Source organism: Leclercia sp. (assembly GCF_036780805.1).
Lineage (GTDB): Bacteria > Pseudomonadota > Gammaproteobacteria > Enterobacterales > Enterobacteriaceae > Enterobacter.
Genome location: NZ_DAIQCE010000002.1, coordinates 229288 through 285587 on the forward strand (window position 1 = coordinate 229288; position 56300 = coordinate 285587).

At 57.7% G+C, this 56300-nt stretch carries 52 protein-coding genes, 1 other RNA gene and 1 other annotated feature (2 of these 54 only partly in view); of the genes, 25 read left to right on the forward strand and 28 right to left on the reverse strand.

What is annotated here, in order from left to right; all coding sequences use genetic code 11:
- The 3 genes in view from V7Q49_RS10395 to V7Q49_RS10405 are tightly spaced (at most 16 nt apart) and all read left to right on the forward strand, a layout consistent with a single transcriptional unit that may run on beyond the window.
- A protein-coding gene (locus V7Q49_RS10395; RefSeq protein ID WP_333850924.1) for an NfeD family protein crosses the window boundary here: on the forward strand, positions 1 to 142 show its end. The gene continues 317 nt to the left of window position 1, outside the view; the window shows 142 of its 459 coding nt (coding positions 318–459); its start codon lies beyond the left edge, outside the window; the stop codon is at positions 140 to 142.
- A gap of 16 nt (positions 143 to 158) precedes the next feature.
- Positions 159 to 2303 (forward strand): hypothetical protein, encoded by a 2145-nt coding sequence (locus tag V7Q49_RS10400; protein ID WP_333851312.1) that lies wholly within the window; start codon positions 159 to 161, stop codon positions 2301 to 2303.
- Positions 2273 to 2989, forward strand: a complete 717-nt coding sequence (locus V7Q49_RS10405; protein ID WP_333850926.1) for a DUF3142 domain-containing protein — start codon at positions 2273 to 2275, stop codon at positions 2987 to 2989. Before V7Q49_RS10400 ends, V7Q49_RS10405 begins: the two co-directional genes overlap by 31 nt.
- Here the strand turns inward: V7Q49_RS10405 and cueR are convergent.
- Positions 2986 to 3396, reverse strand: a complete 411-nt coding sequence (cueR, locus tag V7Q49_RS10410; protein WP_333850929.1) for a Cu(I)-responsive transcriptional regulator — start codon at positions 3394 to 3396, stop codon at positions 2986 to 2988. The two genes, V7Q49_RS10405 and cueR, sit on opposite strands and share 4 nt — an antisense overlap.
- A 107-nt stretch (positions 3397 to 3503) precedes the next feature.
- Between cueR and copA the strand changes: the two genes are divergently transcribed.
- The 3 genes from copA to ybaK all read left to right on the forward strand — a co-directional run bounded on the left by copA (position 3504) and on the right by ybaK (position 7555).
- Positions 3504 to 6002, forward strand: a complete 2499-nt coding sequence (gene copA, locus V7Q49_RS10415; protein WP_333850931.1) for a copper-exporting P-type ATPase CopA — start codon at positions 3504 to 3506, stop codon at positions 6000 to 6002.
- Between the two features lie 78 nt (positions 6003 to 6080).
- On the forward strand, positions 6081 to 6875 hold the full coding sequence (locus V7Q49_RS10420) for a TraB/GumN family protein (RefSeq protein WP_333850932.1): 795 nt from the start codon (positions 6081 to 6083) through the stop codon (positions 6873 to 6875).
- A gap of 200 nt (positions 6876 to 7075) precedes the next feature.
- The gene (gene ybaK / locus V7Q49_RS10425) at positions 7076 to 7555 is read left to right on the forward strand and encodes a Cys-tRNA(Pro)/Cys-tRNA(Cys) deacylase YbaK (protein WP_333850934.1); all 480 of its coding nucleotides are present in this window, start codon (positions 7076 to 7078) and stop codon (positions 7553 to 7555) included.
- Between the two features lie 138 nt (positions 7556 to 7693).
- On the opposite strand, the gene ushA is transcribed toward ybaK, so the two are convergent.
- Positions 7694 to 9346: a bifunctional UDP-sugar hydrolase/5'-nucleotidase UshA gene (ushA, locus tag V7Q49_RS10430; RefSeq protein ID WP_333850936.1), complete on the reverse strand. Its 1653-nt coding sequence runs from the start codon at positions 9344 to 9346 to the stop codon at positions 7694 to 7696.
- 163 nt (positions 9347 to 9509) lie between these two features.
- Between ushA and V7Q49_RS10435 the strand changes: the two genes are divergently transcribed.
- Both V7Q49_RS10435 and ybaL read left to right on the forward strand, forming a co-directional pair.
- Positions 9510 to 10715: an MFS transporter gene (locus V7Q49_RS10435; RefSeq protein WP_333850938.1), complete on the forward strand. Its 1206-nt coding sequence runs from the start codon at positions 9510 to 9512 to the stop codon at positions 10713 to 10715.
- A 234-nt stretch (positions 10716 to 10949) separates the two neighbouring features.
- Complete coding sequence (ybaL, locus tag V7Q49_RS10440) at positions 10950 to 12626, forward strand: YbaL family putative K(+) efflux transporter (protein ID WP_333850940.1); 1677 nt, start codon at positions 10950 to 10952, stop codon at positions 12624 to 12626.
- 103 nt (positions 12627 to 12729) lie between these two features.
- Here ybaL and V7Q49_RS10445 read toward each other — a convergent pair whose 3' ends face one another.
- The 9 genes from V7Q49_RS10445 to V7Q49_RS10485 all read right to left on the reverse strand — a co-directional run bounded on the left by V7Q49_RS10445 (position 12730) and on the right by V7Q49_RS10485 (position 22127).
- Complete coding sequence (locus V7Q49_RS10445; protein WP_333850942.1) at positions 12730 to 14034, reverse strand: inosine/guanosine kinase; 1305 nt, start codon at positions 14032 to 14034, stop codon at positions 12730 to 12732.
- Positions 14035 to 14096: 62 nt separating this feature from the next.
- Positions 14097 to 15059, reverse strand: coding sequence for a ferrochelatase (gene hemH / locus V7Q49_RS10450; RefSeq protein ID WP_333850944.1), 963 nt, complete (start codon positions 15057 to 15059; stop codon positions 14097 to 14099).
- Positions 15060 to 15184: 125 nt separating this feature from the next.
- Entirely contained in the window at positions 15185 to 15829 is a 645-nt protein-coding gene (adk, locus tag V7Q49_RS10455) for an adenylate kinase (protein WP_333850947.1), read from the reverse strand.
- Positions 15830 to 16044: 215 nt separating this feature from the next.
- Positions 16045 to 17919 (reverse strand): molecular chaperone HtpG, encoded by a 1875-nt coding sequence (gene htpG / locus V7Q49_RS10460; RefSeq protein ID WP_333850949.1) that lies wholly within the window; start codon positions 17917 to 17919, stop codon positions 16045 to 16047.
- A 111-nt stretch (positions 17920 to 18030) separates the two neighbouring features.
- Positions 18031 to 18636 (reverse strand): recombination mediator RecR, encoded by a 606-nt coding sequence (recR, locus tag V7Q49_RS10465; RefSeq protein ID WP_333850951.1) that lies wholly within the window; start codon positions 18634 to 18636, stop codon positions 18031 to 18033.
- Entirely contained in the window at positions 18636 to 18968 is a 333-nt protein-coding gene (locus V7Q49_RS10470) for a YbaB/EbfC family nucleoid-associated protein (protein ID WP_032616874.1), read from the reverse strand. Before V7Q49_RS10470 ends, recR begins: the two co-directional genes overlap by 1 nt.
- 53 nt (positions 18969 to 19021) lie before the next feature.
- Positions 19022 to 20956 (reverse strand): DNA polymerase III subunit gamma/tau, encoded by a 1935-nt coding sequence (dnaX, locus tag V7Q49_RS10475; protein WP_333850953.1) that lies wholly within the window; start codon positions 20954 to 20956, stop codon positions 19022 to 19024.
- Positions 19628 to 19692 (reverse strand) — a sequence feature (DnaX frameshifting element). (Overlaps the previous gene by 65 nt.)
- A gap of 89 nt (positions 20957 to 21045) precedes the next feature.
- Positions 21046 to 21597, reverse strand: coding sequence for an adenine phosphoribosyltransferase (gene apt, locus V7Q49_RS10480; protein ID WP_000127359.1), 552 nt, complete (start codon positions 21595 to 21597; stop codon positions 21046 to 21048).
- Positions 21598 to 21749: 152 nt separating this feature from the next.
- On the reverse strand, positions 21750 to 22127 hold the full coding sequence (locus V7Q49_RS10485; RefSeq protein WP_333850954.1) for a DUF454 family protein: 378 nt from the start codon (positions 22125 to 22127) through the stop codon (positions 21750 to 21752).
- Between the two features lie 50 nt (positions 22128 to 22177).
- Between V7Q49_RS10485 and priC the strand changes: the two genes are divergently transcribed.
- Together priC and rsmS are read left to right on the forward strand one after the other, a co-directional pair.
- Positions 22178 to 22705, forward strand: a complete 528-nt coding sequence (gene priC / locus V7Q49_RS10490) for a primosomal replication protein N'' (protein WP_333850956.1) — start codon at positions 22178 to 22180, stop codon at positions 22703 to 22705.
- Positions 22706 to 22717: 12 nt separating this feature from the next.
- Positions 22718 to 22876, forward strand: a complete 159-nt coding sequence (gene rsmS / locus V7Q49_RS10495) for a pleiotropic regulatory protein RsmS (RefSeq protein WP_333850958.1) — start codon at positions 22718 to 22720, stop codon at positions 22874 to 22876.
- A 65-nt stretch (positions 22877 to 22941) separates the two neighbouring features.
- On the opposite strand, the gene mscK is transcribed toward rsmS, so the two are convergent.
- Positions 22942 to 26289, reverse strand: coding sequence for a mechanosensitive channel MscK (mscK, locus tag V7Q49_RS10500; RefSeq protein WP_333850960.1), 3348 nt, complete (start codon positions 26287 to 26289; stop codon positions 22942 to 22944).
- Positions 26290 to 26415: 126 nt separating this feature from the next.
- Complete coding sequence (gene acrR, locus V7Q49_RS10505; RefSeq protein ID WP_333850962.1) at positions 26416 to 27054, reverse strand: multidrug efflux transporter transcriptional repressor AcrR; 639 nt, start codon at positions 27052 to 27054, stop codon at positions 26416 to 26418.
- 142 nt (positions 27055 to 27196) lie between these two features.
- On the opposite strand from acrR, the gene acrA reads away from it, so the two are divergent.
- From acrA to V7Q49_RS10530, 5 genes are all read left to right on the forward strand, one after another.
- Complete coding sequence (gene acrA / locus V7Q49_RS10510) at positions 27197 to 28390, forward strand: multidrug efflux RND transporter periplasmic adaptor subunit AcrA (RefSeq protein ID WP_333850964.1); 1194 nt, start codon at positions 27197 to 27199, stop codon at positions 28388 to 28390.
- A gap of 22 nt (positions 28391 to 28412) precedes the next feature.
- Complete coding sequence (gene acrB / locus V7Q49_RS10515; RefSeq protein ID WP_333850966.1) at positions 28413 to 31553, forward strand: multidrug efflux RND transporter permease subunit AcrB; 3141 nt, start codon at positions 28413 to 28415, stop codon at positions 31551 to 31553.
- A 491-nt stretch (positions 31554 to 32044) separates the two neighbouring features.
- Positions 32045 to 32437 (forward strand): Hha toxicity modulator TomB, encoded by a 393-nt coding sequence (gene tomB, locus V7Q49_RS10520; protein ID WP_333850968.1) that lies wholly within the window; start codon positions 32045 to 32047, stop codon positions 32435 to 32437.
- 8 nt (positions 32438 to 32445) lie between these two features.
- A complete protein-coding gene (locus V7Q49_RS10525) occupies positions 32446 to 32664 on the forward strand; it encodes an HHA domain-containing protein (RefSeq protein ID WP_032616864.1) in 219 nt (72 codons plus the stop codon).
- A gap of 161 nt (positions 32665 to 32825) precedes the next feature.
- Complete coding sequence (locus V7Q49_RS10530; protein ID WP_333850971.1) at positions 32826 to 33290, forward strand: YlaC family protein; 465 nt, start codon at positions 32826 to 32828, stop codon at positions 33288 to 33290.
- 59 nt (positions 33291 to 33349) lie between these two features.
- Here the strand turns inward: V7Q49_RS10530 and ykgO are convergent, their stop codons facing one another.
- Positions 33350 to 33490: a type B 50S ribosomal protein L36 gene (ykgO, locus tag V7Q49_RS10535; protein ID WP_142488461.1), complete on the reverse strand. Its 141-nt coding sequence runs from the start codon at positions 33488 to 33490 to the stop codon at positions 33350 to 33352.
- 198 nt (positions 33491 to 33688) lie between these two features.
- On the opposite strand from ykgO, the gene V7Q49_RS10540 reads away from it, so the two are divergent.
- Entirely contained in the window at positions 33689 to 35257 is a 1569-nt protein-coding gene (locus V7Q49_RS10540; RefSeq protein WP_333850973.1) for an EAL domain-containing protein, read from the forward strand.
- 32 nt (positions 35258 to 35289) lie between these two features.
- Here V7Q49_RS10540 and V7Q49_RS10545 read toward each other — a convergent pair whose 3' ends face one another.
- The 4 genes from V7Q49_RS10545 to yczE all read right to left on the reverse strand — a co-directional run bounded on the left by V7Q49_RS10545 (position 35290) and on the right by yczE (position 40652).
- The gene (locus V7Q49_RS10545) at positions 35290 to 35643 is read right to left on the reverse strand and encodes a DUF1428 domain-containing protein (RefSeq protein WP_333850975.1); all 354 of its coding nucleotides are present in this window, start codon (positions 35641 to 35643) and stop codon (positions 35290 to 35292) included.
- Between the two features lie 59 nt (positions 35644 to 35702).
- Positions 35703 to 38789, reverse strand: coding sequence for a beta-galactosidase (locus V7Q49_RS10550; RefSeq protein WP_333850977.1), 3087 nt, complete (start codon positions 38787 to 38789; stop codon positions 35703 to 35705).
- Positions 38790 to 38893: 104 nt separating this feature from the next.
- Positions 38894 to 39967, reverse strand: coding sequence for a LacI family DNA-binding transcriptional regulator (locus V7Q49_RS10555; protein ID WP_333850978.1), 1074 nt, complete (start codon positions 39965 to 39967; stop codon positions 38894 to 38896).
- A 76-nt stretch (positions 39968 to 40043) separates the two neighbouring features.
- Positions 40044 to 40652 (reverse strand): membrane protein YczE, encoded by a 609-nt coding sequence (gene yczE, locus V7Q49_RS10560; RefSeq protein ID WP_333850980.1) that lies wholly within the window; start codon positions 40650 to 40652, stop codon positions 40044 to 40046.
- 84 nt (positions 40653 to 40736) lie between these two features.
- Here yczE and yczR point away from each other — a divergent pair, with 84 nt between their 5' ends.
- Positions 40737 to 42158, forward strand: a complete 1422-nt coding sequence (yczR, locus tag V7Q49_RS10565; RefSeq protein WP_333850982.1) for a MocR-like transcription factor YczR — start codon at positions 40737 to 40739, stop codon at positions 42156 to 42158.
- A gap of 125 nt (positions 42159 to 42283) precedes the next feature.
- Here yczR and V7Q49_RS10570 read toward each other — a convergent pair whose 3' ends face one another.
- Positions 42284 to 42502: a hypothetical protein gene (locus tag V7Q49_RS10570; protein WP_142488454.1), complete on the reverse strand. Its 219-nt coding sequence runs from the start codon at positions 42500 to 42502 to the stop codon at positions 42284 to 42286.
- Complete coding sequence (locus V7Q49_RS10575) at positions 42499 to 42750, reverse strand: hypothetical protein (RefSeq protein WP_333850985.1); 252 nt, start codon at positions 42748 to 42750, stop codon at positions 42499 to 42501. Before V7Q49_RS10575 ends, V7Q49_RS10570 begins: the two co-directional genes overlap by 4 nt.
- A 348-nt stretch (positions 42751 to 43098) precedes the next feature.
- On the opposite strand from V7Q49_RS10575, the gene V7Q49_RS10580 reads away from it, so the two are divergent.
- The 4 genes from V7Q49_RS10580 to V7Q49_RS10595 are packed head-to-tail and all read left to right on the forward strand — an operon-like array spanning position 43099 to position 45359.
- Positions 43099 to 44121 (forward strand): DarT ssDNA thymidine ADP-ribosyltransferase family protein, encoded by a 1023-nt coding sequence (locus tag V7Q49_RS10580; protein ID WP_333850987.1) that lies wholly within the window; start codon positions 43099 to 43101, stop codon positions 44119 to 44121.
- Between the two features lie 4 nt (positions 44122 to 44125).
- Entirely contained in the window at positions 44126 to 44851 is a 726-nt protein-coding gene (locus V7Q49_RS10585) for a DarT1-associated NADAR antitoxin family protein (protein ID WP_333850989.1), read from the forward strand.
- A gap of 12 nt (positions 44852 to 44863) precedes the next feature.
- Complete coding sequence (locus tag V7Q49_RS10590; RefSeq protein WP_333850991.1) at positions 44864 to 45112, forward strand: hypothetical protein; 249 nt, start codon at positions 44864 to 44866, stop codon at positions 45110 to 45112.
- On the forward strand, positions 45099 to 45359 hold the full coding sequence (locus tag V7Q49_RS10595) for a hypothetical protein (RefSeq protein ID WP_333850993.1): 261 nt from the start codon (positions 45099 to 45101) through the stop codon (positions 45357 to 45359). The genes V7Q49_RS10590 and V7Q49_RS10595 overlap by 14 nt, the downstream gene beginning before the upstream one ends.
- A gap of 28 nt (positions 45360 to 45387) precedes the next feature.
- Here V7Q49_RS10595 and ffs read toward each other — a convergent pair.
- Positions 45388 to 45484, reverse strand: an RNA gene (gene ffs / locus V7Q49_RS10600) — signal recognition particle sRNA small type.
- A gap of 179 nt (positions 45485 to 45663) precedes the next feature.
- Here ffs and V7Q49_RS10605 point away from each other — a divergent pair.
- Positions 45664 to 45975: an MGMT family protein gene (locus V7Q49_RS10605; protein WP_442913062.1), complete on the forward strand. Its 312-nt coding sequence runs from the start codon at positions 45664 to 45666 to the stop codon at positions 45973 to 45975.
- Positions 45976 to 46008: 33 nt separating this feature from the next.
- Here the strand turns inward: V7Q49_RS10605 and V7Q49_RS10610 are convergent, their stop codons facing one another.
- Entirely contained in the window at positions 46009 to 46578 is a 570-nt protein-coding gene (locus V7Q49_RS10610; RefSeq protein WP_333850994.1) for a YbaY family lipoprotein, read from the reverse strand.
- Positions 46579 to 46786: 208 nt separating this feature from the next.
- Here V7Q49_RS10610 and tesB point away from each other — a divergent pair, with 208 nt between their 5' ends.
- Positions 46787 to 47647 carry an acyl-CoA thioesterase II gene (tesB, locus tag V7Q49_RS10615; protein WP_333850996.1) on the forward strand — a complete coding sequence of 287 codons (861 nt, stop codon included), beginning with the start codon at positions 46787 to 46789 and terminating at the stop codon, positions 47645 to 47647.
- Positions 47648 to 47743: 96 nt separating this feature from the next.
- Here tesB and amtB read toward each other — a convergent pair whose 3' ends face one another.
- The 5 genes from amtB to V7Q49_RS10640 all read right to left on the reverse strand — a co-directional run bounded on the left by amtB (position 47744) and on the right by V7Q49_RS10640 (position 53643).
- Positions 47744 to 49030, reverse strand: coding sequence for an ammonium transporter AmtB (gene amtB, locus V7Q49_RS10620; RefSeq protein WP_333850998.1), 1287 nt, complete (start codon positions 49028 to 49030; stop codon positions 47744 to 47746).
- Positions 49031 to 49063: 33 nt separating this feature from the next.
- The gene (glnK, locus tag V7Q49_RS10625) at positions 49064 to 49402 is read right to left on the reverse strand and encodes a P-II family nitrogen regulator (RefSeq protein ID WP_032616849.1); all 339 of its coding nucleotides are present in this window, start codon (positions 49400 to 49402) and stop codon (positions 49064 to 49066) included.
- Positions 49403 to 49598: 196 nt separating this feature from the next.
- The gene (locus V7Q49_RS10630) at positions 49599 to 51377 is read right to left on the reverse strand and encodes a SmdB family multidrug efflux ABC transporter permease/ATP-binding protein (RefSeq protein WP_333851000.1); all 1779 of its coding nucleotides are present in this window, start codon (positions 51375 to 51377) and stop codon (positions 49599 to 49601) included.
- Complete coding sequence (locus V7Q49_RS10635) at positions 51370 to 53142, reverse strand: SmdA family multidrug ABC transporter permease/ATP-binding protein (protein WP_333851002.1); 1773 nt, start codon at positions 53140 to 53142, stop codon at positions 51370 to 51372. The genes V7Q49_RS10630 and V7Q49_RS10635 overlap by 8 nt, the downstream gene beginning before the upstream one ends.
- A gap of 42 nt (positions 53143 to 53184) precedes the next feature.
- On the reverse strand, positions 53185 to 53643 hold the full coding sequence (locus V7Q49_RS10640; RefSeq protein WP_032616846.1) for an Lrp/AsnC family transcriptional regulator: 459 nt from the start codon (positions 53641 to 53643) through the stop codon (positions 53185 to 53187).
- 115 nt (positions 53644 to 53758) lie between these two features.
- Between V7Q49_RS10640 and V7Q49_RS10645 the strand changes: the two genes are divergently transcribed.
- Positions 53759 to 54805, forward strand: a complete 1047-nt coding sequence (locus V7Q49_RS10645; RefSeq protein WP_333851005.1) for a PLP-dependent cysteine synthase family protein — start codon at positions 53759 to 53761, stop codon at positions 54803 to 54805.
- A 40-nt stretch (positions 54806 to 54845) separates the two neighbouring features.
- On the opposite strand, the gene cof is transcribed toward V7Q49_RS10645, so the two are convergent.
- A complete protein-coding gene (cof, locus tag V7Q49_RS10650; RefSeq protein ID WP_333851007.1) occupies positions 54846 to 55664 on the reverse strand; it encodes an HMP-PP phosphatase in 819 nt (272 codons plus the stop codon).
- 102 nt (positions 55665 to 55766) lie between these two features.
- On the opposite strand from cof, the gene V7Q49_RS10655 reads away from it, so the two are divergent.
- Positions 55767 to 56300: the beginning of an SgrR family transcriptional regulator gene (locus V7Q49_RS10655; RefSeq protein ID WP_333851009.1), read on the forward strand. The gene runs 1167 nt beyond the window's last position; the window shows 534 of its 1701 coding nt (coding positions 1–534); the start codon lies at positions 55767 to 55769; the stop codon falls past the right edge of the window.

Here is a 56300-nt window from a genome sequence, read left to right on the forward strand (position 1 = left end):
CCTGGTAAACGGGCGCGGTCATATGCGCGTCGGCGACAGTTCGTGGCCGGTCATTGCCGACGACGACTTAAACGCCGGCACCAAAGTTGAAGTTGTGGCTGTTGAGGGGATCACCCTTCGCGTCCGGGCCCTTTCCCGATAATAACAGGATGAGCATGATGGTCAGGAAGACAACGCTGGCACTCAGCGTTAGCGCATTACTGGCGAGCGCCGCTCCGGCATTCGCCTCCTTTGATATGGAAGACTGCAACTGGAGCGATGCGCACTGTCTGCTGAAGGGCGACCCGGTGCTGACGCCCGGCAACGACTCCCGCGACAACCTGCTGCGTCTGCTGAGCGAAGCCAAATCCTTCCCCCTGCCGGTTCAGTCGATGCCGGCGGACATCACCCGCTCCCGCGACGTCTATTTTGCTTACCACCCGGAGTGGGACGACCTGGAGGCACCGACCCGCGCAGCGGCGGATAAACCGGCTGAAGAGAGCCTTCTCAATCAGCAGCTGACCGCATTGCAGCTTGAGCCCGTCGATATGCATCAGGACGGCGAGCAGGAAAACCGCTTCGTCTCGAACAGTGCCGACAGCCTCAGCCAGTTTTTTGCCGCGCTGCTGGCCGACGACTCGCTGACGGCGGAGCAGCGCCATGCGCTGGGCCAGGCGCGTCTGGGGCTCTACGCTGGCGCCACCGAAGAGCAACTTTCCGCCTCCCTGGCGACCCTCCCGGCGGCGTCACCTGCCTTGCTGTATAAAACCTATCTGACCGGGGCAGCCCTTTTTTATGCCGGGGATTACGAAAGCGCGGCTCAGGCATTTACCTCGCTTGTCGACAGCGATCGCCCGTGGCTGGCAGAGACCGCCAGCTATATGCTGATGCGCACGGCGCTGAACAAAAGCAGCCAGAACAGCACGGGAGAGTACGGCGATTTTGATATCGATCGCATCGACCGTCCGGCCGCTGAACAGGCGCAGCAAGCCGCTCAGGCCTACCTCCAGCGCTGGCCGGAGGGACGATATGCCGATTCTGCGCGCGGTATGCTGCGTCGCATCAACTGGTATCTACAGGCGTGGCCGCAGCTGGCGGGGCTGTACGAGCAGCGGTTCCAGCAGGCTGAGAATGCGCAGGCGCTGCACGGCCTGGTGACCGAATACGATAATGTCTACGGCATGCAGTTCTATGGTCGCGCCGTGCGGGAGGCTTTCCCCGACGCGCCGCAGGTCAGCTATATCGAACTGCTGCGCGCCCTTCGCCTGAACAGCGACGAGAAACCGACCCTGACACAGGAGGATCTCAACGCCAGCAAACCGGCGTTTGAACAGAGCGGCAAGCTGGCGCTGTGGCGCAATTTACAGCTGAACCTGTGGCAGGCGACGGATAACACTGCCGCTATTCTTAAGGACGTCAAAGCCGCCGAAAAACTTCCGGCGCACGATATTCTCGCCTTCAGCGAGCAGGTGCTTTACGGCGAAGCGCTGATGGCGCAAAAGCAGTGGCCCGCGGCGCGCGATTTCTGGCTGAAGCTGCTGAAACTCAGCCAGGATCCCGAACAGCAGCAGTACGTGCAGGCCAAACTGGCGGCGACCCTGGTCTTTAGCGGCAATAGTGAGGCGATTTTTGCCGCGGACAGCGCTGTCACCAACCTGCGTTTTCGCTCTCAGGTACTGAAAACGGTGGCCTCGCCTGAGCGGTTACGCCAGCAGGCCAGCCAGGGCCCCAACAACGAAGAGCGCACCATTGCGCTGCATACCCTGCTGGTGCGCGATTTGACGGAGCACCGCTTTAGCGACTGGTTGAGCGACAAAAAACTCGCCAGCGCCATTACGCCACCCGTTGTCGGCAAAGCGTTTGACGATGTGAATCTCAGCACCTTCGACTGGAACGGCGATGCCGCCGAAGTCGGTTACGTCTGCCGTAGTCTGGATCACACCGTGCAGGTGCTCAGCCAGAACGCCAAAGATGCCCATGCCCTGAACTGCCTGGGCGAGTTCTTCCGCACCTCGAATACCCATGTCGATATCTGGAAAGACAGCGCGGGCAACGACGTGCTGGAGACGGCGATCCCTCGTAAAGAACCTTACGGGCAGTTCGACAGACAGGCTTACTACCAGCAGGTCATCGCCTCACCGAAGGCGGAGCATGAAGATAAGAGCTACGCGCTCTATCGGGCCATCATGTGTTACGCCCCGTCCGGCTATAACGAATGCGGCGGACCCGACGTGGACAAAGCCCAGCGCAAAGGCTGGTTCTCGCAGTTAAAAACGCAGTATCCGGGCAGCCCGTGGGCGCAAAAACTCAAATACTACTGGTAGCCGCGCTGCTGGCCGGGCAGGTGCAGGCGGCGGATATTGTCGCTGCCCGCGAGCATCCGGCCTTCTGGCTCTGGTCGGGGGTGAAGGCCAGCGACGAATTGAAAGGGGCGCAAACGGTCTATCTCCATCAGGGCGAAGTGCTGGCCCGGCCGAAGGCGGTGGTGTTTCAGCGCCTCGGTCTGCCGGTCAGCCGCCTGACGTTTCCCTCCCTCTGGCTGACCGTGCGCTTCACCACCCTCGACGTGCCGCCGACCATCGTGCCGAGAATTGTTCGTCTGATGCAGCGCTGGCAGGCCGCCGGTAATCAGGTGGTGGGTTTACAGGTCGATTTCGATGCGGCGACCCACCAGCTGGCGGACTACGCGCGCTTTTTACAGGAGTTGCGCCAACAGCTGCCGAACGAATTTGCGCTGGGGGTAACCGGGCTGCTGGACTGGGCGAAAACCGGAGATGTTGCCACGCTGAACGCGCTGGCGGTGGATGAGCTGGTGATCCAGAGCTATCAGGGCCGCCATACGGTAGACAACTATCAGGCTTATCTGCCCGCGCTGGCCCGGCTGCGCATTCCGTTTAAGCTCGGGCTGGTGCAGAACGGCAAACGGGATGTTCAGGCCGAAGCGCAGCTCCAGCGCTCCCCCTGGTATCGCGGGACGGTGGTGTTTATGCTCAACCCGGCTCGCGGTTAGGCCTTCGCCTTGCGGTGGCAGCAGCCGGAAAGGTTGTCGATGATCGGGCAGTCGGCGCTCTCATCTCCCGGACAGCTCTCGGCCAGTGCCAGCAGCTGGTCGCGCATCGCCTGTAATTCCAGGATATGGCGTTCAATTTCAGCCACCTTCTCCAGGGTCCGGCTTTTGACATCGGCGCTGTGGCGGGCGGGATTGTTAAACAGGTTCACCAGGTCGCCGCACTCGTCCAGATTGAACCCCACCTGACGGGCCTGGCGCAGCAGCGTGAGTTCATCGAGGTGCTTTTGCGTGTAGCTCCGGTAGCCGTTCTCGCTGCGCAGCGGCGGCGTTACCAGCCCTTTCTCTTCATAAAAGCGGATCGCTTTGCTGGTTAACCCGGTTTTTTTGGCAACATCACTGATATTCACGTTTCCCCCTTGACCTTCCCCTTGATGGAAGGTTTAACCTTCATAACAGTTAGATGAAAGTGTCCCTCCGGTCAATATCTGGCTGGAGAATTATAAGGAGTATTCGTATGTCTCACACCATCGATCTGACACTGGACGGCCTCTCCTGCGGCCACTGTGTCAAACGCGTTAAAGAGAGTCTGGAGCAACGCCCGGACGTTGATACCGCCGACGTGACCATCGACCACGCCGCCGTTACCGGCAGCGCCAGCGCCGATGCCCTGATCGACACCATCAAACAGGCCGGTTACGGTGCGGCGTTAAGCCACCCAAAGGCTGATCCGCTGACAGCGTCAACAACTCCGTCGGAAGCACTGACAGCGGCCCCCTCTGAGCTTCCGGCAGCTCACGACAGTGATGACAGCCAACAGCTGTTGATCAACGGCATGAGCTGCGCCAGCTGCGTGACCCGGGTGCAGAACGCCTTGCAGGCGGTTCCGGGTGTGGCACAGGCACGGGTCAACCTGGCGGAACGCACTGCGCTGATTATGGGCAGTGCCTCCGCCGCTGATTTAGTGCAGGCCGTTGAAAAAGCGGGCTACGGTGCCGAGGCAATTGAAGACGATCTCAAACGCCGTGAACGGCAGCAGGAGACCGCCATCGCCACCATGAAGCGTTTTCGCTGGCAGGCGATTGTCGCCCTGCTGGTGGGGATCCCGGTGATGGGCTGGGGAATGCTCGGTGACAACATGATGGTCACCGACGCCAACCGCACGCTGTGGCTGGCGATCGGCGTTCTCACCCTCGGGGTGATGATCGTCGCCGGCGGCCATTTTTATACCAGCGCCTATTCGAGCCTGAAAAACCGCACCGCCACCATGGACACGCTGGTGGCGCTGGGTACCGGCGCGGCGTGGCTCTACTCGATGAGCGTCAACGTCTGGCCACAGTGGTTCCCGATGGAAGCCCGCCACCTCTATTATGAAGCCAGCGCGATGATTATCGGCCTGATTAACCTCGGCCATATGCTGGAGGCGCGGGCCCGACAGCGCTCCTCGAAAGCGCTGGAGAGATTACTCGATTTAACCCCGCCGACCGCCCGTGTGGTGACGGAAAACGGTGAACAGAACCTGCCCCTGGCAGAGGTTCAGGCCGGGATGATCCTGCGCCTGACCACCGGGGATCGCGTCCCGGTGGACGGAGAGATTACTCAGGGCGAGGCCTGGTTTGACGAAGCGATGCTCACCGGCGAACCGGTGCCGCAGCAGAAAAGCGGCGGGGAGAGCGTCCACGCCGGTACGGTGGTGCAGGACGGCAGCGTGCTGTTCCGCGCCAGCGCGGTCGGCAGCCACACCACCCTGTCGCGTATCATCCGCATGGTGCGCCAGGCCCAGAGCAGCAAGCCGGAGATCGGCAAGCTGGCGGATAAAATTTCGGCCATCTTCGTGCCGGTGGTCGTGGGTATTGCTCTGTTCAGCGCCGCTATCTGGTACTTCTTTGGCCCCGCGCCGCAGATTGTCTACACCCTGGTGATCGCCACTACGGTGCTGATCATCGCCTGTCCGTGCGCCCTGGGGCTGGCGACGCCGATGTCGATTATCTCCGGCGTTGGCCGGGCCGCGGAGTCCGGCGTGCTGGTGCGTGATGCCGATGCCCTGCAGCGCGCCAGCACCCTGGATACGCTGGTGTTTGATAAAACCGGGACCCTCACCGAGGGCAAACCGCAGGTCGTCGCCGTCGAGACCACGGGCGGGCTCGGTGAAGCCGAGGCCCTGCGCCTGGCCGCCGCGCTCGAACAGGGTTCCAGTCACCCGCTGGCACGGGCGATTCTGGCAAAAGTAGACACCGCCCTGCCGCAGGTGACTAACTTCCGCACCCTGCGCGGGCTGGGAGTCAGCGGAGAGGTCGATGGCCATACCCTGCTGTTGGGCAATCAGGCCCTGCTGGCCGAAAACGGCATTGATACCGGAGCGCTGGATGCGCAGCTACAGGCCCATGCCGCGCAGGGTGCGACCCCGGTGCTGCTGGCGGTGGATGGCCAGGTTGCGGCGCTGTTTGCCGTTCGCGATCCGCTGCGCGCTGACAGCGTGAGCGCGCTGCAACGCCTGCACCGCGCGGGCTATCGTCTGGTGATGCTCACCGGTGATAACGCCGTCACCGCCCAGGCTATCGCCCGGGAGGCCGGTATTGATGAGGTGATCGCCGGAGTGCTGCCGGATGGCAAAGCGGACACGATTATCACACTCCAGGGCCAGGGCCGCCGGGTGGCGATGATTGGCGACGGCATTAACGACGCCCCGGCGCTGGCGCAGGCCGACGTTGGGATCGCCATGGGCGGCGGCAGCGATGTCGCCATCGAAACGGCGGCCATCACCCTGATGCGCCACAGCCTGATGGGGGTGGCCGACGCGCTCGCCATCTCGAAAGCGACCCTGCGCAACATGAAGCAGAACCTGCTGGGGGCCTTTATCTATAACGCCTTCGGCATTCCGATCGCCGCCGGGATCCTCTGGCCACTGACCGGTACGCTGCTCAACCCGGTAGTGGCGGGTGCCGCCATGGCCCTCTCCTCAATTACCGTAGTGAGCAATGCCAACCGCCTGCTGCGCTTCAAACCCAAAGAGTAACGACGGGCTTAAGACAAGGACGTCTTGCACCGCCCCGCCCCACGCGCTAGCATGAATTTTTCCCTTCCTGGAGCGCGTATGAGTCTGTTTCAACGTATAAAAGCATCGTTTCGCGCCCTGTTTCCCCGCCGCTATCGCTGGCCGGGCCTCGATATCTCCCTGCCCGGCGGGCAGCATCTGCATCTGGTCGGCAGCATCCATATGGGTACCCGGGATATGTCTCCCCTGCCCGAGGGGCTGATTGCCAGGCTGCAGCACGCCGATGCGCTGATCGTGGAAGCGGACATCTCAGGTAATGAGTCGCCGTTCGAGGGGCTAGCGATCCCGCCGCCGCTGAATGAGCGTCTTAGCGCCAGCCAGCTGGCCGAGCTGGAGCGGCTTGCCGACGAGCTGGGGCTATCACTCTCCATGTTTGAGAGCCAGCCGCTGTGGCAGATTGCAATGGTCCTGCAGGCCACCCAGGCACAGCGTCTGGGGCTGCGGGGGGATTACGGTATTGATTACCAGCTGCTGAACGTCGCACGCGCGCAGCAGTTGCCCATTATCGAGCTGGAAGGTGCCGCCAGCCAGATTGCCCTCCTGCGCCAGATGCCCAACGACGGGCTGCTGCTGCTGGAAGATACCCTGACCCACTGGCATACCAACGCGCGGTTGCTACAGACGATGGTGAGCTGGTGGCTGGATTCGCCCCCTGTCGTCGACAGGCTGGCGCTGCCGGCCACCTTCAGCGAATCGCTGTATGACGTGCTGATGCACGAGCGTAACCAGGCGTGGTGTCAGAAGCTGCACGGGCTGCCTGCGGGGCGGTATGTGGTGGCGGTTGGGGCATTACATTTGTACGGCGAGGGGAATTTGCCGTCGTTGCTGAGATAAAAAAGTGGCCAATATTTCTATTGGCCCGTCAAAGAGGAATTTCATCATTGTTATTATGCCGGAGGAGACCCCCGGTTGAGCCGATTGTCGCTCAAAGTGACCATCACTGCCAACACTATATGCGCAAGATGGTGCTATTTTTTAGCCTCTTCTGAGGCGTATGCTGAGGACGTTTATTGTCCGGGCTAAGAAGGATTGTTATGACTCCCGCCGTTAAATTACTCGAAAAAAACAAAATTACCTTCCGGATCCATACCTATGACCACGATCCGAATGAAACCAATTTTGGCGATGAAGTGGTGCGTAAGCTGGGGCTGAACGCCGACCAGGTCTATAAAACCCTGCTGGTGGCGATCAACGGTGATATGAAGCATCTCGCCGTGGCGGTGACGCCGGTTGCCGGACAGCTGGATCTGAAAAAAGTGGCAAAGGCGCTGGGCGCCAAAAAAGTGGATATGGCCGACCCGATGGTCGCGCAGCGCACCACGGGGTATCTGGTGGGCGGTATCAGCCCGCTGGGGCAGAAAAAGCGCCTGCCGACGCTGATTGATGCGCCCTCCCAGGCCTTTGAGACGATCTATATTTCGGGCGGTAAGCGCGGGCTGGATATTGAGCTGGCGGCCAGCGATCTGGCCAAAATGCTGGACGCGCAGTTTGCGGATATTGCGCGCCGGGAGTAAGGCTGTGCGGCCTGTTGCCCTCACCCCGTCCCTCTCCCACCGGGAGAGGGCGCAACCCCTAAAACGGTAACGCTGTTACCGTTTTGCGTTTACCTCGTAGGCCGGGTAAGCGAAGCGCCACCCGGCACAGCAGCACGGCTACTGCCAGCTCACTTCACCTTTCGGTTCATACGCATTCACATCCAGCGGAGAGTTCTGCTGGATGTACTGCTTCAGCACCTCGGCGTCGATAAAGCCGGTATTCACATAGCCCGGTTTATCATCGATATGCGGATAACCATCGCCGCCGGTGGCGTTAAAGCTTAACGTCGCCATCCGGTAGGTTTTCGCCGGATCAACAGGTTCACCTTTGATCTTCAGGTCGTTGAGCACCCCGCCCTTCGCCACAAAGCTGACGTTGGCGAACTGCGGATAGGCCCCGGAGTCAGGCTTCATCTGCGCTACCGCGGTCAGATAGTCCGTCACCTCTTTGCCGCTCATATCGACATACACCACCACGTTGCCGAACGGCTGCACCTTGAGCACATCTTTATAGGTGATATCGCCGCCTTCAATGGAGTCGCGGATCCCGCCGCCGCTCATCACCGCAAAATCGGCATTGGTGCGCGCCATTTGCGCCGCCAGCACCATATGGCCCATGTTGGTCTGCACGAAACGGACTTTGCTGCGATCGCCTTCCAGCCTGCCGGAGAGCGTACCGATCTTCACCTCCAGCTGGGCCTTGCCTTTGTTCTGGAACGGCGACAGCAGGGAGAGCATCTGTGGGTTTTCCGCAATTTCCGGGGTATAGAGGACGCGCTCGCTCTGGCCGTTATCGTAAGTCACCTTCTTCTTCAGGTTGACCGGGATCAGCTGGTAGTGCACCAGCTTCATCTCGCCGTTGCGGAATTCAAAATCCGCGCGGCCGACGTATTTGCCCCACTCATGGGCCTGCACAATCCAAATGCCGTTCTGCTTGTCCGGCGCGCACGGGGTGCCAGGCACGTAATCGACCTGCTTTTTATTTTCCGAGGCCATGCAGACCGGATCCTGGGAGTGGCCGCCTACAATCATCGCCAGCGAACCCGCCGGCAGGCTGCGCGCCATCTCGACATCGCCCGGGGCGTTCGACCCGTGATCGCCATTATCGTAATGACCCATGTGGGTGGTAGCGATAATCACGTCCGGCTTTTCGTTCTGCTGTAACTCCTGGATCACCAGCTTCGCTTCGTCGGCTGGTTTACGGAATTCAATGTCGGTGAAATATTCCGGGTTACCAATTTTGGCCGTGTCGTCGGTGGTCAGCCCCACCACGGCAATTTTAATATCCTGGCGTTTGAAGATGGCCCAGGGCTTAAATAAGCGCTCCCCGGTGCTTTTCTGGTAAATATTGGCGGAGAGGAACGGGAATTTGGCCCACTTCTCCTGCTGGCGTAATACGTTGATGGGATTATCAAACTCGTGGTTACCGACGGCCATCGCATCGTAACCAATCAAATTCATGCCGCGGAAATCGGGCTCCGCATCCTGTAAATCCGATTCCGGTACGCCGGTATTAATGTCGCCGCCGGAGAGTAACAGCACGCTGCCGCCTTTCGCCGCGACCTCTTTACGGATCCCGTCCACCAGGGTTTTCTGCGCCGAGAGGCCATACTCGCCGTATTCGCTGCGCCAGAAGTGGCCGTGATGATCGTTGGTGTGCAGGATGGTGATGTTATAGGTTTTATCTTTTTCCCAGGCCTGGGCTGGCAGGCTTAACAGACCGCATGCCGCTATTATTGCCAGCGCAACGCCTCGCTTCATTAACTTCATCTCTTCACTCCCTGACTCATAGACAAACGCAAAAATTACAGCGAGTAAGCAGAATAAACAAATAAGTTTTCAGAATTGCGACTTTCCTCAAATGTCGGGGACAGGTATGTTAGCGGGATAATAATGACTCCCTGCACTTCCAATAACAATCGACGTGGTATTTATGGCAATCAGTGAATCTACTCCTCCGGTGTCGACCGCTAAGGCGCGCACCTCATTTGGTATTCTCGGTGCAATCAGCCTTTCACATCTGCTGAACGATATGATCCAGTCGCTTATTCTGGCGATCTATCCGCTGCTGCAGTCCGAGTTCTCTCTTACCTTCGTGCAGATCGGCATGATCACCCTCACCTTCCAGCTGGCTTCGTCGCTGCTGCAACCGGTGGTGGGCTACTGGACGGATAAATATCCGATGCCGTGGTCGCTGCCGATTGGCATGTGCTTTACTCTGAGCGGCCTGATCCTGCTGGCGATGGCGGGCAGCTTTGAGGGCGTATTAGTGGCAGCCGCGCTGGTGGGTACCGGCTCGTCGGTCTTCCACCCGGAGTCGTCCCGCGTGGCGCGCATGGCCTCCGGTGGCCGTCACGGGCTGGCGCAGTCGCTGTTCCAGGTCGGCGGTAACTTCGGCAGCTCCCTCGGCCCGCTGCTGGCGGCGGTGATTATCGCGCCCTATGGCAAAGGCAACGTGGCCTGGTTCGTGCTGGCTGCCCTGCTGGCCATCGTGGTACTGGCGCAAATCAGCCGCTGGTACGCTGCCCAGCACCGGGTAAATAAGGGTAAACCCAAAGCGCCAGTGATTAATCCTCTGCCGCGCAACAAGGTAATTCTGGCCGTCAGCATCCTGCTGATGCTGATTTTTTCCAAATACTTCTATATGGCGAGCATCAGCAGCTATTACACCTTTTATCTGATGGAAAAATTCGGATTATCGGTACAAAACGCCCAGTTTCACCTCTTCGCCTTCCTGTTTGCCGTGGCCGCGGGGACGTTCATTGGCGGGCCACTGGGGGACAAAATCGGGCGTAAATATGTGATTTGGGGCTCTATCCTCGGCGTAGCGCCCTTCACGCTTATTTTGCCCTATGCAACACTCTGGTGGACAGGTGTTTTAACCGTAATCATTGGTTTTATCCTCGCCTCGGCGTTTTCGGCCATTCTGGTGTATGCCCAGGAGCTGCTTCCGGGGCGTATCGGCATGGTTTCCGGACTTTTTTTTGGATTTGCCTTTGGGATGGGTGGCCTTGGCGCAGCGGTGTTAGGGCTGATTGCAGACCATACCAGCATCTTTTTGGTCTACAAAATCTGTGCTTTCCTGCCTCTTCTCGGGATGTTGACCATATTCCTGCCTGATAACCGGCATAAAGCCTGATTTATCCGCGGCCAAACTCCCAATTTGGCCGCAACCCTCCCTACTGCCATAAGCCTTTCTTAGCACAGCCTCTCAAAAATCGTCCTGTTCTGCTTTCGTTTAACCCTTATTGCTGTTTTACTCAAATTTCAATAATTATTCATAAACATAATCATTAAATTTGTCATAAACTATTACTCGGCTTTTTGGTTTCTGGACCAAAAATGGATTAACTCAGCAACGAAAGGAGACGGAATGCATCACGCCACACCGCTTATCACCACCATTGTCGGTGGACTTGTACTCGCATTTATACTCGGCATGATTGCCAACAAACTTCGCATTTCGCCTCTGGTGGGCTATTTATTAGCAGGCGTGTTAGCCGGTCCTTTTACCCCAGGTTTTGTTGCTGATACTAAACTTGCCCCGGAGCTGGCGGAGCTTGGCGTGATCCTGCTGATGTTCGGTGTGGGTTTGCATTTCTCCCTGAAGGATTTGATGGCGGTAAAGTCGATCGCCATTCCCGGTGCGATCGCCCAGATAGCCGTGGCGACGTTGCTGGGTATGGCGCTTTCAGCGATGCTGGGCTGGCCGCTGATGACCGGCATTGTATTTGGTCTCTGTCTTTCTACCGCCAGTACCGTGGTGCTGCTGCGCGCGCTTGAGGAGAGACAGCTGATTGACAGCCAGCGAGGGCAGATCGCCATTGGCTGGCTGATTGTTGAAGATCTGGTGATGGTCTTAACCCTGGTACTGCTGCCTGCGGTGGCCGGGATGCTGGAAAAAGACAACGTCGGCTTTGCCTCGCTGGCGCTGGATATGAGTATCACCATCGGTAAAGTGGTGGCCTTTATCGCCATCATGATGCTGGTAGGCCGTCGCCTGGTGCCGTGGATCCTCTCCCGCAGCGCCGCCACCGGCTCGCGCGAGCTGTTTACCCTTGCGGTGCTGGCCCTGGCGCTGGGTATCGCCTTTGGTGCCGTAGAGCTGTTCGATGTCTCCTTCGCCCTGGGCGCCTTCTTTGCCGGTATGGTGCTGAACGAATCGGAACTGAGCCACCGTGCCGCCCACGACACCCTGCCGCTGCGCGACGCCTTTGCGGTGCTGTTCTTCGTCTCCGTCGGGATGCTGTTCGACCCGCTGGTGCTGATTGACCAGCCGCTGGCGGTGCTGGGCACCCTGGCGATCATCATCTTTGGTAAGTCGGTCGCTGCGTTCTTCCTGGTGCGTCTGTTCGGCCACTCGCCGCGCACCGCGCTGACCATCGCCGCCAGCCTTGCGCAGATCGGTGAGTTTGCCTTTATCCTTGCTGGCTTGGGCATGGCGCTGGATCTGCTGCCGCAGGCCGGGCAAAACCTGGTGCTGGCGGGGGCGATCCTCTCAATTATGCTCAACCCGGTGCTTTTCGCGCTGCTGGAAAAATACCTCGAGAAAACCGAAACCCTCGAAGAGCAGACCCTGGAAGAGGCAACGGAAGAAGAGAAGCAGATCCCGGTGGATATCTGCAACCATGCCCTGCTGGTCGGCTTTGGCCGCGTGGGTAGCCTGTTGGGCGAGAAGCTGATGGCCCAGGGCATTCCGCTGGTCGTCATTGAGACCTCCCGTACCCGCGTGGATGAGCTTCGCGAGCGCGGCGTGCGTGCCGTGCTGGGCAATGCGGCTAACGAAGAGATCATGAATCTGGCCCATCTGGACTGCGCGCGCTGGCTGCTGCTGACCATTCCGAATGGCTATGAAGCCGGGGAGATTGTGGTCTCCGCCCGCGAGAAATACCCGCACCTGGAGATTATCGCCCGGGCGCATTACGACGACGAAGTGGAATACATTATGGAGCGTGGTGCTAATCAGGTGGTGATGGGCGAGCGTGAGATTGCCAATACCATGCTGTCGCTGCTGGAGAAACCGCCGGTTGAAGTGGCGGTGACGGGGTAAGATCTGTGCGGCCTGATGCCCTCACCCTGGCCCTCTCCCACGGGGAGAGGGAATCTAAATCTCCCTCTCCCTTAGGGAGAGGGCTGGGGTGAGGGTGAAAGCATTACCTCTCCCAGTACGACTCTTCCAGGCTATCTTCCCTTTCCGGCAGCCCGCGCGTCAGACGCGGTGAATGCTGGTTCAGCACCTGATAACTCACGCGGTTCGCGTACTTACATACCTGGGCCAGCGACGAGTAGGTCAGCCAGTTAAACTTGTGTTTGCTGGAGTTCGGCACGTTGGTGCGGTGGAAAGCGTTGGCGGTGATATCGTGCAGCAGCGCCGCCAGCGCGCCGTCGCCTGCGCCGTTGGTGTTCATGATCTTCTCCGGCCCGCCCATGTACGGGGCGATGTGCGAGAAGATACGCAGCGGATTAACACAGTCCTTGTGGCGCATGGCGCGGCTGAACTCAAACTGGTTAAACTCGGCAATCGCCCCCGGCAGCAGCGGATGCTGGGTTTTGCGCTTCACCTCTTCTTCAGTGAAACCGGCCATATACAAGCCGACCGGCCCGGCTGTGCACAGCACCAGATCGACCCAGTCCAGCGCCTTGTCGGATGCCAGCAGCGGATCGCTCTCGCCGGTCAGGGCTTCGGCCTCCTCTTCGTTCATCGCCAGAATAGAGACGTGCTCTTTCAGGAACGCCTGCCACCACTCGGGGTTATCGGCGATAACGAATTTGGTCCCCAGGGTCAGCACCACCGGCACGTTGTACTTCTTCGCGTACTCCACCGCTTTCATGGTGGCTTCCGGCATCGGCTCGCCCGGCTTGCAGCGCACCAGATAGGAGGTCAGCACCAGCGCGGACGCCCCGGCAATCACCTCTTCCGGGATGCTCTCTGCCCGCAGTTTATTCATGTGCCCGGGGCTGATGGCAAAGGTCCGCTCGCCGGATTCACCGATCAGCGTAAAGCAGCGGCCAATCGCCCCGTCCACGCCCTGCAGGTAGTTCAGATCGGTACGGCTGGAGGTGTTGCAGAGATAACGGTAGGCATAACTGCCAATTTCGATGTTGCTGCACATCACGCCCAGCAGAACGGAGCGGTCATCGGCCAGCACGGAGTAGTTGTGCATGGTGTTGCCGATGGTGCCACCGGCAAACTGATGGGTGATCAGGTTGTTCCGCACCAGCTCCTGATACAGCGCTTCCGCCACATCGTCCTCAATCACCAGAGAGTGCCCGGCGCTCAGGCCGTAACGCGCGACAAACGCATCGTCCACTTTTGCTTCAATATCCACCAGCGTCTGATCGATACCCACTACCCAGGCGGCGTTGGTCTCGTTTTCCGGCTGAATTTGCTGCAGCAGCGGATCGCGGGCGTTAACGGGAAAGTAGTGTTTGGATTTGCGTTTACCGGGAAATTTCATGTTCTGAGCTACGAGTAACGTATGGGCCGGAAATGGTAGCACAAACCCGGCCCGGAGTGCGATTAGCGGCTGTTGGTCACCAGGGAGACCATCATCTCGATGTGCGCAGGATCGTCGTTCAGCGCCGGGATGTACTCGTACTTTTCTCCGCCCGCCTCAAGGAAGAACTCCCGGTTTTGCACCGCGATCTCCTCCAGCGTCTCCAGACAGTCTGCCGCAAAGCCCGGTGACATCACCTGGATATGCTTCACGCCCTTTTCGCCCAGCATTTTGAGGGTTTCATCGGTATAAGGCGTCAGCCACGGCTCGCGGCCAAAGCGCGACTGGAAGGTCATCATCACCTTCTCCGGCGGCAGGCCAAGCGCGGAGACCAGCTCACGGGTGGTATCGCGGCAGCGCTGGGGATAGTCGTCCCCTTCATCGGCAAATCGCTGCGGGATCCCGTGGTAGGAGAGCAACAGCAGATCCGGCTCGCCGTGCTTCGCAAAGGAGGCGCGCGCGCTGCTGGCCAGGGCGTTGATATACATGTCGTTATCCGCATAGTCGCGAATAAAGGTCACGGAAGGAATACGGCGTCGGGTCGCCAGAATACGCGCCAGCTCGTCCCAGACGGCGGCTACGGTGGAGCAAGAGTATTGCGGATAGAGCGCCAGCACCACGATATGATCCACGCCCTGCGCCAGCAGTTCCGTAACGGCGCTTTCCAGCGACGGTTTACCGTAGCTCATGCCCAGCACAACCGGCGTATCCGGCAGACGGGCGGCAAGCGCTTTCTCCTGACGACGGCTGTAAACCATCAGCGGCGAACCCTCTTCCATCCAGACGGACTGATAGAGTTTTGCCACGCGCGGCGAACGGATCGGCAGGATCACGCCGCGCAGCAAGGGCCACCACAGCAGGCGCGGGGTATCCACAACGCGCGTATCGCTCAGAAACTGACGCAGATAACGGCTGACCGCTGCGGGGGTTGGGGCTTCGGGGGTACCTAGATTGGCAAGCAGGATGCCGGTTTTCGCCTGACTCATTCACGCCTCATAACCTTTTAACAGGCTGATAAGTGTATCTGAAAAGTGCGTAAACGGAACCAATTGCAGTAAGAGGTAAGATGAGAATATTTCTCACCCGGAGATTCCGGGTGAGAGCGGTGCGATTAGCCGAGGATCTTTTCCAGCTCTGCACGGACTTCAGCGACAGGCCTGGTGCCGTCGACTTTGGCGTATTGAGTGTTACCCGCCTGCGCTTCTTTAGAGTAGTAGCCGATCAGCGGCGCGGTCATCTGATGGTATTCCACCAAGCGCTTACGCACGGTCTCTTCCTGATCGTCTTTACGGGTGGTCAGCTCTTCGCCGGTCACGTCGTCTTTGCCTTCAACCTGCGGCGGATTGAACTTAACGTGGTAAACGCGGCCGGAAGCGGCGTGTACGCGACGACCGATGATACGGTCAACGATCAGCTCGTCCGGTACGTCGAACTCCAGCACGTAGTCCACGTTGATGCCCGCTTCTTTCATGGCATCAGCCTGAGGAATGGTACGCGGGAAGCCGTCCAGCAGGAAACCGTTGCGGCAATCTTCCTGAGTAATGCGTTCTTTCACCAGCGCGATCACCAGCTCATCGGTCACCAGTTTGCCGGCGTCCATAATATCTTTCGCCTGTTTGCCCAGCTCGGAGCCAGATTTAACAGCGGCACGCAGCATGTCACCGGTAGAGATTTGCGGAATACCGTATTTCTCCATGATGAACTGAGCCTGAGTTCCTTTACCCGCGCCCGGAGCGCCAAGCAGAATAATACGCATTGCGAAAATCCCCTCAAAAGTTGGTTCAATTTTTCAAAAGCGCTAAACAATACCATCAGAACGGATGTGGCTCAAGGAAGGCGGGAAGGCTGAAACGGTTAATGAGGGGAATTTATTAGAGGGTGCGTGCTGTTGCCCTCACCCTACCCCTCTCCCACAGGGAGAGGGAACTTTTTCACCCTCTCCCTGTGGGAGAGGGCCGGGGTGAGGGGAAATTAAGCCAGCAACAGCGCATTCACGCGCTTGATGAACTGGTTAGGATCTTCCAGCGTGCCGCGCTCGGCCAGCAGGGACTGATCCAGCAGAAGTTCAACCCACTCGGCAAAGCGTGTCTCGTCCTGCGTCTCGGCCGCGCGTTTCACCAGGGCGTGATCCGGGTTCAGTTCAAAGATGTACTTCACTTCCGGGACGCTCTGGCCCGCAGCGGCGAACAGCTTCGCCATCTGGGTGCTCATCTCGTCGGCTTCGGTGGTGACGATGGCCGGGGTATCGGTCAGACGGTGGGTGAAACGCACCTCTTTCACGCGATCGCCCAGGTGGGTCTTCACGCGCTCAACAAACGGCTCCAGCGCTTTTTCCGCCTCTTTCGCGGTTTCGTCCACTTCATCCGCCAGCTTGTCGATGGACTCATCGGCTTTAGCAACGGACTGGAACGCTTTCCCGCTGAACTCGGTCAGGTAGTTCATCATCCACTCATCGATGCGATCGGAAAGCAGCAGCACTTCGATGCCTTTCTTACGCAGCAGCTCCAGGTGCGGGCTGCTCTTCGCCGCGGCATAGCTGTCGGCGGTGATGTAGTAGATCTTCTCCTGCCCTTCCTTCATGCGGGAGATGTACTCTTCCAGCGACACGGTCTGCTCGGAAGAGTCGGTGTGCGTGGAGGCAAAGCGCAGCAGTTTGGCAATGGCTTCGACGTTGGAGGCGTCTTCCGCCGGGCCCTCTTTCAGCACCAGGCCGAACTGTTTCCAGAAAGTCTGGTATTTTTCTGCGTCGTCTTTCGCCAGCTTGTCCAGCATCTGCAGGGCACGTTTGCTCAGCGCGGTGCGCAGGTTGCGGGTCACGGTGCTGTCCTGCAGGATCTCGCGGGAGACGTTCAGCGGCAGATCGTTGGAGTCGATCAGGCCACGCACAAAGCGCAGGTAGTTCGGCATGAACTGCTCGGCTTCGTCCATGATGAACACGCGCTGGACGTACAGCTTCAGGCCGTGCTTGTGATCGCGGTTCCACATATCCCACGGCGCCTGCGCCGGGATGTACAGCAGGCTGGTGTACTCCTGCTTACCTTCCACACGGTTGTGGCTCCAGGTCAGCGGATCGGTAAAGTCGTGGGCGATGTGCTTGTAGAACTCGGTGTACTCTTCGTCTTTGATCTCAGACTTGTTGCGCGTCCACAGCGCCTGCGCCTTGTTGATCTTCTCCCAGGAGATGACGGTTTCGCCGTCCTGTTCTTCCTGTTTTTCGATCTCGACCGGCAGAGCGATATGGTCAGAATATTTACTGATGATGGAGCGCACGCGCCAGTCGTTGAGGAAGTCGTCTTCCCCTTCGCGCAGATGCAGGGTGATCTCGGTGCCGCGATCGGCTTTGGTGATATCCGCGACGGTGTATTCGCCTTCGCCGTGGGATTCCCAGAACACGCCGCTTTCAGCGCTTTCGCCTGCCGCACGGGTGCGCACGGTGACTTTATCCGCCACGATGAACGCCGAGTAGAAACCGACGCCGAACTGGCCGATCAGCTGGCTGTCTTTCGCCTGATCGGAACCCATCGACTGCAGGAAGGCTTTGGTGCCGGATTTGGCGATGGTGCCAAGGTGGTCAATGGCTTCATCACGGGTCATGCCGATGCCGTTGTCGGCGATGGTCAGGGTGCGGTTCTCTTTATCAAAGGAGACGCGCACGCGCAGTTCGCCGTCACCTTCATACAGCTCTGGCTTCGACAGCGCGCGGAAACGCAGCTTGTCCGCCGCATCAGAGGCGTTAGAGATAAGCTCGCGCAGGAAAATTTCTTTATTGGAATAAAGAGAATGGATCATCAGGTGCAGAAGTTGTTTTACCTCTGACTGGAAACCGCGGGTTTCTTGTCCTTTCATACTAAGTCGACCTCAACAATGCCATTTAATGGGGTTTAAAAGCGTTGAGGGAGAGATGGGGATAAGGGGGAAGGTTTTCAAGCGGAGGCCACAGCTGCAGCCTCCGTTTGGTCAGAAAATAATCTTGTGACGCCCGGCCAGAGAGTGTGACAGCGTGGTGCCGTCCACCATCTCCAGCTCGCCGCCCACCGGAACACCGTGGGCGATACGGCTGGCGTCGACGCCAGACTCCGCGCACAGCTCGGCGATGTAGTTAGCAGTCGCCTCCCCTTCCACCGTTGGGTTGGTGGCGAGGATCACCTCGGTGATCGTTTCCGATTTCAGACGCTGTTCAAGACGGTCCAGCCCGATATCATCCGGCCCGATACCGTCCAGCGGCGACAGGTGGCCCATCAGCACAAAGTAGCGGCCGGAAAACTGCCCGGTCTGTTCAATGGCGTAGATGTCCGCAGGACTCTCCACCACGCAGATCTGACCGTTTTCCTGACGACGCGGATTGGCGCAGATGTTACACACCTCCTGCTCGGTAAAGGTGCGGCAGTCTGCACAGTGACCGATTTCTGACATGGCGCGGGTCAGAGCCTGCGCCAGACGCATGCCGCCGCTGCGATCGCGCTGCAGCAGGGTAAACGCCATGCGCTGCGCTGACTTCGGGCCTACGCCCGGCAGGCAGCGTAGCGCTTCCATTAACTGCGTGAGCAGCGGACTGGTTTGCATCAGAACGGCATCTTAAAGCCCGGTGGCAGCTGCATTCCGGAGGATACAGAGGCCATTTTCTCTTTCTGGGTTTCGTCGATACGGCGTGCAGCATCGTTGAATGCAGCGGCGACCAGATCTTCAAGCATATCTTTGTCGTCTTCGAGCAGGCTTGGGTCGATCTCCACGCGACGGCAGTTATGTGCGCCGTTGATGGTCACTTTGACCAGACCTGCGCCCGATTCGCCGGTGACTTCCATCTGCGCGATCTCTTCCTGCATCTTCTGCATTTTTTCCTGCATCTGCTGGGCCTGCTTCATCAGACCACCCAGACCGCCTTTACCACCAAACATAGGCTTCTCTCTTCTTTCACGTTAAAGATAACAACCGTAAGTCAGACTCACGATCAAATGGGTCGAATACTCTCTTCATCCAGTTCTGCATCAAAGTAGCGCTGCAGGGTCTGAATGTTATTATCCGCGATAATCGACTCACGCGCCTGCGCGAGTTTCTCTTCATAGATGGCCTGACGCCACTCCAGAGGCGTACGCACCGCCGGATTATCATCTTCAATGATGGTCAATTCAACAGGCGCGCCCCGTAATGTGGAGAGCGCCTCAGTCAGCACCTGCTGCGCACCCGCCGAGTTCAGGTGACGCTGACCCGGACGCAGATGCAGGCAGACCCGGTTGCCGTCCTGTTCACGCCAGGCGTTCAGGGCAACCTGCTCCACCAGCTTGGGCAGCTTCAGCTGGCTAACCTCTGCGGCCCAGGCATCACGCTCCAGCGACTCTTCGGCCAGCTTCGCCGAGAGCTCCGGCGTCTTCTCGTGCTCCAGCGCCTTTTTCAGCGCCTTCGGCGTAGCGACCTCCACCTTCACCTCTTCAACGACGGTGGTGGCTTTCCAGCGATAGGCCTCTTTCTTTGCCGGCGCCTGCGGCTCAGGCGTGGACGAGGCAGAACGCGACTGCACCCGATCCGTGACCGAGGCCAGACGTTCAAGCGCGGCGTTATTTACCGGCCGCGCTCTTGCAGGCGCTGCCGGTTCACTCTTTTTTGGTTTGGTTGCTCCCTGCGCGCGTTGCAACTGACTGCGGGCGGCGAGCACCGAACTGGTGGCATCCGACAGCGGCGCATCCTGGCGCGGCGGCGGTGGGGCACTCTGCTGTACGGGCACCTGCGGCGGCGTCAGCACTGCCGTGGGCGCGACCGGGGCAAATGAGGGTTGCTGCACCTCGGGCTCCGGCAGCGGCATGCGCGGATGGAACGCCAGCGCGCGCAGCAGGGTCATTTCGACCCCCATACGTCGGTCGGGGGCAAACGGCAGCTCTTTGCGGCCTATTAACAGGGTTTGATAGTAGAGCTGCACGTCCGTTGGCGGAATGGTTCGCGCCAGCTCGCGCATCCGCTGTTCAATGGCGGCCATATCCGGGCCCAGCGCCGCCGGGGAGAGCTGTACCATCGCAATGCGGTGCAGCAGGCTCAGCATCTCAACCAGCAGGGCTTCCCACTCGATGCCGCGCGCCGCCGAGGCGTTAACCAGCTCCATCACCCGCTCGCCGTTGGCCTCGACCACCGCCTCAATCAGCGACAGGGCCTGATCGTCGTCCAGAGTGCCGAGCATGGTGCTGACTGCCTGAGCGGTCAGCTGTCCGTCGCCGCTGGCAATCGCCTGATCGGTCAGGCTGAGGGCGTCGCGCAGGCTGCCGTCGGCGGCACGCGCCAACAGCTGCAGGGCACGCGGTTCGTGCGTTACCTGCTCTTCATTCAGAATATGTTCGAGCTGATCGCGGATCTGCCCGACGTCCAGCGCCTTCAGATGGAACTGCAAGCAGCGGGATAAGATGGTCACCGGCAGCTTTTGCGGATCGGTGGTCGCCAGCAGGAATTTGACGTGTGCAGGCGGCTCTTCCAGCGTCTTCAGCAGGGCGTTAAAGCTGTGGCGCGACAGCATGTGCACTTCATCGATCAGATAGACCTTGAAGCGGCCACGCGCCGGAGCGTACTGGACGTTATCCAGCAGATCGCGGGTATCTTCGACTTTGGTGCGCGAGGCGGCATCGATCTCAATCAAATCGACAAAGCGCCCCTGCTCGATTTCACGGCAGTTATCGCAGACGCCGCACGGCGTGGCGGTGATCCCGCTTTCGCAGTTGAGGCCTTTCGCCAGCAAACGGGCGATAGAGGTTTTACCGACGCCGCGGGTGCCGGAAAAAAGATAGGCGTGATGAATACGTCCTAGCGATAAGCCGTTCGCCAGGGCGGTCAGCACATGTTCCTGGCCGACAACGTCAGCAAAGGTTTGGGGTCGCCATTTACGGGCTAACACCTGATAACTCATGGGCAGGCTCTGCAACGCTGGAAGGTGGATATTCAGGGGGGTAATGCTAACACAACCTCACCCATTGGGCGAGGTTGCGGGCGGGAGGATTAATGTCCCGGGAATGGCACGAGGCTGTAGCTGGTGATGCCCTGTTTTTCCAGGCGCTGCTCGCCACCCAGATCGAACAGATTGATGATGAAGGCCGCATCGGTCACTTCGCCACCCAGACGACGGATCAGCTTCACGGTCGCTTCGATGGTGCCGCCGGTGGCCAGCAGATCGTCAACCACCAGCACTTTGTCGCCGGGCTTGATCGCATCAACGTGGATCTCAAGCTGGTCGGTGCCGTACTCCAGCTCGTAGCTCTCGGCGATGGTTTCGCGTGGCAGTTTGCGCGGCTTACGCACCGGCACAAAACCGACGCCCATTGCCAGCGCTACCGGGGCACCAAACAGGAAACCACGGGCTTCGGTGCCAACAACTTTGGTGATCCCGGCGTTTTTGTAACGCTCAACCAGCAATTCAATGCTGAGCGCGTACGCTTTTGGGTCTTCCAGCAAGCTGGTGACATCACGGAAAAGAATGCCAGGTTTCGGATAATCCTGGATGCTTTTGATGCTGTTTTTAAGATATTCAAGCTGCTGCGCAGTTGCGGTCATAAATGGATGCCTGATGAAAACGGTGTTACTCACGGAGCGGATAGAGGGTTGGTCAAAGTAACAATCGTTTAACCTTTAACCAGGCCTGCCCGTGCTCGAAAACGGTCGAATTTACTGGCTGCGCACAAGAATTGCAACAGCCATCCTGCGGATTATTGCTTTTGTTGCTTTTCATCAACTACGGGGATCCGCCACATGAAAATCAGCAGGCAGGAGAGGATCGCCAGCAGCAGGATCCGCACCCACATGATTTTTACCATCCATAATGAAATGGCGAAGGTCACGAGGATCACCGCAATGGCCCGCGGCTTTGCGCCAGGCGGCATGGCGCGGTGCTGTTGCCAGTGGCGCAGATAGCCGCCAAACCATGAGCGGTAGAGCAGCCAGTGGTGAAAACGCGGCGAGGAGCGGGCGAAGCACCAGGCCGCCAGTAATATAAAGGGCGTGGTCGGCAGAAGCGGCAAAACGACGCCCAGCGTGCCGAGCACTACCGCAAGCCAGCCAATGATGATTAAAATAGTACGCTGCATAATGCGAATCGTTATCAAACTGAACGGCTACTGTACCACTGGAGAGCAGATTGAAAACAGCCTTGCTTTTACAGACGTTGCAAAATCAGCTGACGGCCCTGCGAACCCAGGCTGCCCCTCTGATGCAGCACGCCACCCTGAAGCCGCGTTTTGACCGGCAGCTGTTCCGCACCCGCAGCACCCTTATTAAAGATTATCTGGATGAAGCCCAGCACAATCTGGATGAGCTGAGCCACGCGGTGGAGAAAGCGCAGACGGAGCAGGTCAACTGGCTGGCCACCCACCTGGCGGAGCAGATCGCCGCCCTGCACCGGGAGATCGCCGCCTGGCCTTTGCGCGTCTGGGACAGCCCGTCAGCGGGGGCGACAAAGTGGCAGCGCAAGCGCCTGGAACATCAGGAGTTTGAGCGGCGGCTGTGTGAGATGAAGTCTGAACGTGAGACGCGGCTGAACCAGGCCGAAACGCTGGAAGAGCAGCAGATGCTGATGCGCGAACTTACCGCGCTGGAGGGGCGGCTTGAACGCTGTCGTAAGGCACTGGATGATATTGAGCGCGTGATTGCGCGTCTGACCCGTTAACAGGAGTAGTGTGTGTCACTGGAAAACGCCCCCGATGAAGTGAAGCTGGCCGTTGATCTGATTATGTTGCTGGAGAATGATGAGATTCCGGCAGAGACGGTGCTGAAGGCGCTGGAGATTGTGAAGCGGGATTTTGAGGGGAAAATACCCTCACCCCTGCCCTCTCCCTGAAAGGGAGAGGGAGCAAATCATTCCCTCGCCCCTTTGGGGAGAGGGTTAGGGTGTGAGGGGTTAGGTTAAGCCGGAGTCGGGTCATCCCCCTTCACTTCACGTTTCACTTCCGTATGCTCGTCGCCCTTCTCATTGCGCAGATGCACTTCAAGCTGGTTGAACGCGATGTTGATGTTGTTCTCGCGGCACAGACGCTCAATGGTGCGGTTCAGCTCATCAACCGTGTAGCTGCGGTCACGCAGTTCACGTACGTACAGACGCAGTTCATGATCCAGCGTGCTCGGGCCGAAGGTGGTGAAGAACACCGACGGTTCCGGATCGTGCATTACTTTCGGGTGATCCATCGCCGCTTTCAGCAGCACTTTTTTCACCGCATCCAGATCGGAGCCGTAGGCCACGCCCAGACGGATCACCACGCGGGTGATGGTGTCGGAGAGCGACCAGTTGATTAACCGCTCGGTGACGAAGGCTTTGTTCGGGATGATCACCTCTTTACGATCGAAGTCGGTGATGGTGGTGGCACGGATACGGATCTTGCTGACGGTCCCCGAGAAGGTGCCGATCGTCACGGTATCGCCAATGCGCACCGGACGTTCGAACAGGATAATCAGACCCGAAACGAAGTTACCGAAGATCTCCTGCAAACCAAAACCAAGACCAACCGACAGCGCCGCCGCCAGCCACTGCAGTTTATCCCACGAGACCCCGAGCGAACCGAAGACGGTCATCGCTCCCGCCACCAGAATCACATAGTTGAGGATGGTGGTGATGGCATACGACGCCCCCTGGCGCATATTCAGGCGCGACAGCACCAGCACTTCCAGTAGGCCAGGTAAGTTGCGGATCAGGGCCCAGGCCACCATCGACGAGACCAGCGCAAACAGCAGGCTGCCCATGGTGACGTTTTTCACCACCGCCGCACCCGCTTCGGTGCCGTTGTAGTGCCACAGGGTAATGCTGTCGAGATAGGCAAAGACGGTAATCAAATCAGACCAGATGGCCCAGAACATCACGCCGAACAGGGCAATCATCACCAGCATGGTGATACGCAGCGTCTGCTGGTTGACCTGCTCCAGAGCGATGGTCGGCTCTTCCTGCGGCTCAGCGCCTTCGGCCCCCTCTTTCACCATGTTCTGCCGACGCGCCAGCGCTCGGCGATAGGCGATACGACGGGCGGCAACGCTCAGCCCGCGCAGGACGGTCTGGTACAGCAGGTTCCAGAAGATCACCAGATAGACGGTTTCAATCCAGCGGCCCGACAGACGCAGAGTGGTATAGAAATAGCCGGTGGCCGTCAGCACCATCAGCGCCAGCGGGATAATGGAGAGCACGGTGACCGTCGCCAGGCGGATGGCGTGGGACTCTTTGTCGCGCCAGCTGTCACGGCACATCGGCCACATCAGCACGCTGATCAACACCAGGTTCAGCAGGATCACGAACTGCCCCAGCACGTCGTCCATCAGGTGCAGCGGAGAGAGTTCCGCCACCACCGACCAGAAGTGCAGCGGCAGCAGCGCCAGGCTGATACGCACGATCTGGCGTCGCCAGTGGCTGGTCAGCTGGGCAGGCATATTGAAGTGGCTCACCGCCACGCCGTCTTTCTCCAGCACTTTCCAGCACAGGCCAAACACCAGCCAGAACAGCGCCAGTTTTTTACTGAAGGCCCACAGCAGATCGCTGACGTTAAGCTGCATGGTGAGCAGGATCAGCCCCGCCGCCAGAATTAACAGGCAGACCGGCAGGGCGCGGATCAGATCGATAAGAATGGCTTTCGGGGTGTGAAGCTGGCTGTCATTACGCAGCTGCCCCACTTCATCAGCCAGCTTCGCCTGGTACTTTTTCAGCCAGCCGAGACGCCAGCGGATTAACCCGGCAATCAACAACAGTGGCAGGCCCGCCAGGAAGGCAAAAGCCACCGCCGGACCGGCTTTCTCCCAGTTAACGGTGATTTTCATCCCTTTAATCTGGTCTTTCAGCATGCCCGGGAAGGATTTGATCCAGTCCCAGTCCATCGGTTTGTTGCTGTTTACCCAGAAAATTTGCTGGGTAAGGATCTCCTGCAGGCTTTTGGAGACGCTCACCAGCTGCTGCTGGTTGATCTGCAGGTTAATGGCCATCATCAGCTGATTGCCCAGCTGTTTATTCAGCTGATCGAGCAGCTCGCGGCGCATATCCACCACCTGCAGCAGCGCATCGTGAACTTCATCATTGACGTCGCTACTGTGCCCCTCTTCCACCTTGGCAACGAAGGCATCGCTCTGGAACAGGGCGTCGCGCTGCTGGTTGACCTCAAACTGCTCCAGACGCAGATCCGCAATGCGGTTGGTCATGTCCTCCAGCTCATCGGCGGAGGGTAAGGTCTGCTGTTGCTGATACAGGATACGCGACAACAGCAGACTGCCTTTCAGGACGGCGATCTGCTCTTTGATGTTGCGTTCAGATTGCAGAGCGCGATCCAGCCAGTTTTTAACTTTGATGTTCTGCTGAACCAGCGAGTTACCGTTTTCGGTGGCGGTAATCAAACGCTGGCTGAGCTGATGGTTTGCATCCAGCTCCTGCTTCACCAGTGGATTTTCCTGGATACGCGCGGTTTCGTCCGGGTTGACGGCCTCCTGCGCGGTTTTCTCCGTCAGGGTCAGTCGCTTGCTGTTGACCGCCTCCTGCAGCAGCTGCAGCTGATGCTCCAGACGGTTGATGTTGGCGGTGACATAATCGCGCTGTTTTTGCAGGGTATCCTGCAGGACGGTGTTGCCCTCAAGGCTCTTACGCTGCTGTTCGATCTGCGCATTCAGCAGCTGCTGCTGCGCCAGCAGTAACGTTTGCTGAGTGGGACGTAACGCCGCCTCGCCCGCAGAGGTGCCGTTCAGGCGATTACGGATCTGCTGCAGCTGTTGAGACGCGGTGTACATCGCATTCTGCACGCGCTCCGGCTGGGTTTGCAGGGAAACCAGCTGGCTGTTGTAGGTGGCGAGATCGCTTTGGGCGGTTTGTAAGTCGTCGAGCAGCTGCGCCACGCGCAGTTCCAGCTGACGCAGGGACAAGGTGGCCAGCGTTTTGCGGGTTTCCGCATCATTATCGACATCGCCCAGCGCATTGAGGCTCTCGGTTGCCTTACGCATCGTTTCCGGTGCCTGAGCCACCTTCTGGCGTAACTGCGTGGTTTCCGCTTTGACCCGCTCGAGCTTGTCGACGGTCTCCAGGGTTTCCGTCAGATCCTGCTGAACCAGTTTGTCCTGCGGAGTAAGTTCTTTCTGTTTACTCAGGGCATCAAGCTGGGTCTGGATATCTGCCCGCGTTGGCGTGTCACTGGTATTATCGGCACGCGCTAACGCCGCCGGTGATGCCATGAATGCGAGAAAGAAAACCAGAATAAAGGCCAGGAGAGGATGCTGTTTGCGTGTGTAGTGCAACATAGTTATATGTAATTCGTGTGATGAATGACGAAAAAAGACCGGCGTGCAGAATATCACGGCAATCGGGTGCAATATAGCGCCAACGGATGGCTCCCGGATAATTCCTGGCCGTCAGGCTGGGAGCGATTAAGGCTGGGCGCGCAGCGTCGGGCAGAGCTGGTACATCTCAAGCAGGATGGCCACGTAATCACGGGCTTCACGTTGTAAATCAAAAGACTGGGGGGCAAAAAGCCAGTTTTCCATAATGCCGGAAATATAGCTGCGCATTAAGATAGCAGCGCGGCGGGTCAACAAATTAGCGGGCAACATATTAGCTTTAATACAGTGCGTGAGAGTCTGTTCAATACGATCGTAACTTTCGAGACATAAACTGCGCTGTGCCTGTTGCACAACGGCCATTTCCCCGACAAACTCGCATTTGTGGAAAATGATCTCCATCATCAGGCGGCGGCGCTCCTCAATAACAGTCGCCTCAAGGATATAGACCAGAATCTCTCTTAAAACTGAGAGTGGATCGTCGGGGAATTTTGCCCGATACTCAGTCTCAAGATCCCCAATACTGGATTCTGAAAGCTCCCAAATTTCACTAAATAAATCTGACTTATTTTTGAAATGCCAGTAAATCGCTCCCCGGGTTACCCCAGCAGCCTGCGCAATCTGTGCCAGCGAAGTGGAAGATACCCCCTGTTGCGAGAACAAACGCAAAGCAACATCAAGGATATGCTGGCGTGTCGCAAGTGCTTGTTGTTTGGTTTTTCGTGCCATACGCTGGTGAAATTACAGGAGTCAGATTTACATACATTTATGAATGTATGTACCATAGCACGACGATAATATAAACGCAGCAATGGGTTTGTGGACGCGTGATCCATTGATCAATTTGAAATCGGAAACTCGAGGTTTACATATGAACAAAAACAGAGGGTTAACGCCTCTGGCGATCGTTCTGATGCTCTCAGGCAGCTTAGCGCTTACAGGATGTGACGAAAAACAGGCTCAACAAGGGGCTCAGCAGGCGCCAGAAGTTGGCGTCGTGACGCTCAAATCCGAACCTCTCCAGATAAAAACAGAATTACCCGGCCGAACCAGCGCTTACCGCATTGCTGAAGTGCGTCCACAGGTGAGTGGCATCATCCTGAAACGTAATTTTACGGAAGGGGGTGATGTTAAAGCAGGTGATTCTCTGTATCAGATTGATCCCGCTACCTACCAGGCTAATTACGAAAGTGCCAAGGGCGATTTGGCTAAAGCCCAGGCTGCGGCAAAAATTGCCCAGCTGACCGTCAGCCGTTATCAGAAACTCATTGGTACGAAGTACATTAGCCAACAGGAATACGATAGTGCCCTGGCCGATGCTCAGCAGGCTAACGCTGCCGTTACCGCTGCGAAAGCCGCCGTTGAAACCGCACGCATCAACCTGGCCTATACCAAAGTGACTTCTCCTATCAGCGGCCGCATTGGTAAATCGGCAGTGACCGAAGGTGCGCTGGTGCAGAACGGCCAGACTACCGCGCTGGCTACCGTGCAGCAGCTTGACCCGATCTACGTCGATGTCACCCAGTCGAGCAATGATTTCCTGCGCCTGAAACAGGAGCTGGAGAACGGCACCCTGAAGCAGGAAAATGGCAAAGCGAAAGTAGAGCTGATCACCAGCGACGGCATTAAGTTCCCACAGGCCGGCAGCCTCGAGTTCTCTGACGTGACGGTCGATCAGACCACCGGTTCTATTACTCTGCGCGCCCTCTTCCCGAACCCGAACCATACGCTGTTACCAGGTATGTTTGTTCGCGCAAGTCTGGAAGAAGGGACTAACCCAACCGCACTGCTGGTTCCACAGCAGGGTGTGACCCGTACGCCGCGCGGCGATGCCAGTGCCATGGTCATCGGCGCTGAAGACAAAGTCGAAGTCCGTCAGATCACCGCCACCCAGGCAATTGGTGACAAATGGCTGGTCACCGACGGTCTGAAAGATGGCGATCGCGTCATTATTACCGGTTTACAAAAGGTTCGCCCTGGCGCCCAGGTTAAAGCGCAAGAGGTCACGTCTGACAATCAACAACAAGCCTCCGCAGGCGGCCAGTCAGAACAACCTAAGTCTTAACTTAAACAGGAGCCGTTAAGACATGCCTAATTTCTTTATCGATCGCCCCATTTTTGCGTGGGTGATCGCCATTATCATCATGCTAGCCGGGGGACTTGCGATCCTGAAGCTGCCTGTCGCGCAATACCCAACTATTGCGCCGCCGGCGGTGACGATCTCCGCAACCTACCCTGGGGCTGATGCCAAAACGGTGCAGGACACCGTGACTCAGGTTATCGAACAGAACATGAACGGTATCGATAACCTGATGTACATGTCCTCCAACAGTGACTCCACCGGTACGGTGCAGATCACGCTGACCTTCCAGTCCGGTACGGATGCGGATATCGCGCAGGTTCAGGTGCAGAACAAACTGCAGCTGGCGATGCCGTTACTGCCGCAGGAAGTCCAACAGCAGGGTGTGAGCGTGGAGAAATCCTCCAGCAGCTTCCTGATGGTTGTCGGCGTTATCAACACCAACGGCACCATGACGCAGGAGGATATTTCCGACTACGTGGGCGCCAACATGAAGGACGCCATCAGCCGTACTTCAGGCGTGGGTGATGTGCAGCTGTTCGGTTCCCAGTACGCGATGCGTATCTGGATGGATCCGAACAAACTGAACAACTTCCAGCTGACGCCGGTAGACGTGATCACCGCGATTAAAGCCCAGAACGCCCAGGTTGCAGCCGGTCAGTTAGGCGGTACGCCGCCGGTGAAAGGCCAGCAGCTGAACGCCTCGATCATCGCGCAGACCCGTCTGACCTCGGCAGATGAATTCAGTAAAATTCTGCTGAAAGTGAATCCGGACGGTTCTCAGGTACGCCTGCGTGACGTGGCGAAGGTTGAGCTGGGCGGTGAGAACTACGACGTTATCGCCAAGTTTAACGGCCAGCCGGCTTCCGGTCTGGGGATTAAACTGGCGACCGGTGCTAACGCCCTGGATACGGCGACAGCGATCCGTGCCGAGCTGAAGAAAATGGAACCGTTCTTCCCGTCAGGCCTGAAAATCGTTTACCCGTATGACACCACGCCGTTCGTGAAAATCTCTATTCACGAGGTAATCAAAACGCTGGTCGAAGCGATCATCCTGGTCTTCCTGGTGATGTATCTGTTCCTGCAAAACTTCCGTGCGACGCTGATTCCAACCATCGCCGTGCCGGTCGTTCTGTTGGGGACGTTCGCGATCCTCTCGGCCTTCGGCTTCTCGATAAACACCTTGACGATGTTCGGGATGGTGCTGGCGATAGGCCTGCTCGTGGATGACGCCATCGTGGTGGTAGAAAACGTCGAGCGTGTCATGTCCGAAGAGGGACTGCCGCCGAAGGAAGCGACCCGTAAATCGATGGGTCAGATCCAGGGCGCGCTGGTCGGTATCGCCATGGTGCTGTCAGCCGTATTTATCCCGATGGCCTTCTTCGGTGGCTCTACCGGCGCGATCTATCGTCAGTTCTCAATCACCATCGTCTCGGCGATGGCTCTGTCGGTACTGGTTGCGTTGATCCTGACCCCGGCACTGTGCGCCACCATGCTGAAACCGGTGGCCAAAGGCGATCACGGCGAGAACAAAAAAGGCTTCTTCGGCTGGTTTAACCGCATGTTTGATAAGAGCACGCACCATTACACCGACAGCGTGGGCAACATCCTGCGCAGCACCGGTCGTTATTTGCTGCTGTATATCATCATCGTGGTCGGCATGGCGTACCTGTTTGTTCGTCTGCCAAGCTCCTTCCTGCCGGACGAAGACCAGGGCGTATTCCTGACCATGGCCCAGCTGCCAGCAGGCGCTTCCCAGGAACGTACTCAGAAAGTGCTGGATGAGGTGACGGATTACTACCTCAACAAAGAGAAAGCCAACGTTGAATCGGTGTTTGCGGTTAACGGCTTTGGCTTTGCGGGTCGTGGTCAGAACACCGGTATCGCCTTCGTTTCGCTGAAAGACTGGGCTGAACGTCCGGGTGAAGAGAACAAGGTTGAAGCTATTACCGGCCGTGCGATGGGCACCTTCTCGCAGATTAAAGATGCGATGGTCTTTGCCTTCAACCTCCCAGCGATCGTTGAGCTGGGTACGGCCACCGGCTTCGACTTCCAGCTTATCGACCAGGGCGGTCTGGGCCATGAGAAACTGACTCAGGCGCGTAACCAGCTGTTTGGCGAAGTGGCGAAGCATCCCGATCTGCTGGTGGGCGTGCGTCCTAACGGCCTGGAAGATACGCCGCAGTTCAAAGTGGATATCGATCAGGAAAAAGCCCAGGCGCTTGGCGTCTCTATTAGTGACATCAACACTACGCTGGGCGCGGCCTGGGGTGGTAGCTACGTCAACGACTTCATCGACCGCGGTCGTGTGAAGAAGGTGTACGTGATGTCTGAGGCGCAGTACCGTATGTTGCCGAACGATATCAACAACTGGTACGTTCGCGGCAGCAACGGGCAGATGGTGCCATTCGCCGCCTTCTCCACCTCACGCTGGGAGTACGGCTCACCGCGTCTGGAACGTTACAACGGTCTGCCATCAATGGAGATCCTGGGTCAGGCGGCACCGGGCAGAAGTACCGGTGAGGCCATGAACCTGATGGAAGAGCTGGCGCGTAAACTGCCAGCGGGTATCGGCTACGACTGGACGGGAATGTCCTATCAGGAACGTCTGTCCGGCAACCAGGCCCCTGCCCTGTATGCCATCTCCCTGATTGTGGTATTCCTCTGTCTGGCAGCGCTGTATGAGAGCTGGTCGATTCCGTTCTCGGTTATGCTGGTTGTGCCACTGGGGGTCATTGGTGCCCTCTTGGCGGCCACCTTCCGTAGCCTGACGAACGACGTTTACTTCCAGGTGGGCCTGCTGACAACCATTGGCTTGTCGGCGAAGAACGCGATATTGATCGTCGAATTCGCCAAAGATCTGATGGATAAAGAAGGCAAAGGTCTGATTGAAGCGACGCTGGAAGCGGTCCGTATGCGTCTGCGTCCAATTCTGATGACCTCCCTGGCATTTATCCTCGGGGTTATGCCACTGGTCATCAGCTCGGGTGCAGGCTCCGGCGCACAGAACGCCGTAGGTACCGGCGTGATGGGCGGGATGGTGACTGCGACCATCCTGGCAATCTTCTTCGTTCCGGTCTTCTTTGTGGTCGTACGCCGTCGTTTCAGCCGTAAAAACGACGACATCGAACACAACCATCCGGTGTAAAGACCAGGATTTTGCTGTTAACCGTTAAAAAGGCCGCTAATGCGGCCTTTTTTTTGGCAATTGAAAATCATAAAATAAGCTTATTGGCGGTTTATATATTTTATGTCAGCTTTAAACGACTTATCATATTTAACCCAATCCTCTTACACAAATTCTCAAATTCTTGCGTTGCTTCTTAGTTATTAAGAGTATTCCTGGTGTTTTTTGAATATGAGCGCGACTGGTAGCGATTATAGAAACAGCTGAAAAATCTTGCTGGAGGATAAGAGGAACTCCACATCAGGATAAAACAATATATAACATAGCGACCGCAAAATCCTTTAACCTGCAGCGTAATTGTAATTTTTCGTAATAGCGCGGTGAAATCCTGATTAGAGTAGATTATAGTTACAGACAAGACGCATTACAGTAGTCGTTGACGCTAAGTCAGTTGTACCCTTCCCGACAACGATGTTCGGTGAGTAAAAAATCACTCAGAAAGGGGATGCGCTATGGACGAATACTCGCCAAAAAGGCAAGATATTGCACAGTTGAAATTCCTTTGTGAATCCCTGTACCATGACTGCCTTTCCAATCTCGATGAAAGCAACCATGGCTGGGTCAATGACCCTACTTCTGCCATAAATTTGCAGCTAAACGAGTTGATTGAGCATATAGCAACCTTCGCCCTTAATTATAAAATTAAGTATAACGAAGATAATAAGTTGATTGAGCAAATTGACGAATACCTGGATGACACTTTTATGTTATTCAGCAGCTACGGCATTAACGCACAGGATTTGCAAAAATGGCGTAAATCGGGCAATCGGCTTTTTCGTTGTTTTGTCAATGCAAGCAGGGCTAACCCGTTAGCTACTCCGGTTAAAATTATTACAAACAATTAGGTGAATTTATGTCTGATAAACCATTAACCAAGACTGATTATTTGATGCGTTTGCGACGTTGTCAGTCAATTGACACCCTTGAACGTGTGATTGAGAAAAATAAATACGAGCTTTCTGATAATGAGTTAGCGGTATTCTATTCCGCAGCGGATCATCGTCTGGCTGAACTCACCATGAATAAGCTGTACGATAAAATTCCTACCGCGGTGTGGAAATTTGTACGCTGATTGGGTGACTTACACCAAACAGATTCACCGCATCATCTGACCCGCCCTTTCCCGGCAACTGTTATGTTTTTTCTTAGCGTAACTGTTACTTTCCACAAACATTGTGGTCACTTAAAATACACGGATCCCCCGTTTTAAGTTGATTTGAGAAAGGGCAGAAGATGACCGAGATACAACGCCTGCTTACCGAAACCATTGATGATCTCAATGTACGCGAAAAGCGTGACAACAAACCGCGCTTTAGCATCAGCTTTATTCGCAAACATCCAGGCCTGTTTGTCGCCATGTATGCCGCCTGGTTAGCAACGCTGGTGGTAATGCTGCAGTCGGACACGCTGATCGGTTCCGTCTGGCTCCTGGTGGTCTTGTTCGTCGTCTTTAACGCCTTCTTCTTCTTTGACGTCAATCCACGCTACCGCTATGAAGATATTGATGTGCTCGATTTTCGCGTCTGCTACAACGGTGAGTGGTACAACACCCGCTATGTACCCAACCAGCTGATCGACAGTATCCTGCACTCCCCCCAGGTTGAGTCGCAGCAAAAAGAGAAACTACAAAAAATGATCGCCACTAAAGGCGAACTCTCTTTCTACGACGTCTTCACCCTTTCCCGCGTGGCCGCCTGATGCCCGCGCAGGCCTGCCGCCAGCAGCCTCGCTGTTAGCGGCAAGCCTCCTGCTCTGACCTAACGTTTCTTCTTACGCCCCTGCACCGCCTTGAAGCGCGGATTGGATTTACATATCACATACAGCCGCCCCTTACGTTTGACGATCTGGCAATCCGCATGACGTTGTTTTGCACTGCGCAATGAATTCAGAACCTGCATTGTTTATCCCCACTGAGTGATTTGTTATAACATAACAATTAGCATATCCGAGCGACGGTGGAAACACAACCTGTGATGGATAGCGGAATGAAATCAATGCCAGCGGTGTACTATGACGCTACACTTCAGCGTAGCTTTCCGTCTTAATGTCATCGACTTGTGCGCCCCTCGCCCGGCGTTATAAAAGGAAACAGGAGCATGACGACCCGACACCTGGTTAGTGTGGTGACCTGCGTACTCATTATTGCAGTGCTTGTTCCTGTGTGCCTGAGCGTCTGGCTGGCGCACCGTAATGCGGAAGATAAGTTTGTTGACGATCTGAACGACTACTCTTCGCGCGTCCAGATCCGTACCGACAGAGTGGTTACCCAGGCCAAATCCGCGCTCACTGAAATGCAGGCCTTCAAAGGCATCCCCTGCAGTCGCGAACATGCGCTGGCGATGCGCCGCGCCTCTTTCTCCTGGCGTTATATCCAGGAAGTGATCTACGTTGACGATCTCACCCCGCGTTGCTCTTCGCTGGAACAGGAGAGCAAGGCCGCCCCCTTTCCCCCGGCACTGCGAATCACTTCCGATGGCTATCGGGCATGGGTTACCTCGCACAACGATCTCAATCTGAAGCGCTATATGGCCGCCATCGGCACAGGCCACTATATCGTGATGATCGATCCGGCCTCGCTGATCGACGTGATCCCCTTTGGCTCCTGGCCGATCGATGTCGCGCTGGTCGGTATTCGCCGAAATATTGTTTTTGCCAGCAGCAATAGCCTGGATATGCAGGTGTTCAATAAAATGCAGCGGGATGGCAACGCGCATTTTCAACATGACGGTGCGATGTACGATGTGCACAACGTGCCCGATTTAGGATTTGCCATTGTGGCCTGGGCTTCCCTGAAGCCGTTAAAAGAGAGTTGGCACCACCAGCTTTATTTCTGGCTGCCATTTGGCATGCTGATCAGTTTGCTGACGGCCGGGTTTGTCTTGCGCGTCTTACGCCGCCTGCAATCGCCCCGCCATCGCCTGCTGGACGCCATCAATAGTCGGGAGTTTCAGGTTCATTTCCAGCCGATTGTCGCATTAAGCAGCGGCAGACTGACCGGGGCGGAAGCACTCGCCCGCTGGCCGCAGCAGGACGACAGCTATCTCTCTCCCGATATTTTCGTCTCCCTGGCGGAGCAGACTGGCCTGATGAGTCAGCTGACCGCGCTTATCATCGAAAAAGTGTTTGAGGAGATGGGGGAGTGGCTGCGCCAGCATCCGGACCAGCATATCTCGATTAACCTTGCTCCCGCGGATTTGATCTCGGGTACGGTGCCTCCGCTGCTGAGCCGTCTTCTGAATCAGTGGCAGATCCCACCCTCGCAAATTGCGCTGGAGCTGACCGAGCGGGGTTTTGCCGATCCCACCGTCAGCGCCCCGGCCATTGCCGGATTCCGGCGCGCAGGGCACTCTGTCTATATTGATGATTTCGGCACCGGATACTCCAGCCTCAGCTATCTGCAGGATCTGGACGTTGATACCCTGAAAATCGATAAGTCATTCGTCGACGCGCTGGAGTACAAAAACGTGACGCCGCATATTATCGAGATGGCGCGTTCTCTCAATCTGACGATGGTGGCGGAAGGGATTGAAACCGAAGGCCAGCTGACCTGGCTACGCCGCCACGGCGTGCAGTACGGTCAGGGCTGGTTTTACAGTAAAGCGCTGCCAAAAGAGGCGTTTATTCAGTGGGCGGAGCTTAATCTCGCCTCCCAGGCACACGAATAACACCCGGCGGTAAGCGCCGCCGGGCTCCACGCTTATTCGTCCAGTAGCGGCGAGAAGCCGCCATAAATCATCCGTTTACCGTCGAACGGCATCGACTCGCCAAATTCTTTCATTCGGGGATCGCTCATCATCTTCCGGTTCGCTTCATCGCGAACCTCTCTGGAAGGGTATTCGATCCAGCTGAAGACCACTTCTTCGTTCTCTTCCGCCTTCACCGCCAGACGAAAGTCCGTTAATTTGCCGTCGGGTACGTCATCTGCCCAACACTCTACGATGCGAAGCGCGCCAAACTCTTTAAACAGTGGCGCGGCTTTCGCTGCCATCTCGCGATAAGCCTCCTTATTATTCGCGGGAACGGCAACCACAAAACCATCGACATACTTCATCAGATAAACCTCCGAAGTGAATGTGCGGCCATAGGGTGTGGCCGCATCAGCGATTAAGTTTAGTTCTGTTGCCAGCTAAAGGCGTAACGCACCTTTTTCCCTTGCAGAATAAACTCCGGCGACACGCTGGGGCTCCAGGAGTCATCTCCACCGACGCCCATATGGAACGCATCCAGATTCAGCCAGCAGCCGGGCTCTTCCCGTAACAGATGGTGATGGGAGGTCTCGCGCAGCTGCGTCTGGCTATAGCGACTCACGCCAAAGTGGAAGTCGCCGTCCAGCTGATGCTGCCCCAGCGTCAGCTGCCGGGTATCGCAGCGCAGGCCGTTTTCGGTCGGGAAAATATAGGGGGTATGCAGCGCCGCCAGCGGCAGCGTCCAGCGTCCCTGGCGGGCGGCAAGTTTGCGATCCGGGTAGTTCTCCCAGGGTCCGAGCCCGTTCCAGCTTACGGTTTGCGGCACCCGCGCCAGCTGACAGGTCAGCCCGATACGCGCAGGCTCTGGTATGTCGCTCGCCACCTGCACCTCAACGTCGCCCTGCAGCACGCCATGGCTGTCGATGCGCCAGCATTTGCGGCTCAGGAACAGCACATGGTTGCCGTGCTCCCAGGCATGCAGGGTAGAGATTTCCACCACCTGCTCCAGCTGCTCGCCAACGCACTCGAGCAGGCGCGGCGTCAGGCTGTACATCCCCGCCGCTTTCCAGCGCTCCACCCAGGCATTCGGATCGATGCGGGTCGCTTCGCTGACCCCGATATCGTTATCCAGCGGAGCGCGGGTGAAGTTGTCGGTCAGCGGCGCGAGCAGCGTCGCCTCCCCCTCCCGCCACCACTGGGTCAGATCGCCGCTGGTGCGGTTAAACTGCCAGCGCTGCTGCCGATGGGTCACCACCAGCGCGTCATCTTCACGCGTAAGCTGAGGTGCGACCCCGGCAACCTTTGGCGGAGCGATAAGTAACGGGGCGGGAAGCGGCCATTGATCCCAGGCACTGAGATAGTTTTCCGCAGACCACGGCGTGGCCGCGGGCTGGAAGACCTCAACGTTCAGCCACAGCTCACCCGGTGCCGCCGTCCACTCCGGCAGCGCGATCTCCAGCCGTTGCGTACCTTGTGCCGGGATGTTAAGCGCCACCACCTCAGAGGCCAGCACCTCGCCATCCCGCATCACCGACCAGCGCAGCTGCTCGTTATCGGTCTGGCGGAAGAGATAATCGCTGTGCACCTCTATCACCAGCGGCGAGTGGCTGACCAGGGTAAAGGTGAAGAATTGCTGGGCACGCTGGGCTTCATAAAGGGCCGGATGCGGCGTGCGGTCGGGGAAGACCAGCCCGTTCAGGCAGAACTGACGGTCGTTAGGTTTATCGCCAAAATCACCGCCGTAGGCCCAGAAGGGGTTGCCCTGCTCGTCATGCTTCGTCAGCGCCTGGTCCACCCAGTCCCAGACGAAACCACCCTGCAGCCGAGGATGCTTACGGAAAGCATCCCAGTATTTTGCGAACCCGCCAAAGCTGTTGCCCATCGCGTGGGCATACTCGCAGAGGATCAGCGGACGCGTCTCATCCGGCATGCCGATCCACTTTTTAAGGGACCACTTCGGTACCGCCGGGAAGGGCTGATCCTGATCGACGCGGGCATACATCGGACAAACAATATCGGTGGCAGCGGTGTTGGCTCCGCCGCCCTCATACTGCACCGGACGGGTGGGGTCCGTCGCCTTCACCCAGCGGTAAAGGGCATCGTGGTTGGCCCCGTGGCCGGATTCATTGCCCAGGGACCAGATAATAATCGACGGATGATTGCGATCGCGCTGCACCATACGGGTGACGCGCTCGCTCATGGCTGGCAGCCAGCGCGGATCGTCAGCCAGACGGCTCATCGGCACCATCCCGTGGGTTTCGATGTTAGCCTCATCCACCACGTACAACCCGTAGCGATCGCACAGGCGATACCAGAGCGGGTGGTTAGGGTAGTGCGAACAGCGCACGGCGTTAAAGTTGTGCTGCTTCATCAGCTCAATGTCGCGGCGCATGGTGGCTTCGTCCATCACCTGCCCGCGCTCAGGGTGATGCTCGTGGCGGTTCACGCCACGGATCAGCAGCGGCTTGCCGTTGAGCTTCAGCAGCCCGTTGCTAATGTCGACCCGCCGGAAACCGACGTCGCAGGCTTCAACGTCCAGCACCTGGCCCTGCCCGTCGCGTAGCACGAGGGTTAAGCGGTAAAGGGCGGGGATTTCCGCGCTCCAAAGCGCCGGTTGATCCACCTTCAGGGAGACATTCACCCTCTCCTGCCAGTAGCCGCGCTCGTCTACGATGGCCGAGCCCGGCGTGCCGGTGGCGCTGGCGATACACTCCCCTGCCCGCCACAGATTGACGTTGACCTCGCAGCCCGCGTAGTCGGATCCGCCGAGGGTCAGCGCCAGCTGAAGTTCGGCGCGATCGTAGTCGGCGTTCAGCTCGGTGACGACATGGTAATCGGCAATATGGGTGTCAGGTTTGTGCAGCAGGGTCACATCCCGAAAGATACCGCTCATCCGCCACATATCCTGATCTTCCAGGTAGCTGCCGTCGCACCAGCGAAGCACCATCACCGCCAGGCGGTTGCTGCCCGGGCGCAGGAACGAGGAAACATCAAACTCCGCAGGCAGGCGGCTGTCCTGGGAATAGCCGACCCACAGCCCGTTGCACCACAGGTAAAACGCTGAGTTGACGCCGTCAAACACCAGCCGCGTCTGCCCGCTCTCGAGCCAGCGGGCGTCCATATCGAATGTGAGCGAGTAACAACCGGTCGGGTTCTCCGCCGGCACAAACGGCGGATTAACCGCAATCGGATAGGTCACGTTGGTGTAGATCGGCGTGTCAAAGCCCTGCATTTGCCAGTTGGAGGGAACGGGCATTACCACCGCATCCGCGCAATCCTCCTGTGTCCAGCTATCGGGAACCTGCTCCGGTGCGGCAAAAAAGCTGAACTGCCAGTCGCCGTTTAGCGAGCGAACGGAAGCGGAGTCGCCCTCCTCCCGTGCCGCCTGCTCGTCACGCCAGCCGCTGAGCGGCACGTGGGCAGGGAGTCGGTTCCATTGGGTGACGCCGGGGTTTTCCCAGTCACGACGCGTTATCAGGGTGCTGAGGGTCAGCGGAGCAGGATGGGACATAATTACCTCTTTGCGAAGCGCTCACAATTTTTAATTACAATGCCCTGTCGGGGTGACAGGGTAAAGCGGGAGAGCATCATGAAGCGATGGCGATCACAAAAGCGTTAGCGACGCGCCAGCTGTTCGGCCAGCAGTGCCAGGGATTTTAGCTGCTGAGCCAGATCGTCACTCCCCTGGGGGATCCCTTCTCGCGCCGTGGAGTGACGCTCGATCAGGGTGACCGGGAGACGGGTTTGCGCCGGATCCTGTCCGGCGTGGTCCTGCTGCGCCAGCAGCCACTCCACGCTGCGCAGCCCGGCCTCGCGAAAGGCCTGGCGAACGGTGGTGAGCGGCGGGGTAAACCAGGCGCTGTCGGTGGTATCGTCAAACCCCACCACCGAGAGCTGGCCTGGCACGGCAATGCCCTTTTCGGCACAGGCGCGCATCACGCCGAGCGCCATCTGATCGTTTGCCACCAGGATCGCCTGCGGAGGCGTGGCCCCGGCCAGCAGCTGATGGCCTTTTTCGTAACCCGAGGCGGCGCTCCAGTCGCCCTGCGCGATGGCGCAGGGTTGCACACCCGCCGCATCCAGGGTGGACAACCAGCCCGCCAGACGGGCGCGCGCCGAAACGGAACTTTGCGGCCCGCCAAGCAGGGCGATCCGCCGATGGCCTAGCGCCAGCAGGTGTTGCGCCCCGAGGGTTGCTCCCTGTTCGGCATCAAATACCAGGCTGTGCACCCGGGCGGTGGGCGAGACATCCAGAAATAATACCGGCACCGGAACGGCCTGCGCCCGCAGGCTTTCTGCCAGCTCGTCCTCCAGCGGCACGTTGACCAGCAATGCCTCCACCCGCTGGGCCAGCAGCTCCTGTACGGCGGCCAGACACTGCTGCGGATTTTCGACCATTGAGATCAATACGCTCGCTCCGCGCTCCCCTGCCCGGGTCTTCACCGCCGAGGCAATTTGCGAGGGAGCATGGAGGGCCAGATCGGTGGTGATCAGCCCCAGGGTGCGGGTGCGTTTACCCGCCAGCTGCTGGGCGCCGCGGTTGGGAACATAGTGCAGCTCGGCCATCGCCTGCAGCACTTTCTCCCGGGTCCGTGCGGAGACATGCGCCGCATCATTAATGACCCGCGAGACGGTTTGATAGGACACGCCCGCCAGGCGGGCAACATCGTAAAGGGTTATGGCTTTCATGCGCGTCGCATTGCAATGACTGATACCTCTATTCTGTCATAACCCACTGCGTAAAGCATGTGAGCGCTTCGCAAAATCAGACAACGCGCTCAGGCTGAGGGGCTAAGATGCGCGGCTTCTGACGAAACCACGGCAGGCAGATCTGGATCAGCGGGCCAATACTTAACGCATACAGCACGGTGCCCACGCCAAACGTGCCCCCCAGCACGCAGCCAATCAGCAGGACTGAAATCTCAATCGCCGTGCGCACGCTGCGAACCGACCAGCCGGTGCGGGCATTGATCCCGGTCATCAGGCCATCGCGCGGTCCGGCGCCAAAACCAGCCCCAATGTACATGCCGGTCGCCAGCGCATTGACAATCACCGCGCTGATCAGCAACAGGCTGCGCGCCACCAGGGAGTCGATAGCGGGAATAAACATCAGCGCGACGTCGGCAGCCAGACCAATGGCAATCACGTTACTGATAGTGCCGAGGCCCGGGCGCTGTCGCAGCGGGATCCAGAACAGCAGCACCAGCACACCGGTCAGGATGATGACGGTGCCAATATCCATTGCCAGCAGTTTTGCCACCCCAAGGTGAAACACATTCCAGGGATCGGCCCCCAGATCCGATCGAACAAACATCGCCGTTGACAGCCCATACAGGCTCAATCCGACATAAAGCTGAAGTAATCGACGCAACATGATCTTTCTCCGGTTATCTCTGCTTTCATCATTACCTGAAATGGCACTATGATTAATGTCCAGTTTTGAGAAAGTGGACTGCTTATGTCATCGCGTCGATTTGGAAGCCAGTCATTAGTTCGCCTGTTGGGCCACTGGCAGCAGGAGAGCTCCCGCACCCCGCTGTGGCGCCAGCTGGCCGATGCGCTACGCCTGCTGATCCTCGACGGCAGGCTGGCGCTGGATACGCGCCTGCCGGGCGAGCGCGAGCTGGCTTTAACCCTGGAGGTGAGCCGTACCACCGTCAGCAGCGCGCTTGCGCATCTGCGCGATGAAGGCTATCTCGAAAGCCGCCATGGCAGCGGATCCCTGGTGATCCTGCCTGACAGCCGCACGCCCCCTACCCGCGCCAACGCCAGCGCGGCGCTGGATCTCTCAACCGCCGCACTGGGTGCCGGGCCGGAAATCCATCAGGCCTATACCCATGCCCTGACCGCCATTACGCAGCATCTGACGCAAACCGGGTACGACCAGATAGGATTGCTGGCATTACGCGAGGCCATTGCCGCGCGCTACACGGCACGCGGCCTGCCTACCCGGGCGGAAGAGGTGATGGTGGTTAACGGTGCGGTCAGCGGGCTGGCGCTGGTGCTGCGGATGTTCACCGGGCCCGGCGATAGGGTGGTGGTGGATCATCCCACCTACCCGCTGGCTATCGCCGCCATTCAGGGCGCATCCTGCCGGCCAGTTGGCGTATCGCTGCCGCAGAGCGGCTGGGATATCGACGGTTTTGCCGCTACGCTCGCCCAGACCGCGCCGCGCCTGGCGTACCTGATGCCGGACTTTCACAACCCCACCGGCCGCTGCATGGACGCGGCCAGCCGTGAGGCTATCGCCGCCATTGCTGCCCGGGCCCGCACCACGCTGGTGGTGGATGAAACCATGGTCGATCTCTGGTTCGATTCCCCACCGCCGCCGCCGCTGGCCTCCTTCTGTCCGAACGGCAATGTCATTACCCTCGGCTCGGCGGGAAAAAGTTTCTGGGGAGGTTTGCGTCTGGGCTGGATTCGCGCCCCGGCGCGAACCATCGCGACGCTGGCGCAGACCCGCGATACGCTCGATCTCGGTTCGCCGCTGCTGGAGCAGCTGGCAACCCTGTGGTTAATCGAGAATGGCGAGACATTTTTACCGGCGCGGCGGCAGATGCTGCGCGAGCGATGCGATCGCTGTGCGGCATTACTGCGGGAACATTTTCCACAGTGGCGTTTCCAGATACCGGAAGGCGGTCTCTCCTATTGGGTGGAGCTGCCGGATATGCTGGCCACCCAGCTGGCTACCCGCGCCGAAGCGGCAGGTATTCATCTGGGAACCGGTACGCGCTTTGGCCTTTCCGGGGCTTTTGACCGCTATCTACGGATGCCCTTTTCGCTGGAACCCGCGGAGCTGGAAAGTGCGCTGATACGGATCAAGCCGCTGTGGCTGGCGTTGATTAAAAGCGGACAATCGTTAAAACGCACCCTTGTATAATGTCTGCAACGGCGACGCTTATTACAGGGAAAAGTGAGCGGGCGCACAAATAAAAACGCAGAAAGGACGATTTAAAAATGTCTGACTGTAATTGTTACAGTCAGACATTTTCAGCAGGAAGGCAGTCAGTGCTGAGCAGGGATAGGGAAACCTTTCAGGGAAATAACAAAACTATCGCCTTCTTTCTTTATTTTTGCGCCGGTATCACACCAGTCAGACGCAATTCGAAAGAACTCATCACTGCCAACATCCCAGCCCAGGCGGACATGTTTGACATAGCCAGAGCGCAGAAGCGTGCAGGCTTCCGAGTAGCTGCTGGCGGTTGATTGCTGATATTGTTTCATTTTTTCTTCTTCAGAATCTTTCTTAATGCTTTGATTTCTTTAGGAGTAAAAGGTGCTACGCTCTCTTCTTCCGTATGTTGATTGTCGATATCCTCTTCCGTTACTCCCGCCTCGTCTGCTGCAGCAAATGCCATTTGCAGCAGTTTCTCTGTGGTAACGCTGAGATTCTCATTATTCACTTCTGCATAATGACGAAGCTTCTCTTTTAACGCCTCGTCGATTTTTACATTCAGCACGGCTGTGGTCATGGTGGCTACGTCCTTGACATCATTTTGTTAAATTAATACACGAAGTTATCATTATTATCCAGATATATATTGTCTGCTTATATATCATAAAAATGTCACACTTACCCTGCACAACATTTATGACAGAATAATGACAGCTTTATTTCAGTATGATGACATTTGGTGAAATAAACAGGTTTCAGTAAGAAATATATACTCCCCTTCGCTCACCGGGGTTATCGTGCCTGGTGGCGAGCCGCATGCCAAAAATAGTAGGGTGCGCATTTGCCGCTTGTAGCAGGGTCCGCAGAGACAATATCATCCATGCCTTCTGTATGAATAAAATTGTGGCGGCGTGCTGAGGCATATATGTGGACAGCGATCGGGATATTTTTTGTTTTAGCGGTCATCGGCAATATCCTCAATAAGAAGAAAGCCAATCCTCCATCTTCAAAGCCTAAGCCGTCCCTTTCTTCAAAAAACACGTTACCCAATCATGACGCCCACCGGCGGACTGCGGCGCGGACGTTGATCACGGATTTACCCGCACCGCCTTCAGCGTCGCTGCCTGTAACCTCCGATAACCTGTCGTTAAGTCTTCATGATGCCCGGACTTTGTTGAGCCAGGTTGAAGGTTTTCGTGATTTTTTGTTAACCCGCTATGCGATAACCGGGCTGACGCACCTCTCCCCCGCCTATACGTCCGATCTGCATCATGCGTTTATGCGCGAAGTGGGTCCTTTGCATTTTTACGCTCTCCAGCATTTTGACTGGCGAAGCGTGGTCGATTTCACCCCGGTGAAGCGTAAACCCGTTCCCGCGCTCTATCACTTTACCCATCTCTCCAATCTGGAGAGCATTCTTGAGCACGGTATTCTTACCCGTCAGCAACTGGACGCGTCGGGCCATCCCTTCCGCTACAACGACACACGTCGTCTGGATGGGATCCGCAATTCGATTTCGCTGTCGATCGGTCATGTGAATAACAAAATGCTGTTTAAATATACGCAGGGACTCCAGGATCATGATTGGGTGATCCTGAAAATCAAACCGGACCTGATCGCCGGTCCCTCTGCTCCGTCCTTCGATCATGCTCATCTTCTGCAGAATAATGTTTTCTGCCGCAATAACGCGGCTTCTGCCGAAATGACGGCCATCAGTGTTGCGGCCCGTCAGACCTGGCATGCGTTTCACCAGCTGTTCGCGGACGAGCAGGGCCAGGATCGCGGGGAACGCCCCTACGACGTTCAGGCGGAGGTGCTGCATCTGGCTACCATTCCGACGCATTTCATCAGTGAGATCATTTTTTACGCGGCCGAGAATGTTCCCGCCTGGCTAAGCCCTGCAAAAGCCAATATTGTGGTCGACCCTGCCCGTTTCTCATTCAGGTAATTTTATGGCTAACCGCCCGGTATTTGTTCCGAAAACAGAGGGGCCGGCATTGGTTGAGATTGTTAACGTCGACTTCGCGTGGTCTGCTGGCCTGTCGATCGTCCAGAAACAAAAATCCATTGCCGCCCTACACGACAGTTTCCGCCAGCGCTTTCCGCAAGCAAGGGTGCTTGAGGTCTCCAGCAAATCTGCCGCAGAGCTGGGGCGTAAGCTCAGCGCCTTTAATATGGGCGTCACCAGCCGGAACGGGCAGTTTATCAGCGTCGAATCCCTGTTCCAGTCCTCGAAAGTTTTTACCTCCGCCACCGGTATTCAGGGGCCGTTTCGCGAATTAATGCTGCTGTCACCGAAAGAGGCCAAACAATCAGAGCTGCTGAAAAACGCCGGACAGCTGAAGCATTTCTCTTACTGCCCCAGTGAGCAGCGCGAGGCGGAGATCTGGGCGCTGGAGCCTAAAAGCGCCTTTTACGACTGGCTGTATCTCAACGCGCTAAATATTGTCCCCTGGAAAGAAGAGCTGCTGGCCTACAGCGCGTTTACGGATATTGAGTTTAACCCTGTCAGATCAATCAACTGTCAGGCCTATTCGGTAGCGCTGTGGTGCGCGCTTCGCATGCGGGGGCTGGTCTGTGATGCTATCCCACCGCGGGATGCCTTTATCGATCTGATTACAAAATTTACCATCCATAACACCAGCGATGGTGACACCACGACGATGAGCCTGTTTTAAGAGGAGGTAGCTATGGTCAGACCGTCTAAAATCGGGTTCGATGTTGATGATTTTGTTGAAAAGGATAAATTTTCCATCATCCCGCTGGCCCGTCGTAAAGCGATAGAGCATGACGTGCAGCAGGCGTATATGGCGCGAGTGAATGCCGTCAAAGCCCGGGTCGATACCCTGACGCCGCACCAGCGTGAGCAATTTCACCAGACGTTGGCGACCCTGTTGGCGCAAACCGCGTTTACGAGGAGCAGCGATGAGCGAAAATAAAATTCTGGCGCAGGTGGCCGCGTCACTGAAAAGCGTCAACGACGGAGTGAACACGCTGAATGACCAGGCCGGGCGATGGGCGGAAGAGTTTCGCTACCGTCAGTATCTGGAATTGCCGCTGACAACAGAAGTCATGGTGATGGAAGCCGCGCTAAAGGTGGTGCTTGATAAGGCCGCGCTGGAAGAGGAGTACCGAAAACTGGTGGATGAAATGGCGATACTTATGGATGCTAAACAGGCAGAGTAATTTTACGGCGAGCTGAAATGGGTGGGGGCCCTGCCAGCTACATCCCGGCACACACGTCGTCTGCCCTGGCTGCTTCCTTCCGGACCTGACCTGGTGAACAGAGTAGCGTTGCGGGAGAACCAACAGAGCCCCCATTGAGAGCGTTGTTAACCAACGCGCTGGCGCATTATCACTGTACCAGATAGCAATTGCAAGTTAACGGCGTCCGGGTGATGGTTTATTGCGCAAAGCGTTTACAGAGTGCGCGCTTTCTTCCTGACTTGTCGAATATTCTCTATCATGCTCTCCACACAGGAGCACAAAAATGGACGAGCACGACTCTTTTCCCCAGCGGGTGTGGCAGATAGTGGCCTCGATTCCCGAAGGTACTGTTACCACCTATGGCGAGGTGGCACGACTGGCGGGTTCTCCGCGCGCTGCACGGCAGGTGGGTGGCGTACTTAAACGGCTGCCGGAAGGAAGTACCTTGCCCTGGCACCGGGTAGTGAACCGCCATGGCGCGATCTCTTTAACGGGCCCTGATTTACAGCGTCAGCGTCAGGCCTTGCTCAGCGAAGGGGTACAGGTATCAGGTAGCGGGCAGATTGATTTGCAGCAATACCGCTGGCGGTATTAAACAGCCCCTCTCAGGCGAGAGGGGCTGGCGACATTAAAGCTGGGTCGGTGCCGGGGTGGCCGTAGACGGGCTCACCTGAGTTGGCGAGGTGGACGGTACGGTAGTGGGCGCACCGCCGCCAGGCTGTAACGGCAACTCGGTCTGCTGTACAGGCACCAGCACCAGGTCGGCTTTAGTACCGCCCTGATTAATTACCGGTTTCACGATATCGGTCACCAGCACGACCTTATCGTTAATGGTAATCGCGGCGCTCAGCAGAATGCGCGCGTTAGGCTGCACGTCCGCCGGGTTAAACGGCAGTTCGAACTTGAACGGCGCCTGTTTGCCTTCGGTACGGGTCGCCTGCTGCGCCAGTACTTTCGACGGAGTATCGGCCAGCGAAGCATCAGACAGGGTGACGGTTAAGACCGCATCCGGCGGCAAAGCCACTTTCTGACGGATCCAGATGGTCCCGGAAACATTTGGCTGCTGAATGGTCGGCTGAGTGGCCACGCCAGCAGTATTTGGGTTTGGCGCTGGCGTCTGGATGTCTGCACTTTTATCCGCGCAGGCAGAGAGAGCAACCGCTACCGCTAAACCACTTAACACGTGCACGAGTTTCATTGAGTTCTCCTTATCATCAATGCACCAGCGGGATCGATACCGCCAGATGAGTGGTTAATACCAGGTTAACGAGAGTAAGTGTGGCACACATCAATTATTTATGCCTGGAATCTCCCTGTTATTCAGATTATTGCACCCATCGGACCACTTCCATTTCTGCGTTATACTCTGCCTATCTTTCGCCACGGCGTTTTAATTGAGGACGACTATGAGTCAGGCACTAGGCAATCTGCTGACATTATTAAACCTGGAAAAAATTGAAGAAGGACTCTTTCGGGGACAAAGCGAAGATCTGGGCTTACGCCAGGTATTCGGCGGTCAGGTTGTGGGGCAAGCCCTCTACGCAGCTAAAGAGACAGTACCTGCGGAACGCTTTGTGCACTCCTTTCACAGCTACTTTTTGCGCCCTGGCGACAGCCAGAAACCGATCGTTTATGACGTGGAAGTCCTGCGTGACGGCAACAGCTTCAGCGCCCGCCGCGTGGCGGCTGTGCAGAACGGCAAGCCGATCTTCTATATGACCGCCTCCTTCCAGGCACCGGAACCGGGCTATGAGCATCAAAAAACGATGCCCCCTGCCCCATCGCCGGACGCGTTAAAGTCTGAAACGGATATTGCCCGCGCGCTGGCGCACCTATTGCCTCCGCAGGTGAAAGAGAAGTTTCTCTGCGACAAACCGCTGGAAATCCGCCCGGTAGAGTTCCATAACCCGATGAAAGGCCATACCGCCGAGCCGGCGCGTCAGGTCTGGATCCGCGCCAACGGCACGGTGCCGGAAGATTTCCGCGTCCATCAGTATCTGCTGGGTTACGCGTCCGATTTCAACTTCCTGCCGGTTGCCCTACAGCCGCACGGCGTAGGCTTCCTCGAGAAAGGAATGCAGGTTGCCACTATCGATCATTCGATGTGGTTCCACCGTCCGTTTGATATGAACGACTGGCTGCTGTACAGCGTGGAGAGTACCTCAGCGTCGAGCGCGCGCGGGTTTGTTCGCGGTGAGTTTTATACGCAGGATGGGGTGTTAGTGGCGTCTACGGTGCAGGAAGGGGTGATGCGCAACCGGGGCTGATAGTTTGTGCGGTCTGGTGCCCTCACCCCGGCCCTCTCCCACAGGGAGAGGGTGCAAACACAAAAACGGCAACCTGTGGTTGCCGTTTGCTTTTACTTAAGCGTTATACGCATTCTCGCCGTGGCTGTTGACGTCCAGACCTTCGCGCTCCTGCTCTTCCGGTACGCGCAGACCCACCGTCATATCCGCCAGCTTGTAGCCGATAAAGGCGACTACGCCCGACCAGACCACCGTGATGGCGATACTTTCCAGCTGCACCAGCACCTGATGACCCATGGTCACGCCTTCTGCGTAGCCGACGCCACCCAGTGAGGTTGAGGCGAAGATGCCGGTCATGATGCAGCCAACGATGCCGCACACGCCGTGCACGCCAAAGACATCACAAGGATCGTCCACACGCAGCACGCGTTTCAGCGCAGTAACGCCCCACAGACCAGCCAGACCCGCCACGATACCGACGAGCAGCCCCCCGCCCACACCAACAAAGCCACAGGCCGGGGTGATGCCAACCAGACCGGCAATCGCACCGGAACAGGCACCCAGCAGAGAAGGTTTACCGCGTACCGCCCACTCGCCAAAGATCCAGGAGAGAATGGCACCCGCGGTCGCAATTACGGTGTTCACGAAGGCCAGCGCCGCGATTTCGTTTGCTGCACTGGCGGAACCGGCGTTAAAGCCAAACCAGCCGAAGTAGAGGATTGCAGTGCCGGTAAAGACCATCGGCAGGTTGTGCGGTTTAAAGGCCTCTTTGCCAAAACCGACGCGTTTGCCAATCAGGTATGCGCCCACCAGGCCCGCTACCGCGGCGTTGATGTGAACCACGGTACCGCCCGCAAAGTCCAGCGCGCCATGGGAAGCCAGCAGACCGCCGCCCCAGACCATATGCGCCACCGGCACGTAGGAGAGGGTCAGCCAGACCACCACGAAGATCAGCACCGCGGAGAAGCGAATACGTTCTGCCAGCGCCCCGACGATCAGGCCGACGGTAATACAGGCGAAGGAGCCCTGGAACGCCACGTGGATGTACTGATAGAAGCTGCCCATCACCGCGGTCAGCTCGATATTTTTCAGCATCGCCCAGTTGAAGCTGCCGAAGAAGGCATTGCCTTCACCGAAGGCCAGCGAGTAGCCGTAGACCACCCACAGGACGCATACCAGGGCGAAGGTTACTGTCACCTGAGTGAGCATGGAGAGGACGTTTTTGCCGCGGATCAGGCCGCCGTAAAACAGCGCGATTCCCGGAATGGTCATAAACAGCACCAGCGCGGTGCAAATCATCATAAAGGCGTTATCGGCTTTGTCTGCGACCGCCGGTGCCGCCATTGCCAGCCCCGGCAGCAGTGCCAGAGACCCCAGACCTGCTTTGAGTGTTGTTGTGTTCATTTTCTCGATCCCTATCACTGTGTGCCTGATGTTTTACAGTGCCGCTTCGTCGGCTTCGCCTGTACGAATGCGAATAACGCGTTGCAGCTCAGCAACGAAAATTTTGCCGTCGCCAATTTTGCCGGTGTAGGCTGCTTTACTAATCACGTCGATAACCTCATCCAGCTGATCGTCGGCGATCGCCACGTCAATCTTCACTTTTGGCAGGAAGTTGACGCTGTATTCGGCGCCACGGTACAGCTCCGCATGACCTTTCTGTCGCCCAAAGCCTTTCACCTCGGTGACGGTCAGTCCCTGAATACCCATTGAAGAGAGTGCTTCACGCACGTCTTCGAGCTTGAATGGTTTGATGACCACGGTAACCAGCTTCATATATCTCTCCAGTCAGAATTCGGTAATGGCTCGCGAACTGATTAGTTATTGCAAGGGGTGTGCCAGAATTAAAAAGAGAGGAAAGATGAGGCGTGGCGGAGAGCGGACGAAAAAAAACGCACCATGACAGTGCATGATGCGTTTCATTTTTGCACCAACCGATTCAGCGGCTGGTCGGTTGCTTAATTTTAGTGCATCAGGCGCTGAGCGACTCTTCACGCGTGCTGGCGGCCAGCTCTTCCCCGGCCAGCTGCAGCTGATACATTTGCCAGTAACGCCCTTTCGCCTCAAGCAGTTGCCTGTGGGTACCGCGCTCAACCGCCTGGCCGCGATGAAGCACCAGAATGGTATCTGCCTCGACAATGGTCGACAGGCGGTGGGCAATGACCACCAGGGTGGTGTGTTCACGTACGCTAGCCAGCGCCTGCTGGATCGCCTGCTCGGTGCCGGAGTCGATGCTGGCCGTGGCTTCATCGAGGATCAGCACCTGGGGCGTATCTATCAGCACCCGGGCCAAGGCCAGCAGCTGTTTTTGCCCCACCGAGAGGTTATTCCCCTGCTCGCCCAGCCGGGTGTGTATGCCGTCGTGCAGGCCGCGCGCCAGCTCCGCCAGCTGTACTTTCTCCAGCACGTCCCACACCTTTTCCTCGCTAAACGGACGCCCGAGCGTAACGTTGGCGAAGAAGGTATCGGCCAGCACCACCGGATCCTGCTGCACCATCGCCACGCCTTTACGCAGCGCGGCATGGCTCAGCGTGGAGAGCGGACGCCCGTCGAGGCGAATTTCCCCTTCAGTGAGCGGGTAGTAACCCATCAGCAGGCTGGCGAGAGTACTTTTACCGCTGCCGGTATGCCCCACCAGCGCGACGAAACTCCGGGAGGGCACCTTCAGATCGATATCCTGCAACACCAGCCGGTCGTCGCGATAGGCAAAGGAGACGTTATCAAACTCAATGGTGCCGCTTTGCAGGTCGCGATTGTCAAGACCGTAGGCCTGACGCGGGCGATCCATCAGCTCAAAGACGCGCTCGCCAGCAACCACCGCCTGCTGCAGCATCGACTGCTGGGTGGTCAGCTCGATCAGGGGCTCGTTAAGGCGGCCCAGATAGCTGATAAAGGCATACAGCACCCCAACCTCAATGGTGCCGCCAGCGGCAAAACCAAACTGCATCAGCAGCCCGCACAGCACCAGCGCCGAGAACAGGCTGAGCAGCGGACGCAAAAGAAAACCATCCAGACGCAGCGTCTGCATGCGGGCCATATAGTGGGAGCGGCTGGCCTCGCCCATCCGCTCGCCAAAGCGCTCCTGCTGGCGGAACTGCTGGATGACGCTCATGCCGTTGATGACCTCGTTGAAGCCATCGTTGATATCCGCCAGATAGGTGCGCACGCGACGGACAATCGGCGTGCTGTAGCGCTGGTAGATAACCATCACAATCATTACCGCCGGGAAAATGGCCATCGCCACCAGCGCCATGCGCCACTCGAGGCTGAACATCGCCACCAGCATGGCGCCGACCAGGGCAGCGCTGCGCAGCACCGTGGCCACCACCGTGACATAGAGATCGCGGATCACTTCCGTATCGTTGGTGACGCGGGAAATAATCTGCCCGACAGGCTGAGTATCGAACGCGCTCAGCGGCTGGCGCAGGGCGGCATCCATTACGTCGGTACGTAACTGCTGTACCACCCCGACGGCGGCCTGGTTAAACAGCAGCGACTGGGCATAGTGCAGCCCGGCCGCCAGCAGCTGCAGGCCAACATAGGCCACCCCCAGCCCGGTCACCAGGCCGAGCGGCAAGTAGTGTTTAGCCACCATGTTATCGATGAAATAGCTGATCAGCAGCGGACCGGTCACTTCGGCAATCGCCGCAATCCACAGCAGCACCACCGCCAGCGACAGCGGTTTGCGCCACGGCGAGCCATACGCCAGCAGGCGTTTCAGGGTGGGCCACAGCTGGGAAAAACTACGCATCGGCGGCCTCCTCGGTCATGTCCGGCACATCATCCAGCGCCGCTTCCAGTTGTTGATAGCGATACATATCGCGATACCATCCCGGCTGCTCCGCCAGCTGTTCATGCTGCCCGCGCTGGGCAATATGCCCGTGCTGCATCACCAGAATTTCACTCGCCTCGGTCAGGGCCGACAGACGATGAGCGCTGATGATCACCGTGCGCCCCTCCCCCCACTGGCGAAGGTTGTGCAGGATCTGATGTTCGGTGCGACCATCGACGGCGGAGAGGGCATCGTCGAGGATCAGGATCTCGGCGTTGAGCAGCAGCGCGCGGGCAATGGAGATGCGCTGCTTCTGCCCGCCGGAAAGCATCACGCCGCGCTCGCCCACTTCGGTTTCATAGCCCTGGGGCAGGCGCAGGATATCCTCATGCACGCTGGCAAGACGGGCGACGTGCTCGATCGCTTCCCGGGTCGCCTGCGGGCAACCCAGTGCAATATTGTTGGCGACGGTGTCGGAGAAGAGGAACGGCGTCTGGCTCACCACCGCCAGCCGGCTGCGCCAGCTGTCGAGTTGCAGCCGGGTAAGCGGAATATCGTGGAAGCGGATCTCGCCCTGGTCAATATCAAAATGGCGTTGGATAAGCGAGAGCACGGTACTTTTCCCCGCCCCGGTCGGGCCGCAGATCCCCAGCATTTGCCCCGGTTGCAGCGTAAAATGGACATTTTCAAGCGTCGTTTTTTCCGTATGCGGATAGGCAAATGCCCGCACTGAGAATGTCAGCTCGCCGCGCCCGTCCGGCACGCGCTCGCTGCCGTCGTTGACCACCGGCGCTTCGGCCAGCATGTCACGGATCCGGCTGTAGGCCGCGCTACCGCGCTCAACGATGTTAAACATCCAGGCCAGGGCCAGCATCGGCCAGATCATCAGCCCCAGATACATGGCAAAGCTGGTCAGCTGGCCGAGGGTCAGCGAGCCGTTAATCACCATCCAGCTACCGCCGCCAATGGCCAGCAGGTTGGCGGTGCCGATGGCGATATAGATCGTGGGATCAAAGCGGGCGTCGATCCGGGCGACGCGCAGGTTTTTGGCCCCGGTATCGGCGGCATCGGCAGCAAACAGCGCCGACTGGCGATCTTCCAGACCGAAGGCTTTGATCATCCGGATACTGGTCAGGCTCTCCTGGGTCCGGTCGTTGAGCGAGGAAAAGGCCGCCTGCGCCAGCTTGAAGCGCTGGTGCAGCTGGTCGCCGTAGCGTTTAATCGCCAGCGCCATAATGGGCATCGGCAGCAGCGCCAGCAGGGTCAACTGCCAGCTGATTTGGGTCGACATCACAATCAGCACCGCGCAGCCCATCACCAGCGAGTCCACCAGGGTCAGCACCCCTTCCCCGGCGGCAAAGACCACGCGATCCACATCGTTGGTGGCGCGGGCGATCAGGTCCCCGGTGCGGTGGCGGAGATAAAATTCCGGATGCTGGCGGCTGAGCTGGCGGTAAAAATCTTCCCGCAGCTCAACTGCCAGCTGGTAAGAAGCCCCGAACAACAGCACGCGCCAGACATAGCGCAGCAGATAGACCACCACCGCCGTCAGCACCAGGGTGCCGATCCACATCATCACCCGTGCGGTGGTGTAATGCTGTTCCGTTACGCCATCCACGACATAGCCCACCACTTTCGGCGGGATGAGCTGGAGAATGGCAATGATAATAAGCAGGGCCACTGCGCCGAGATAGCGTCGCCACTCCCGGCGGAAGTACCAGCTTAACTGAGCAAATAATCGCACGCGGTCTTTTCCTGAGGATCGTATTCCGGCAGTACCGGGAAGTTATTCAATGGGTAAGGCGGTGGTGTATTTTATCTGTTCCATCGCGAAGCTGGAGGTGACATTCGACAGACCTGGCACGCTGTTGACCAGCCGTTTATAGAAATCATCATAGCGTTTCATATCCGCTACCTGAACACGCATCAGGTAGTCGTATTCGCCCGCCATGCGCCAGAAGCCCAGCACTTCCGGCATCTCCGATACCACGCTGACAAACCTGCAGTACCAGTCGCTGCTGTGGTGCTGCGTTTTTATCAGAACAAACGCGGTCAATCCAAGCCCCAGTTTTTCGGGATCGAGCAGCGCCACGCGCCCCAGCAGGATCCCTTCGTCTTCGAGTCGCTTGAGGCGTTTCCAGCAGGGCGTGGTGGTCAGATTAACGGCATCCGCCAGCGCCTGCAAAGAGAGGGTGCAGTCGCTTTGCAGTAAGGACAGCAGCTTACGGTCAATTTTATCTAGCATACCCACCCTCCAGAGAAAATTTTTCTCCTTACATTCTATTTTAAAGGCCAGATAGCAACAATTTTTTCTGTGCTTTTCGCTATGCTGGGCACAAAATGACAAACGGATTACCGAGATGAACAGCGCCTGGGTTAAAAACGCCATCAGTGAAATTAACGCCGATTACCAACGTTCGGCGGACACACACCTTATTCGCCTGACCCTGCCGGGTTTTGCCGGTATTCAGCTCTATCTGAAAGACGAAAGTACCCACCCGACCGGCAGCCTGAAGCACCGTCTGGCGCGTTCGCTGTTCCTGTACGGGCTGTGTAACGGCTGGATCAAGGAAGGCACCACTATTATTGAGTCCTCTTCCGGCTCAACCGCCGTCTCGGAAGCCTACTTTGCCCGTCTACTGGGCCTGCCGTTTATCGCCGTAATGCCCTCCTGCACGGCAAAACGCAAAATCGAACAGATCGAATTTTACGGCGGCCGCTGCCACTTTGTGGAAAGCGCATGTGAAATTTATGCCGCTTCGGAGATGCTGGCCCGGGAGCTGAACGGTCACTATATGGACCAGTTCACTTTTGCCGAGCGGGCAACGGACTGGCGCGGCAATAACAACATTGCCGACAGTATCTTCCGCCAGATGCAAAATGAGCCCCACCCGGTGCCGGCCCATATCGTGATGAGCGCCGGTACCGGCGGTACTTCAGCCACCATTGGCCGCTATATTCGCTGCCAGGGTTATGATACCCGCCTGATGGTGGTGGATCCGCAGAACTCGGTGTTCCTGGATTACTGGCAGCAGCGCGATCCCGCTCTGCGCAGTCCGGTTGGGAGCAAAATTGAAGGGATTGGCCGCCCGCGCGTCGAGCCGTCGTTCATCCCTGACGTGGTGGACGAGATGCTTCGCGTGCCGGATGCTGCCAGCGTCGCCACCGCCCACTGGCTGGAAACGCAGCTTGGCCGTAAGGTCGGTGCCTCTACCGGGACAAATATGTGGGGCGCGCTGCAGCTGGCGGCACGGATGCGCGACGCAGGGCAAACCGGCTCCATCGTCACTCTGCTGTGCGACAGCGGCGAGCGCTATCTCGACACCTACTACAACGCCGAATGGGTGAAAGCCCACATTGGTGATGTGACGCCCTGGCTGGCAGAGATTGCCCGGCTGGTGAAATAAAAAAAGCCAGACTGTCGTCTGGCTTGCTGGAAGGGTCTCACTATTCGGGGGAATAAGGAAGATCGGGTGTATCCAGCCAATGGGTTAAGAAATGGGACACGGCCTCGTTGCGGCAGTGTCCGATAACCGGTAAATGCGAGAGCTCGGCGATCAGTTGCGGCATCGCATTGCCCATAATCAGGCCGCGGCCCACGCTGCCCAACATCTCGCGATCGTTCATCGCATCGCCAAACGCCATACACTCCTGCAACGTTAAGCCCAGATGATCGCTCAGCACCGCCAGGGCGGAACCTTTGTTGCACCCGACCGGCAGCACCTCAAGGCAATCTATCGCCGAGAAGGTTAAATGCGCGCGATTGCCCAGCGCCTCGTTGAGCTGAATGCGCAGGCGGCACAAATCGTCGTGATCGCCACAAAAACAGATTTTGGTCACCGCATGGGCCGGGATACGGCGCAGATCGGTCAGCTGATACTGGAAGCCGCTGTAGACGTGCGCCTCCAGCAGTGCCGGGATCTCTTTGCCGGTCAACCAGCCGGTGTCGTTAAATACGTGAATGCTGGCCTGGGTGTCCCAGGTGGTATGCAGCACCTGCTCCGCGACGTCCGGGGCCAAATCCTGACGATAAAGTACCTCGCCCTCCAGAGAGTGAATGCGCGTCCCGTTGCCGGTGATCAGAAAGGCATCGAGGGAAAGCGCGCCCATCAGGTGGCGCATCTCCAGCACGTGGCGGCCCGTGGCGAAGGTGAGCGTAATGTCGCGCTCATGCAGCCGCTTCAGCGTGCTCAGCGTCTTGTCACCTAAACGGTGGTCCGGCATTAACAAGGTGCCGTCCATATCAAATGCAGCCAGCCGCGCCATGGGAACTCCGAAAAATGTGAGGGGGTTAACTTGTGCATCAGTATTGCGTGATATATACGGAAGTAATACTGAATAGATGGAAATTATTGTTCCGGGTTTACTATGCGCCAGCTTAATCGACTTAATCAGTACCAACGGCTGTGGCAGCCCTCAGCCGGGGCGCCGCAGCAGGTCAGCGTCGCCGAACTGGCCAGCCGCTGCTTTTGCAGCGAACGGCACGTGCGTACGCTTTTGCGTCAGGCCCAGGAGGCAGGCTGGCTAAGCTGGCAGGCCCAGTCCGGGCGCGGTAAGCGCGGTGAGCTGCGCTTTCACGTCACGCCGGAATCCTTGCGCAATACGATGATGGAACAGGCGCTGAAAAGCGGCCAGCAGCATAACGCCCTGGAGCTGGCCCAGCTGGCGCCCCAGGCGCTGCGTGCCCTGCTACAGCCTTTTTTGGGCGGGCAGTGGCAGAACAATACACCGACGCTGCGCATTCCCTATTACCGGCCCCTCGACCCGCTCCATCCGGGCTTTTTGCCCGGCCGTGCCGAGCAGCATCTGGTCGGACAGATCTTTTCCGGCCTGACGCGCTTCAAAGATACCAGCAGCGAGCCGGGGGGCGATCTGGCGCATCACTGGGAGATTTCCGCCGAT

What these genes read in the sequence shown, in the direction of transcription:
- V7Q49_RS10570 (WP_142488454.1), bottom strand. Translation starts at nt 42,502, where the DNA reads ATGAAACAATATCAGCAATCAACCGCCAGCAGCTACTCGGAAGCCTGC.
- V7Q49_RS10485 (WP_333850954.1), bottom strand. Translation starts at nt 22,127, where the DNA reads ATGCAGCGTACTATTTTAATCATCATTGGCTGGCTTGCGGTAGTGCTC.
- yczE (WP_333850980.1), bottom strand. Translation starts at nt 40,652, where the DNA reads ATGTTGCGTCGATTACTTCAGCTTTATGTCGGATTGAGCCTGTATGGG.
- amtB (WP_333850998.1), bottom strand. Translation starts at nt 49,030, where the DNA reads ATGAACACAACAACACTCAAAGCAGGTCTGGGGTCTCTGGCACTGCTG.
- V7Q49_RS10435 (WP_333850938.1), top strand. Translation starts at nt 9,510, where the DNA reads ATGGCAATCAGTGAATCTACTCCTCCGGTGTCGACCGCTAAGGCGCGC.
- V7Q49_RS10400 (WP_333851312.1), top strand. Translation starts at nt 159, where the DNA reads ATGGTCAGGAAGACAACGCTGGCACTCAGCGTTAGCGCATTACTGGCG.
- ybaK (WP_333850934.1), top strand. Translation starts at nt 7,076, where the DNA reads ATGACTCCCGCCGTTAAATTACTCGAAAAAAACAAAATTACCTTCCGG.
- apt (WP_000127359.1), bottom strand. Translation starts at nt 21,597, where the DNA reads ATGACCGCAACTGCGCAGCAGCTTGAATATCTTAAAAACAGCATCAAA.
- recR (WP_333850951.1), bottom strand. Translation starts at nt 18,636, where the DNA reads ATGCAAACCAGTCCGCTGCTCACGCAGTTAATGGAAGCGCTACGCTGC.
- V7Q49_RS10630 (WP_333851000.1), bottom strand. Translation starts at nt 51,377, where the DNA reads ATGCGTAGTTTTTCCCAGCTGTGGCCCACCCTGAAACGCCTGCTGGCG.
- tesB (WP_333850996.1), top strand. Translation starts at nt 46,787, where the DNA reads ATGAGTCAGGCACTAGGCAATCTGCTGACATTATTAAACCTGGAAAAA.
- htpG (WP_333850949.1), bottom strand. Translation starts at nt 17,919, where the DNA reads ATGAAAGGACAAGAAACCCGCGGTTTCCAGTCAGAGGTAAAACAACTT.
- V7Q49_RS10470 (WP_032616874.1), bottom strand. Translation starts at nt 18,968, where the DNA reads ATGTTTGGTGGTAAAGGCGGTCTGGGTGGTCTGATGAAGCAGGCCCAG.
- V7Q49_RS10555 (WP_333850978.1), bottom strand. Translation starts at nt 39,967, where the DNA reads ATGAAAGCCATAACCCTTTACGATGTTGCCCGCCTGGCGGGCGTGTCC.
- adk (WP_333850947.1), bottom strand. Translation starts at nt 15,829, where the DNA reads ATGCGTATTATTCTGCTTGGCGCTCCGGGCGCGGGTAAAGGAACTCAG.
- V7Q49_RS10605 (WP_442913062.1), top strand. Translation starts at nt 45,664, where the DNA reads ATGGACGAGCACGACTCTTTTCCCCAGCGGGTGTGGCAGATAGTGGCC.
- V7Q49_RS10580 (WP_333850987.1), top strand. Translation starts at nt 43,099, where the DNA reads ATGTGGACAGCGATCGGGATATTTTTTGTTTTAGCGGTCATCGGCAAT.
- V7Q49_RS10550 (WP_333850977.1), bottom strand. Translation starts at nt 38,789, where the DNA reads ATGTCCCATCCTGCTCCGCTGACCCTCAGCACCCTGATAACGCGTCGT.
- V7Q49_RS10645 (WP_333851005.1), top strand. Translation starts at nt 53,759, where the DNA reads ATGAACAGCGCCTGGGTTAAAAACGCCATCAGTGAAATTAACGCCGAT.
- V7Q49_RS10585 (WP_333850989.1), top strand. Translation starts at nt 44,126, where the DNA reads ATGGCTAACCGCCCGGTATTTGTTCCGAAAACAGAGGGGCCGGCATTG.
- V7Q49_RS10540 (WP_333850973.1), top strand. Translation starts at nt 33,689, where the DNA reads ATGACGACCCGACACCTGGTTAGTGTGGTGACCTGCGTACTCATTATT.
- acrB (WP_333850966.1), top strand. Translation starts at nt 28,413, where the DNA reads ATGCCTAATTTCTTTATCGATCGCCCCATTTTTGCGTGGGTGATCGCC.
- cof (WP_333851007.1), bottom strand. Translation starts at nt 55,664, where the DNA reads ATGGCGCGGCTGGCTGCATTTGATATGGACGGCACCTTGTTAATGCCG.
- V7Q49_RS10445 (WP_333850942.1), bottom strand. Translation starts at nt 14,034, where the DNA reads ATGAAATTTCCCGGTAAACGCAAATCCAAACACTACTTTCCCGTTAAC.
- V7Q49_RS10590 (WP_333850991.1), top strand. Translation starts at nt 44,864, where the DNA reads ATGGTCAGACCGTCTAAAATCGGGTTCGATGTTGATGATTTTGTTGAA.
- dnaX (WP_333850953.1), bottom strand. Translation starts at nt 20,956, where the DNA reads ATGAGTTATCAGGTGTTAGCCCGTAAATGGCGACCCCAAACCTTTGCT.
- V7Q49_RS10640 (WP_032616846.1), bottom strand. Translation starts at nt 53,643, where the DNA reads ATGCTAGATAAAATTGACCGTAAGCTGCTGTCCTTACTGCAAAGCGAC.
- V7Q49_RS10525 (WP_032616864.1), top strand. Translation starts at nt 32,446, where the DNA reads ATGTCTGATAAACCATTAACCAAGACTGATTATTTGATGCGTTTGCGA.
- copA (WP_333850931.1), top strand. Translation starts at nt 3,504, where the DNA reads ATGTCTCACACCATCGATCTGACACTGGACGGCCTCTCCTGCGGCCAC.
- glnK (WP_032616849.1), bottom strand. Translation starts at nt 49,402, where the DNA reads ATGAAGCTGGTTACCGTGGTCATCAAACCATTCAAGCTCGAAGACGTG.
- V7Q49_RS10610 (WP_333850994.1), bottom strand. Translation starts at nt 46,578, where the DNA reads ATGAAACTCGTGCACGTGTTAAGTGGTTTAGCGGTAGCGGTTGCTCTC.
- hemH (WP_333850944.1), bottom strand. Translation starts at nt 15,059, where the DNA reads ATGAGTCAGGCGAAAACCGGCATCCTGCTTGCCAATCTAGGTACCCCC.
- V7Q49_RS10575 (WP_333850985.1), bottom strand. Translation starts at nt 42,750, where the DNA reads ATGACCACAGCCGTGCTGAATGTAAAAATCGACGAGGCGTTAAAAGAG.
- acrA (WP_333850964.1), top strand. Translation starts at nt 27,197, where the DNA reads ATGAACAAAAACAGAGGGTTAACGCCTCTGGCGATCGTTCTGATGCTC.
- ushA (WP_333850936.1), bottom strand. Translation starts at nt 9,346, where the DNA reads ATGAAGTTAATGAAGCGAGGCGTTGCGCTGGCAATAATAGCGGCATGC.
- tomB (WP_333850968.1), top strand. Translation starts at nt 32,045, where the DNA reads ATGGACGAATACTCGCCAAAAAGGCAAGATATTGCACAGTTGAAATTC.
- V7Q49_RS10420 (WP_333850932.1), top strand. Translation starts at nt 6,081, where the DNA reads ATGAGTCTGTTTCAACGTATAAAAGCATCGTTTCGCGCCCTGTTTCCC.
- ybaL (WP_333850940.1), top strand. Translation starts at nt 10,950, where the DNA reads ATGCATCACGCCACACCGCTTATCACCACCATTGTCGGTGGACTTGTA.
- acrR (WP_333850962.1), bottom strand. Translation starts at nt 27,054, where the DNA reads ATGGCACGAAAAACCAAACAACAAGCACTTGCGACACGCCAGCATATC.
- V7Q49_RS10545 (WP_333850975.1), bottom strand. Translation starts at nt 35,643, where the DNA reads ATGAAGTATGTCGATGGTTTTGTGGTTGCCGTTCCCGCGAATAATAAG.
- ykgO (WP_142488461.1), bottom strand. Translation starts at nt 33,490, where the DNA reads ATGCAGGTTCTGAATTCATTGCGCAGTGCAAAACAACGTCATGCGGAT.
- yczR (WP_333850982.1), top strand. Translation starts at nt 40,737, where the DNA reads ATGTCATCGCGTCGATTTGGAAGCCAGTCATTAGTTCGCCTGTTGGGC.
- mscK (WP_333850960.1), bottom strand. Translation starts at nt 26,289, where the DNA reads ATGTTGCACTACACACGCAAACAGCATCCTCTCCTGGCCTTTATTCTG.
- V7Q49_RS10530 (WP_333850971.1), top strand. Translation starts at nt 32,826, where the DNA reads ATGACCGAGATACAACGCCTGCTTACCGAAACCATTGATGATCTCAAT.
- V7Q49_RS10595 (WP_333850993.1), top strand. Translation starts at nt 45,099, where the DNA reads ATGAGCGAAAATAAAATTCTGGCGCAGGTGGCCGCGTCACTGAAAAGC.